This window comes from Micromonospora sp. NPDC048909, from assembly GCF_040649635.1.
Lineage (GTDB): Bacteria > Actinomycetota > Actinomycetes > Mycobacteriales > Micromonosporaceae > Micromonospora.
The window spans coordinates 1-56,472 of the sequence record NZ_JBEZFU010000021.1; the positions used below are offsets into that span (position 1 = coordinate 1).

Consider the following 56,472-nt stretch of genomic DNA (forward strand, 5'->3'; position numbering starts at 1 on the left):
CCGACCTCGTCGCCCAGCACTGGAACAACTGACAACCACACAGCACGACCCTGACCGCTGGCCGGCACCCTGACACGGGTGCCGGCCAGCGGCGTATCCCGATCACTTCGGCCGGCACCCCACCCAGGATCGCCGGCCGGCGTCATATCCCGGTCGCGGTCGCCGGCACCCCACCCGCATGCCGGCCAGGAGCGCCTCGTGATCGCGACACCACCCCGGCCCGGGCCGGCCTGGCCTCGCGGAGGCGAGATCTTGGACGGTTTCCGTTAGGTCCTAACGGAAACCGTCCAAGATCTCAGGCTGTGGGGAGCTCGCGCCGATGGTGGCGGGGGGTGCGGGGGCGGGGTGGCTCGAGCCGAGCGCAAGCTGCGGACCCCGGCCGGCGGTCCTGCGGCCGGCGGACCTGCGGCCGGTGGGCGGCGGACCCCGGCCGGCCGACCGGCGGGCGGCGGACCCGCGGGCGGGTCGCTGTGGTGCGTGCGGCGCCGACCGGTCGAGCGGGGTGAGCCGAGATCGTCGACGCCGGCATGCGGCCGTGCTGTCGGCGGGTGGTGGACCCCGGCCGGCCGACCGGCGGGCGGCGGACCCGCGGGCGGGTCGCTGTGGTGCGGCGCCGACCGGTCGAGCGGGGTGAGCCGAGGTCGTCGACGCCGGCATGCGGCCGTGCTGTCGGCGGGTGGTGGGCGATGGTAGCGGCGGCGGGCGGTGGGTGGTCGGGGATGTGAAGAAGCGGGGTGGGAATGGTCGGGGGCGTGGGTAGGTTGTACGGGGTGTCGGTGTGTCCTGTGTCCCCGGGCCTCACCTGATAATTGCCGTCGCGGAAACCGTTTGGCTGGAGCCGCGTCGCGCCACTCGCCGCGAGGCGACCTGCACACCGACACCCCAGTGCCGCCCCCGGCCATCAGGCCGGGGGCGGCACTGTCTTGAGGACGGCGGGGACACCCGAAGTCGTGGCCCCCGCGCGTCCGGACAACGGGCGAGAATGCCGGGATGAGCGTGGACGTGGCGTGGTCGGAGCAGCCGGGTGTGGTCGTACTGCCGAGCGGGGCCTCGGTGCGCGGGCGCCGGATCGCCGACGTGGCGTCGCCGGCCGATTTCGCCCTGCTCTTGGCGGGCGGTCCGGCACCGGCGTGGGCGCACCGGCGGATCCGGTGGCCGGACTTCTGGGTACCGCTGGACCGGGCCGACGCGTTGGACGCCCTGCGGGAGGCGCTGCGCCGGGCGCATGCCGGCGAGCGGGTGGAGATGGCGTGTCGAGGCGGCCAGGGCCGTACCGGTACGGCTCTGGCCGCGCTCGCCGTGCTGGACGGTCTGCCCGCCGAGCGGGCGGTGGACTGGGTACGCACCAGCTATCGGCCGCGGGCCGTGGAGACCCCCTGGCAACGGCGCTGGTTGCGCCGGCTGGCGTGACGGCGCCCGGCGCCCGGGTTCGGTGGTTGCCCACCGGGGAGCTCGAAACCGAAAGGCCGGGCGTCGGGGCCTGCTCACCGCCGGGCGCGGGAGGCGTCAGGCGGCCACGTACTCCCGCAGGTGCTGGGCGGTCAGTGTGTCGCCGCGCGCGACCAGCTCGGCGGGCGTACCGGTGAAGATGACCTTTCCGCCGTCGTGCCCGGCGCCCGGGCCCATGTCGATCAACCAGTCGGCGTGCGCCATCACCGCCTGATGGTGCTCGATCACGATGACGGTGTTGCCGGCGTCGACGAGCCGGTCGAGCAGCGCCAGCAGCTGGTCGACGTCGGCCAGGTGCAGGCCGGTGGTGGGCTCGTCCAGGACGTAGGTGCTGGTCTTCTCGGCCATGTGGATGGCGAGCTTGAGCCGTTGTCGTTCGCCGCCGGAGAGGGTGGTGAGCGGCTGGCCCAGGCTGAGGTAGCCCAGCCCGACGTCGACCAGCCGACCCAGGATGACGTGGGCCGGACCGCTGGGGAAGAAGTCGTACGCCTCGACGACCGACATGGCGAGCACCTCGCTGATGTTCTTCCCGCGCAGCGTGTAGGTGAGCACCTCGTCGGTGAAGCGGCGGCCCTCGCACCGCTCGCAGACGGTCGCCACCCCGGCCATCATCGCCAGGTCGGTGTAGATCAGGCCGATGCCCTTGCAGGCCGGGCAGGCCCCCTCGGAGTTGGCGCTGAACAGGGCGGCCTTCACCCCGTTGGCCTTGGCGAACGCGGTGCGCACCGGGTCGAGCAGGCCGCTGTAGGTGGCCGGATTGCTGCGTCGGGAGCCGCGGATGGGGGACTGGTCGACGATGACCACCCCGTTGCGCCGCTGCAGCGAGCCGTGGATCAGTGAGCTCTTGCCCGAGCCGGCGACCCCGGTCACCACGCTGAGCACACCGAGCGGGATGTCGACGCTGACGTCGCGCAGGTTGTGCAGGTCGGCGTTGCGGATCGGCAACTGCCCGGTCGGACGGCGTACCTCGGCCCGGAGACTGACCCGGTGGTCGAGGTGGTGCCCGGTGAGCGTGTCGGAGCGACGCAGGCCGGGGACGTCGCCGGTGTAGCAGATGTGGCCGCCGGCGGTGCCGGCGCCCGGCCCGAGGTCGACCACGTGGTCGGCGATCGCGATGGTCTCCGGTTTGTGCTCGACCACCAGCACCGTGTTGCCCTTCTCGCGCAGCTGCAACAGCAGGCCGTTCATCCGGGCGATGTCGTGCGGGTGCAGGCCGACCGTCGGCTCGTCGAAGACGTAGGTGACGTCGGAGAGGCTGGAGCCCAGGTGCCGGACCATCTTCACCCGCTGCGCCTCACCACCGGAGAGGGTGGCCGACTCCCGGTCGAGGCTGAGGTAGCCGAGGCCGATCTCGACCAGTGACTCCAGCAGGCCGCGCAGGTTGCCGGTCAGCGGCGCGACCGCCGGGTCGTCGATGCCGCGGACGAACTCGGCGAGGTCGCTGATCTGCATCGAGGAGCACTCGGCGATGTTGCGGCCGGCGATGCGGGAGGAGAGCGCCGCCTCGTTGAGTCGGGTGCCGCCGCAGGCGGCGCAGGTGGTGAAGGTGACCGCCCGGTCGACGAAGGCCCGGATGTGCGCCTGCATCGACTCGCGGTCCTTGGCGAGCATGAGCCGCCGGACCTTCGTCACCAGGCCCTCGTACGTCCAGTTGTTGCTGCCCATCTTGATCTTCGTGGCGGGCTTGTGCAGGAAGTCCTCCCACTGCTGGGCGGTGTAGTCCTGCAGCTTCGCGTCGGGGTCGAACAGGCCGGAGCCGACGATGGTCTGCCAGTACCAGGAGTCGACGGCGAAGTTGGGCACCTTGATGGCGCCGTCGTTGAGCGACCGCTCGACGTCGACCAGTTCGTGCACGTCGAGGTCGGAGACCCGGCCCAGCCCCTCGCAGGTGGGGCACATGCCCTCGGCCAGGTTGAAGCTGAACGCGCCGGCGCCACCCACGTGTGGGGTGCCGAGCCGGCTGAACACGAGCCGCAGCATGGCGTACGCGTCGGTGGCGGTGCCGACGGTGGATCGGGAGTTGGCCCCCATCCGCTCCTGGTCGACCACGATCGCGGCGCTCAGGTTGCGCAGCGAGTCGACGTCCGGCCGGTTCACGTTCGGCATGAAGGACTGCAGGAAGGCGCTGTAGGTCTCGTTGATCAGGCGCTGCGACTCGGCGGCGATGGTGCCGAAGACGAGTGACGACTTGCCCGATCCGGAGACACCGGTGAAGACGGTGAGCCGGCGCTTGGGGATGTCCACCGATACGGAGGCGAGGTTGTTCTCCCGCGCCCCGCGTACCTCGATCATGTCGTGGCTGTCGGCGACGGACCGTGCTGGCTGCGGCATGCGAACCCTTCACGAGATCGGTGGGGCAGGCGGACGCCCACCCTGGCATCGGGGTCTGACAGCTTCAATTCTCTCATTCATGAACTTGTAGAGGGTTTCGCGAACTACCGAGCGTGGAAGGCGGTGAGATAGGAGGGAAAGTCTCAAACGACATGGCAACCGGTAGGGTGATCGGCGTGCACACCGGTGAGCGGTTGCGGGCGGTCGATCTGGCGGCGACCGCCGGGATCTCGGTGCAGCAGGTCCGCAACTACGTGGACCTTGGGGTGCTCCCCGCGGTGCGGCGCACCGAGAGCGGTTACCGGATCTTCACCGCCGAGCACGCCCGCGCCCTGGCGGTGGCGCGCCGGATGGCGGAGGGGCACGGCTGGGCGCGTACCCGGGAGATCATGGCCGCCGTGCACCGCGACGACCTGCCGGCCGCGCTGGCGGCGCTCGACGGCGGCCACGCCGAGCTGGACCGCGAGCGGGCCGAGATCCGTCGGGTTCTCGGCGCGTTCGAGACGGTGGTGACCAGCCCGGCGGCGGTCGCGCCGGCGCCACGCGGTGGCGCCCGGATCGGTGAGGTGGCGGCGCTGGTCGGCGTCCGTACCTCGCTGCTTCGGCTCTGGGAGGAGCGCGGCCTGCTGCGCCCGGTCCGGGCCCGGGGCACCGGCTACCGGGTGTACGACGACGCCGAGCTACGCGCCGCGCAGGTGGTCGCACTGCTGCGCCGAGGTGCCTATCCGTTCGACATCATCGCGGCGGTGCTGGCCGAGCTGCGCACCACCGGCAGCGCCCAGCGGGTCCGCGCCGAGCTGGGCCGGCGAGAGCAGGAGCTGCACCGGCGCAGCCTGCGGCGGCTGCGCGCCTCCGCCGCGTTGCACGACTACCTGCGCCACCGGGAATCCCTCGGCCCGGCCAGACCCGGTGCGGCCGGTGCCGTGGCGGACGACGCGCGGTCGGCCTGAGGCGCGGCGGCTTGCCCGCGGTCCCGGCCCGGCGCCTCTGCGGCCCGGATTAGGGTGCTGGCATGAGAGTTCGGCTGCTGACGACCACGGCGACGGCCGTCCTGCTCTCCGCCGTCGTGGCCGCCCCGGCCGTCGGCGCTGACGCCCGGCAGCGGGTCGGTCCCGCCAGGGCGGCCGGCGGGACGCTGGGCACCGAGTCGCTGGTGTACCGCGCCGGCGCGACGCGGGCCGTGCCCTGCCCGCGCGCGGCGGCCCCGGCGGTCTCGCGCCCGCCGCGCCCGTCCCCACCGCCGGTGGTGCCGGAGGACCGGGTCGTCGGCGGGCCGGAGCTGGACACCGCCGGGCTGGCCGTGCCGGCGGGGGTGCCCGCGCCGCCGAAGATCACCGCCACCTCCTGGCTCGTCGCCGACCTGGACACCGGGCAGGTGCTCGGCGGCTGCGGCCCGCACGAGTACGCGACCCCGGCCAGCGTGCAGAAGCTGCTGCTGGCCGCGACCATGCTGCCGCGACTGGACCCGAAGCAGGTCGTCACGGTCACCGCGGCGGACATGCGGATCGAGCCCGGGTCGTCGGCGGTCGGGTTGGTCGAAGGGGGCCGGTACAGCGTCGAGACGGTCTGGCTGGGGCTGCTGCTCAACTCGGGCAACGAGGCGGCGAACGTGCTGGCCCGGCTGGGCGGAGGCGCCGACGGCGCGGCGGGCGGGGTACGGGCGATGAACGAGTACGCGCGCCGGCTCGGCGCACTTCAGACGCACGCGGTCACCCCCTCCGGGCTCGACGGGCGCGGGCAGTTCACCAGCGCGTACGACCTGGCCCTGATCGCCCGCGTCTGCTTCGCCGACCCCACGTTCCGGCGGTACGCGCTGACCGAGCTGACCCGGATCCCGGCCCAGCCGGCGAAGCGGACCAAGGGCTTCCAGATCCAGAACGAGAACCAGTTGATCTACCGCTACCCGGGCGCGCTGGGCGGCAAGACGGGCTTCACCGACCTGGCCCGGCACACCTACGTCGGCGCCGCCGAGCGCGACGGTCGCCGGCTGGTGGTCACGCTGCTGGGCGGTGAGCCGCAGCCGAAGCGTGGCTGGGAGCAGGGCGCGGCGCTGCTCGACTGGGGGTTCGCGCTGCCCCGGTCGGCCTCGGTCGGTCGGCTGGTCGAGCCCGGGGAGCTGTCGGCGACGCCGACGGCCACCCCGTCCCCGCCGGCCGCCCCCGGGCAGGCGCGACCGGCCGCTGCGAGCGGTTCGGTCGGCGGTGGGGCGTCGGGCTTCTGGGCGGCGGCCGGGCTGGCCGGCGCCGCGGCCGTCCTGCTGCTCGCCGGGCTGGTGTGGCGCCGCCGGGCCGCGCGCCGGCAGGCCCCCTGACGCGGGCGGGGCAGGCACCGGGCAGGTGCCCCGGCCGGGCGGACCAGCCGCCGGGCGGTCGGCCACGGATCGACAAGCGCCGACGGGATCCATAGACTCCGGTCGCTCCGGTACCACGAGTCCAGGAGGATCCCCGTGTCGCGTGAACCACGACCGCAGTCCATTCCCGACCCGCGCCGCCCGACCCGTACGCTGGCCCGCCTCGCCAGCGTGGCGCTGGTCGCCGGGGCACTGGTCGCCGCCGCCGGCGCCGCCGCGGTGGCCGCCCCCGTCGGGTCCGCCGCCCCGGCGGTCGCCCCGGCCGGCTCGGGCGCCACCCACGGCCCGTGCGGCTACCTCGCCACCCCGGAGGAGCCGGCAGCCCGGCCGGTCCCGCTGCCGCCCGACCCCCGCCGTACGCCGGACCGGGGCACCGTCCGGGTGACGTTGTGGACCAACCACGGCCCGATCGGGCTGCTCCTGGACCGGGCGGCGGCGCCGTGCACGGTGCAGAGCTTCCTGCACCTGACCCGCCACCGCTTCTACGACCGGACCTCCTGCCACCGGCTCACCGCGTACCCCACGCTCAGCGTGCTGCAGTGCGGGGATCCGTCCGGCACCGGTTCGGGTGGGCCCGGCTACCGCTACGCCGACGAGCTGCCGACCGACCTGCCGCCGGCGCCCACCGACCCGACGGGCGAGCGCCGGCTCTACGCCCGGGGCACGCTCGCCATGGCCAACGCCGGGCCGGACACCAACGGCAGCCAGTTCTTCCTGGTCTACGCCGACTCGGCGCTGCGGCCGAACTACACCGTCTTCGGCTCGGTCGACCGGGCTGGGCTGGCCACGCTCGACCGGATCGCGGCCGGGGGAGTGGCCCCGACCGAGGAGGACCCGGCACCCGTCGACGGCGCGCCCGCGCTCCCGGTCGACATCCGCAAGGCCCTGCGGCACCACCACGGCTGACGGATCACGTCCGCGCCGCGCCGACCGGGAGCCGATCCGGCCGGCGCGGCGCTGCCGGTGACTGGGGCCGGCGCTGGACGGCCGGCGCAACGGCGGGCCACCGGCGCGGGACGGCTGGTTGGGCTGCTCGCCCGGCACGGCCGGCGCGGGACCGCCCGGTGCCTGGCCCCAGCAGGCGCATGATCTCCGCCGCGCCCGCCCCGTCCTCGCCCGGCATGACCGGCGCGGGAGCGGGCATCACTCTGGCCACGGCGGGGGAGTGAGGTGCGGGTGGTGGCGGCAGCGGTGCGGCACCGGCGGGTGTCGGTGGACGGTGTCGACGTCTTCTACCGGGAGGCCGGGCCGGCGCAGGCACCGGTGGTGCTGCTGCCGCACGGCTACCCGTGCTCGTCGTTCCAGTACCGCAACCTGATGGCCGCGCTGGGCGACCGCTGGCGGCTGATCGCGCCGGACCTGCCGGGCTTCGGCTACAGCGCCACCCCCGACCCGGCGGACTTCGACTACACCTTCGCGGGATATGGCCGTTTCCTGCGCCGCTTCGTGGACATCCTGGGTCTGCCCCGGTACGCGATCTACCTGCACGACTACGGCTCGCAGCACGGCTTCCGGCTGGCCATGTCGGCGCCGGATCGGGTCGCCGCGTTGATCGTCCAGAACGGCGACATCTACCGGGACGAGTTCGGCCCGAAGTACGCCCCGCTGCTGAGCTACTGGTCGCGCCCCACCCCGCAGGGACGGGCCGAGCTGGCCGGCAACGTCAGCGTGGCGGGATTCCGCGACGAGTTCATCGGTGAGCTGCCCGCGCGGTTGGCGGACCGGGTCAGCCCCGACCTGTGGACGCTCGCCTGGGCGCAGTTGAGCAGCCCACCGCGGCCGGAGATCCTGCTCGGGATCTTCACCGACCAGGCCAACACCCTGGCCGATTTCACCCGGATGCAGTCGTACCTGCGGGAGCACCGGCCGCCCACGCTGATCGTGTGGGGATTGCACGACGGCTACATGCCGCCCGCAGCGGCCCGGGCCTACCTGCGCGACCTGCCCGACGCCGAGCTGCATCTGCTCGACGGCGGGCACTGGGCGCTGGAGACCAACCTGGACGAGATCGTCTTCCTGGCCCGCGACTTCCTCGGTCGGACGCACTCGAACGGTGCCACCCGCTCGTAGCTCGCGATCTTCACCGCAGCGGGCAGCCCGCGGAGCCGACCGCCACGGTGTCGGGCGCGGTACCCCGACCGGGTGAACGGCGCAGAGCGGCGACCAGTCGGGGTGGGGGTGCGGCATGCTGCGATCGATGATGCCGGCGCGACCGTCGACACCGGGTCCACCCGCGGCTGTCGGCACCCGTCGCGCCCGCCATCCGACTCGACGGCGGCCGGGCGGCGGGGGCGGAGCCGCGCGGCTCACACCACGGCCATCGTGCGGCCGACCGGTGCTCCCGAGACAGCAGGGCGGAGAGGAATTCCAGATGCCAGACGGCGACGTGCCCGAGCGGATGCAGGCCGCGGCCTTCGACGAGTTCGGCGGTCCGGAGGTGATCACCCCGCGCATCCTGCCGGTGCCGCAGATCGCCGACGACGAGGTCCTGCTCAAGGTGTGGAGCGCCGGGGTGGGGGTGTGGGACGCCGCCGAGCGCGAGGGCAAGCTGGTGCCCGAGGGCGCGTCGTTCCCGATCGTTCCCGGCGCCGAGGCGGCCGGGACGATCGCCGCCGTCGGGGGACAGGTGACAAACGTGACCGTGGGCGACCTGGTCTACGCGTACGCCCACACCCGGCCGAAGGGCGGCTTCTACGCGGAGTACGCGGCGACGAAGGCGGAGTACGTCGCGAAGCTGCCGGCGGGAGTGCCGGTGGAACATGCCGGAACCATGCCCACCGACGCGCTGACCGCGTTGTCGGGGCTGAACCTCCTGGGCCTGCCGGCCGGCGCGTGGCTGCTGATCTTCGGCGCGAGTGGCGGCCAGGGGCATCTGGCGGTGCAGTTGGCCAAACGGCAGGAGCTCAAGGTGATCGCCGTGGCGTCCGGGGCCGAGGGCGTGGCGCTGGTGACCCGCCTCGGCGCCGACGTGGCGCTCGACGGCCACGGCGAGATCACCGAGGTGCTGGCGCGGATCCGGGAGGTGGCTCCGGACGGCGTCGACGGTCTGCTGGCGATGGCGGGGGGCAGGACGCTGGACCGACTCGCCGAGGCGCTGCGCGACGGTGCCGTGCTCGCGCACCCCAACGGTGTGCAACCGGCACCGAACGAGCGACCCGGCGTGAGGGTCCAGGCGTACGAGGGCGAGACCGGACCCGGGCAGTTGCGGCGACTCAACGAGCTGATCGAGGCGGGACCGTTCCAGGTGCACGTCGCCGAGAAGTTTCCGCTGGGGCGGGCGGCGGAGGCGCATCGCCGCCTGCAGACCTCCTACCCGGGCAAGCTGCTGCTCACCGTGAGCTGAGCGCCGGACGAGCCCGGCCGCGCCGCAGCGAAGCGGCCGCGCGGCCCGCTCGCACGCACCTTCCTAGCCGTGCCATCCGTCCGCCTCGTGGGAGCTCTTCCGGCCGTGATCACGGCTGATTACGGCCGGATTTCTCCGGAATTCTCGGGCCCGAACCGGAAGTGCTCGGGCCGCCCGTCGGATGCGGTTCGGGCCCTCACGACGCGCGCGACGAGCCGACCGGCGGCGCGGCCGTGCTGTCGCGGACCACCAGTTCGGTGGCGAGCTCCACCCGGGGCGAGTCGATGGCCTCGCCCTGGGCGAGTCGCAGGACGGTTCGCGCGGCCAGCCGACCCATCTCGACCAGCGGTTGCCGCACGGTGGTCAGTGGCGGTGAGGCCCACCGCGCCTCGGGCAGGTCGTCGAAGCCGACCACGCTGACGTCGCCCGGGACCAGCAGACCGCGCTGCCGGATGGCCTCATAGACGCCGAACGCCATCTGGTCGCTGGCCGCGAAGATCGCCGTCGGCGGCTCGTCGAGGTCGAGCAGCGAGGATCCGGCGGCGAAGCCGGACGCGTGGTAGAAGTCGCCCGGCCGGAGCAGGTGGTCCTCCAGCGGCAGGCCGGCGGCCTCCAGTCCGGCCCGGTAGCCGTCCAGCCGGGCCCGGCTGCACAGCAGGTGCGTCGGCCCGGCCACGAACCCGATCCGCCGGTGCCCGAGTGAGAGCAGGTGCTCGGTCGCGGCGAGCCCGCCGGCCCAGTTGGTGGCTCCTACGGTTGGCACGTCGATGGCGGGCACGCCGGCCGGGTCGACCACCACCACGGGCACGTTGAGCCGCCGCAGCTGGGCGTAGAGCGGGGGGCTGACGTGCGAGGTCACGAAGATGACACCGTCGGTGGCCCGGGCGCGCAGGTTCTGCAGCCACTGACGGGCGGCGGTGGACTGTCGGTGTATCGCCGAGACGACGGTGCCGAGACCGGCGGCGTGGCCGACGTCCTCCACGCCGCGGATGATCTCCACGGCCCAGGGGCTGTCGAGGTCGTTGAAGACCAGGTCGAGCAGGCCGGGGCTCCGTACCGCGCGGGTGGCCCGACGCCGGTAACCGTGGTGGCGCAACAGCTCCTCGACCCGCTCACGGGTGCCGGGCGCGACGTCCGATCTTCCGTTGAGCACCCGCGACACGGTCGGCACCGAGACCCCGGCCTCCCGGGCGATGGCGGTGATGGTCACCCTGCGTCCCTCGTCGGCGTCCACCGGCGTCTCCCTCCCCGGCTCGGCGCCGGACCCGGCGGCGCCAGGTCCGGAAGCCCCGCCGCCGCTGCCCCGTCCCGGTCATCTTGCCGCACGGACCGGGGGCTGGCGACAGGGCGGATCGGCACCGTGTTCCGGGAAGTTGCGGAGGATTCCCGGAAGTCCGGCTGATCGGCTCGGGCCGGCGCGTCGCCGGGCCCGGCGGAGCCCCCGTGACCTCGCCGCTCAGCCGCTCGCCTCGGGCGCCGACGTCGGTCGACCGGGCCCGAGGGGCGGCGGGTACGGGGCGCAGGAGGATCGGACGACAAGCTCGGTCGGCAGTCGGACGTGCGGGTCGCGTTCGACACCGCCGACGAGGTCGATGAGCAGCCGCATCGCCTCGGCGCCCATGCGCTGCAGGGGTTGCGCGATCGTGGTGAGCTGCGGGGTGACCAGCGCCGACTCGGGGATGTTGTCGAAGCCGATCACGGACAGGTCGTCGGGCACCGTGAGGCCCATGTTCCGGGCGACGTCCATCGTGGAGATCGCGGACAGGTCGTTGCCGGCGAAGACGGCGGTCGGCCGGTCGGGCGGTGCCAGCAGTTCCGCAGCTGTGGCGGCGGCGCTCTCGACCCGGAAACCGCCGACGCGGACGAGTCGTTCGTCGACCGCGACGCCCGCGTCGGCCATGGCCCGGCGGAAGCCGGCCTCGCGAAGGCGCGCCGACTCGAGGTCGGGGCGACCGCTGATGTGGCCGATGCGGCGGTGACCGAGCGACAGCAGGTAGTTGGTCGCGAGCACTGCACCGGCGAAGTTGTCGGAGTCGACGGTGGGCAGCCCGGACGGGCCGGTGTGGGGGTCGACGGCCACGACGTGGAAGCCCTGCTTGGTCTCGACCACGGTCGGTGTGACGATCACGGCCCCGTCGATGAGCGTCCCGGACAGGCGGGCCAGCGAGCGCCGCTCCCAGCCGACGGCCGTGCCGTCGACGTCGCCGCCCGAGTAGGCCAGCAGCTGGTAACCGGTGCCGGCGACCTCCTTCGACGCGCCCTTGAGCAGCTCGGTCGAGAACGGCTCGAACTCGGCGACCAGGATGCCGAGGACGTTCGTCCGGTGGCTGCGCAGGCTCTGGGCTCCCAGGCTGGCCTCGTAGCCGAGTTGGTGGATGACCTCCCGGACGCGCTTCACGGTCGCCTGCGCCACGCCGTAGCGACCGTTGACGACCTTCGACACGGTCGCCACCGAGACGCCGGCCGTACGGGCCACGTCCGACATCTTGACACGCTCGGGGAAGGTCACGCCGATGATGATAGAGGGCCACCAGGGACTCGCCGCGAGGGAGTCGAAAACGTTATCGACAACGGTTGACACTCGGTTACAGGACTGTAAAACTCGCCGCACCTAAGCACCGCCACTGCTAGTCGAGGAGACGTGTCGATGGCGATGAAGCAACGCGCGGGCGCCGCCCTGGCGCTGTTCGTGACGACCGCACTGCTCGTCGCCGGGTGTAACGGCGGCGGCAGCGAGGAACCCGCCGAGAACGAGCTCTACAAGAACCCGGTGACCCTGACCTGGTGGCACAACGCCTCCCAGGACGGGCCTGGCAAGACCTACTGGGAGAAGGTCGCGAAGGACTTCTCCGCGCTCCACCCGACCGTCACGATCCAGATCGAGGCGATCGAGACCAACCAGCTCCAGCGCACCCGGCTCCCCGCCGCGCTGCTGACCAGCGACCCGCCGGACATCTTCCAGGCGTGGGGCGGCGGCGAGATGCGTGAGCAGGTGGAGGCCGACTACCTCAAGGACGTCACCGACCAGGCCAAGACCGAAGTCGCCAACATCGGCAGCGCGGCCGAGATCTGGCAGGTGGACGGCAAGCAGTACGGCCTGCCGTTCCGGATGGGCATCGAGGGCATCTGGTACAACAAGGACATGTTCGCGCGAGCGGGCATCACCGCTCCGCCGACCACCTTCGAGGAACTCAACCAGGCGGTCACGAAGCTCAAGGCCATCAACGTCATCCCGATCGCCCTGGGTGCCGGTGACAAGTGGCCCGCCGCGCACTGGTGGTACAACTTCGCGCTCCGTGCCTGCTCGGTCGACACGCTCAAGAAGGCGTCCGTCGACCTCGTCTTCGACGACCCGTGCTTCGTGAAGGCGGGCCAGGACCTGAAGACCTTCATCGGCACCAACCCGTTCCAGCCGAACTTCATCGCCACGCCGGGCCAGAACGACCCGACCAGCGCCAACGGTCTGGTCGCCAACGGCAAGGCCGCGATGGAGCTGATGGGCGACTGGAACCGGGGCACCCTGGAGACCGTCGCCGAGGACCCGGAGGCGCTCAAGAAGTTCCTCGGCTGGTTCCCCGTGCCCGCCATAAGCGGCTCGGCCGGTGACCCGAAGGCGGCGCTCGGCGGTGGCGACGGGTTCTCCTGCGCCAAGAACGCCCCGACCGAGTGCGTCGAGTTCCTCAAGTACATCGTGAGTCCCGAGGTGCAGAAGGGCTACGCCGAGACCGGCACCGGCCTGCCCGTCACCAAGGGGGCGGAGTCCGGCGTCGCCGACCCCGCCCTCAAGTCCATCCTGGAGGCCACCTCCGGAGCGACGTACGTGCAGCTCTGGCTGGACACGGCCTTCGGCAGCACCGTCGGCAACGCGATGAACGACGCGGTCGTCGCCATCTTCGCCGGCAACGGCACCCCGGAGAAGGTCGTCGAGGCGATGAAGGCGGCCGCGAAGAAGTGACCTCCACCAACCCGACCCGGACCCCCGTCGGCGGCGCGGACGCGCCGCCGACGGGCCCCCGGCCGGCCCGGCGCTCGTCCGCCCGGGCGGCCGAGACCAGACGCAAGTGGTACGAGATCATCGGGCTCAGCACGCCGGCGATCGTCGTCTACGTGATGTTCGTGCTGGTGCCGATGGGGTTCGCGGTCTACTACAGCCTCTTCCGCTGGCGCGGAGTCGGACCCCCGACCGAGTTCGTCGGATTCAACAACTACCTCCTCGCCTTCCAGGACCCGGTCTTCCTGGACGCGCTGCGCAACAACGCCATCATCGTGGTCGGGTCGCTGGTGATCCAGGGCCCTCTCGCCCTGGCGGTTGCCCTGCTGCTCAACCGGCGCTTCCGCGGGCGCGCCGCGTTCCGCCTGCTCGTGTTCGTGCCGTACGTCCTCGCCGAGGTCACCGTCGGCATCATGTGGAAGCTGCTGCTCACCGGCGGCGGCACCGTCGACGCCCTGCTGAAGCAGGTCGGCCTGGGCAGCTTCGTGCAGGCGTGGCTCGCCGACCTCGACGTCGTGATCTGGACGATGCTGTTCGTCCTCACCTGGAAGTACGTCGGCTTCGCGATCATCCTCCTGCTCGCCGGCCTGTCGAACGTGCCGCCCGAGCTGACTGAGGCCGCCGCGATCGACGGCGCGAGTTGGTGGCAGACGCAACGCCACGTGATGCTTCCGCTGCTCGGGCCCACGATCCGGATCTGGATGTTCCTGTCGATGATCGGCTCGCTGCAGGCCTTCGAGGTGATCTGGGTGACCTCGGTGCCCGCGGTCCGGTCGCTCGGCGCCTCGGCCACCATGGCCACCTACATGGTGGACAACGGCTTCTTCGCCCGGCTGTGGGGCTACGGCAACGCGGTCGCCGTGATCCTGTTCGTCATCTCGTTCATCGCGGCGCTGCTGTTCCAGCGGTTCCTCCTGCGTCGCGACATCGAGGGCGCCGTCACCGGAAGGAGGAGCTGACCGTGACCGAGAACGCCCTGAGGTCCCCCTCGTCGCCGAACCGCCGTCCGTTCTCGTGGGGCGATCCGCTGACCTACGCGCTGGCGCTCGCGGTCGCCGCCATCTCGATCGCTCCGGTCGTCTACGTGATCGTCGGCGGCTTCCGCACCACCCCGCAGATCATCGCGGACCCGGCCGGGCTGCCGGACCCGTGGGTGTGGGACAACTACGCCCGGGTGCTGACCCGGAGCGACTTCTGGCAGCAGGCGTTCAACAGCGCCGTGATCGCCGTCGGGACGACGGCCCTGGTCGTGCTGCTTGGTGTCTGCGCCGCGTTCGTGCTCGCCCGGTACGCCTTCCGCGGCCGGGAGGCGCTCTACACCTTCTTCACGCTCGGCCTGCTCTTTCCCTCCGGGGCGGCGATCCTGCCGCTCTACCTCATGCTGCGCGACCTCAACCTGATCAACTCCTACTACGCGGTGATCCTCCCGCAGGTCGCCTTCTCGCTGCCGCTCACGATCGTGATCCTGCGTCCCTTCCTGGCCGCCGTCCCGCGCGAGTTGGAGGACGCCGCCGCGATCGACGGCGCCGGTCGGCTGGGCTTCCTGTGGCGCATCATGCTGCCGCTGTCCCGGCCCGCGCTGGTCACCGTCGGGGTTCTCGCGTTCGTGGCGAGCTGGAACGCCTTCCTCCTGCCGCTGCTCGTGCTCGGCGACGCCGACCTGCACACCCTGCCGCTGGGCGTGCAGAACTTCTCCAGCCAGTACACCTCCGACACCGCGGGAATCCTCGCGTTCACCTCGCTGGCGATGCTGCCGGCGCTGCTCTTCTTCACCTTCGCCGAGAAGCAGATCGTCGGTGGCCTGCAGGGCGCGGTGAAGGGCTGATCAGCACCGGTACGCGCAGAGGCGAAACACCGCATGACCGTCTACCTGTTCGCCCGGCGGGCCCTCGTACGGGGGCCGATGGGCGTCGGAGGAAAGTGACCGACAACGTGACTCTGGACATCGAACCTGGCACCGCGATCTGGAACGACCCGTCACTCGACCTGACCACCCGGGTCGACGCCCTGATCGCCGAGATGACTCTCGCGGAGAAGGTGGCGCAGCTCTACGGCGTGTGGGTGGGCGCGTCCGCCGACGGCGGTGAGGTCGCGCCCCACCAGCACGAGATGGAGGAGCCGGTCGACCTCGAAGACCTGCTCGCCACCGGGCTGGGGCAGTTGACCCGGCCGTTCGGCACCGCACCGGTGGACCCGGCGCTGGGCGCGCTGTCGCTGTTGCGGACCCAGCAGCGCATCGCCGCCGCGAACCGCTTCGGCATCCCGGCCCTGGCCCACGAGGAGTGTCTGGCCGGCTTCGCCACCTGGGGCGCGACCGCGTACCCGGTGCCGCTGTCCTGGGGGGCCACCTTCGACCCGGGCCTGATCCGGCGGATGGCCGCCCTCATCGGTGCGGACCTGCGCCGCCTGGGTGTGCACCAGGGGCTGGCGCCGGTGCTCGACGTGGTCCGTGACGCCCGTTGGGGGCGCGTCGAGGAGACCGTCGGCGAGGACCCGTACCTGGTGGGCACGGTCGCCACCGCGTACATCCAGGGTTTGGAGTCCGCCGGCGTGGTCGCCACCCTCAAACACTTCGTCGGCTACTCCGCCTCCCGGGCCGGGCGTAACCACGCGCCGGTCGGGATGGGTCCGCGGGAGCGGGCCGACGTGATGCTGCCGCCGTTCGAGATGGCGGTACGGGAAAGCGGCGTCCGGTCGGTGATGCACGCCTACACCGACACCGACGGGGTGCCGTCGGCGGCCGACGAGGACCTGCTCACCGGCCTGCTCCGGGAGACCTGGGGGTTCACCGGCACGGTGGTCTCCGACTACTTCGGCATCGCCTTCCTGCACACCCTGCACGGGGTGGCCGGCAGCTGGAGCGAGGCGGCCGGCGCCGCCCTCGCCGCCGGAGTGGACGTCGAGCTGCCCACGGTGAAGACCTTCGGCCAGCCGCTGCACGCGGCGCTCGCCGCCGGTCACGTGCCCGAGGCGCTGGTCGACCGGGCACTGCGGCGGGTGCTGCTGCAGAAGGCGCAGCTCGGGCTCCTCGACGCCGGGTGGGACCCGGTGCCGCCGGCGCTCGAAGGCGTCGACCTCACCGACCCCGAGGCGGTGCGGGGCAGCGTCGAGCTGGACCCGCCGGCCAACCGGGCGCTCGCCCGCGAGGTGGCCGAGCAGGCCGTCGTCCTGCTGCGCAACGACGGGGCCCTGCCGCTGTCCCGACCCGCGCGGATCGCGGTGGTCGGGCCGCAGGCCGACAACCCGACGGCGGTGCTGGGCTGCTACTCGTTCCCGCTGCACGTCGGTGCCCACCACCCGGAGATTCCGGTCGGGATCGAGCTGCCCACCCTCGCCGAGGCGCTGCGCGCCGAATTCCCGGGCAGCGAGATCGTCGTCGCGGCCGGCGCGAGCGTCGACGGCCCGGAGACCGACGGGTTCGCCGCGGCCGTCGAGGCGGCCCGAGGCGCCGACGTGGTGATCGCGGCCCTCGGCGACCGGGCCGGGCTCTTCGGCCGGGGCACCAGCGGCGAGGGATGCGACGCGGAGTCGTTGGCCCTGCCCGGCGTGCAGCAGCAGCTGCTCGACGCGTTGCTGGACGCCGGCGCGCCGGTGGTGGTGACGCTGATCGCCGGCCGGCCGTACGCGCTGGGCCGGGCGTTCGACGAGGCGGCGGCCATCGTGCAGTCCTTCTTCCCGGGCGAGGAGGGGCTTCCGGCGATCGCCGGGCTGCTCAGCGGCCGGGTCGAGCCGCAGGGACGGCTTCCGGTCAGCGTGCCCCGCAGCACCGGCGGCCAGCCGACCACCTACCTCGCCGCCCGGCTCGGGCAGGCCAGCGAGGTCTCCAACGTCGACCCCACCCCGGCGTACGGCTTCGGGCACGGGCTCACCTACACCACTTTCGACTTCTCGGAGCTGACGGTCGAACGGGCGGTCGCGCAGACCGACGGTGAGCTGCGACTGGCGTTCACGCTGCGCAACGTCGGCGCCCGGTGGGGCAGCGAGGTGGTGCAGGTCTACGCGCACGACCCGGTCGCCTCGGTGGTGCAGCCGGTGCAGCGACTGATCGGTTACCTGCGGGTGCCGCTCGAAGCCGGCGCGTCCTGCCGGGTCGCGCTGGCCGTGCCGGCCGACGTGTTCTCGTTCACCGGACGCGACGGGCGGCGGGTCGTCGAGCCGGGCGAGCTGGAGCTGCGGATCGCCGCGTCCAGCACCGACCCCCGGCTGGTGGCGCAGGTGGCACTGCGCGGGCCGGCGCGCCAGGTCGACCACACCCGGCGGATGCACCCGGTGTTCACCGCCACGCCGGTGGCGGGCTGAGCGCCCGATGTACACCGATCTGCCCGAGGAGCAGCTCCGCGGGTATCGCGGTGACGTGCGGGAACCGGCCGACTTCGACGGGTTCTGGGCCAGCACCCTGGCCGAGGCCCGGGCCGCCGGCTCGGACGTGCACACCGAGCCGGTGGCCACCCGGCTGGCCGGCATCGAGGTCCTCGACGTGACCTTCTCCGGCTTCGCCGGCCAACCGGTCCGGGCCTGGCTGCGGGTGCCCCGCGGCGCTCAGGCCCCGCTGCCGACGGTGGTGCAGTACGCCGGTTACGGCGGCGGGCGTGGGCATCCGCTGGAGAACCTGCTGTGGGCGGCAGCCGGGTTCGCGCACCTGCAGATGGACACCCGGGGGCAGGGATCGGGGTGGAGCCGCGGCGACACCCCGGACCCCGCCGCCGCCGGTCCGCAGGCGCCCGGAGTGATGACCCGTGGCATCACCGACCCGCGCACCTACTACTACCGCCGGCTGATCACCGACGCGGTCCGGGCGGTGGACGCCGCCCGGACCCTGCCGCCGGTCGACCCGACCCGGGTCGCGGTGCTCGGGCAGAGTCAGGGCGGCGGATTGGCGCTCGCGGCCGCCGCGCTCGCGCCCGACCTGCGGGCCGTGGTCGCCAACGTGCCGTTCCTCTGCGACATCCCGCACGCCGTGGTGGTCACCGACGCCCGCCCGTACCGGGAGGTTCGCGACTACCTGGCGATCCATCGGGACGCGGAGGAACGGGTGCTGGCGACCCTGGCGTACGTCGACGGGGTCAACTTCGCCCGGCGGTGCCGGGTGCCGGCGCGGTACTCGGTGGCGTTGATGGACGAGGTGGTGCCGCCGTCGACGGTCTTCGCCGCCGTCAACGCGCACGCCGGGCCGACGGAGCTGTCGGTGTGGCGGTACAACGGCCACGAGGGCGGTGGGATCGACGACGACGCGGCGTCGCTGCGGTTCCTCGACGAGCAGTTGGGCGTTGCTCGCGGCTGAAGGCTGACCCGGCGCGGAGCCCGGGCGGGGCTGGTAGACAGGACGGGTGCGCAGGTCAGACCGATTGAGCGGCCCGGCGGACCCCGGCGCGGCGACAGCCCGCCGGGGTCCACAGCCGCTGCGGGCCCGGGCCGCCGTCGCCCTGCTCGCACTGGCCGTGCCGCTCGCCGGCTGCTCGCGACCGGAGCCCCGCCCGGCGCCGACGCCGGCCGCCCCCACCCTGTCCGCCTCCACCCCGTCCGCCTCGCCGGCCACCAGCCGGCCGGCGGCCCGACTGCCCGGCTTCGTGGTGCTCGGCGACGTGGACCCCCGCATCGGCAGCGACATCCGCTACGCGACCCCACACAACTTCGTCGGCCGGCCGATCACCGGCTACGTCGAGCCGCTGTGCCTGCTCACCCGGGAGGCGGCCGACGCGCTGCGCCGGGTCCAGGACGCCGCGCTGGCCGGCGGGCACAGCCTCAAGGTGTACGACTGCTACCGCCCGGTGCCGGCCGTCGACGACTTCGTCGCCTGGGCCAGGCGACCCGGCGAGCAGCAGACGAAGGCCGAGTTCTATCCGCGGGTGGCCAAGTCCCGGCTCTTCGACGAGGGCTACATCGGCGCGCCCACCGCGCACAGCCGGGGCAGCACGCTGGACCTGACCCTGGTCGACGTGCCCGCCGCCAGCCAGCCGCCGTACGCGCCCGGCCAGCCGCTGGTGGCGTGCACCGCGCCGCGCGCCCAGCGGTTCCCGGACAACAGCGTCGACATGGGCACCGGCTTCGACTGCTTCGACAGCCGGGCGCACACCGCCGACCCGAGGATCACCGGCGCCCCGCGGGAGAACCGGATGCTGCTGAAGCGGCTGATGACCGACGGCGGGTTCGTCAACTACGACCGTGAGTGGTGGCACTACCGCCTCCAGGACGAGCCGTACCCGAACCGCTACTTCGACGCCCCGGTGGCCCGGCCCTCCGTGGGTTGAACCGACCGGCCCCGCCATACGGCGGCGACCCAGCATGATGGACTGCGCGACGGCGGGGGCGGACGACCCGGCCGGATGGAAGGGGGACCACAGTGACCACCGAGCGGATCGGCCCACCCGTGACCGGCGGGGAACGGGAGATGCTGCGGGCGTTCCTCGACTATCACCGGGCGACGCTCGCCCTGAAGTGCGACGGGCTCTCCGACGAGGAGCTGCGGATGCAGTCGTCGCCACCCTCGACGCTCACTCTGCTCGGGCTGGTGCGGCACATGGCGGAGGTGGAGCGGGCCTGGTTCCGGCGGACCATCAACCGTGAGGACATCCCGCTGGTGTGGTCGAGCACCGGCGACTTCCAGCAGGCGTACGACGCCCGGTCGGCGAGCCGGACGGAGGCGTTCGCCGCCTGGCGGCGGGAGGTGGAGCACTCCCGGCGGATCGAGCGGGAGGCGGAGTCGCTGGACGTGACCGCCCACCACGCCAAGTCCGGCGAGGACGTCTCGCTGCGCCTGGTGATGCTGCACCTGATCCACGAGTACGCCCGGCACAACGGGCACGCCGACTTCCTGCGCGAGGCGATCGACGGCACCGTCGGCGCCTGACGCCGGCTCAGTCCAACGCGCCGCTGCTCCGGGTGGCGGTGGCGGCGTCCGGAGCGGCCCGCAGCGGCAGCCAGGCGAGCACGTCCTGGATCTTCGCGTCCCAGTACGCCCAGTCGTGACTGCCGGGGGAGAAGTCGACGGTGAGCGGCACGCCCCGCCCCCGCGCCGCGTCGACGAAGCGCAGGTTGTCCTCGTACAGGAAGTCCTCGGTGCCGCAGGCGACGTAGAGCGCCGGCCGGTCGGCGTCGGCCACCCGGTCGAGCAGGGCGACGGTGTCGTCGTCGCTGCCGGCGACCGGCCGGTCGCCGAAGACGGTGTGCCAGACCGCCGGATCGATCGGGTTGGTCGGGTGCCGATGCCGGTGGGCCACGTCCAGCGCCCCGGAGAGGCTGGCCGCGGCGGCGAACCGGGCCGGCTCGCGCAGCGCCCACTTCATCGCGCCGTAGCCGCCCATCGAGAGGCCGGCGACGAAGGTGTCCTCGCGGCGGTCGGAGAGGCGGAAGAACGACCGGCACAGCTGCGGGAGTTCGGTGCTGAGGAAGCTCCAGTAGCGGTTGCCGTGCGCCTCGTCGGTGTAGAAGCTGCGGGCGACCCGGGGCATCACCACAGCGAGCCCGAGCGGCGCCACGTACCGTTCGATGGCGGTGCGACGCAGCCAGATGGTGTCGTCGTCGGTCAGCCCGTGCAGCAGGTAGAGCACCGGCGGGTCGCCGCCGGTCGCCCCGCCGGAGAGTCCGATCTGGGACGACGTGCGCTGCGGCAGGATCACGGTCATCGACGTGCTGAGGGTCAGCACCTCGGAGTAGAAGTCGACGCGCATCAGGGCCACGACCGTCAACGGTAGTCGCCGCGGCGGCGGTCAGCGCGACGGGCCGGCGTCGGCCGCCGCGGCGTAGCGGCCGGCCAGTTGGCGCAGCAGCTCCCGCAGCTCCGGCGGGTCTAGCACCTCGAACGGCACGTCGAGGGTGCCCAGGAAGGCGGCCAGGTTGGCCAGCGACTCCCCGCCGGTCTGCAGCAGGCAGCTCCGCTCGTCGATTGCCTCCAGCACCCCCGCCGTGGCCGGCAACCGCTGCGCCATCACGGCGGCGGACGCGTGCAGGCGTACCCGCGCGGGGTGCGGCCAGGCCGCCGAGCCGACGCCGCGTAGCACGTGCGCGATCGCGTCCCCGCCCGGCGGCTCCCGGGGCGCGAAGCGCGGGCCGGTCGGGATCCGCGGCCGGAGCCGGTCGGCCCGGAAGGTACGCCAGTCGGCGCGGTCCGGGTCCCAACCGAGCAGGTACCAGCGTCGTCCGGTGTAGACGAGCCGGTGCGGCTCCACGGTGCGCACGCTGCTCGCGCCGTCGTGCCCGACGTAGTCGAAGCGCAGCCGCTCGCGGCGGTGGATGGCCGTCGCGACGGCGGTCAACGTGGCCGCGTCGACGGTCGGCCCGCCGCCGGCGGCGGAGACCGTCGCCGCCCGCAGGGCGTCCACCCGGTGCCGCAGCCGGGACGGCAGTGATCGTTCCAGCTTGGCCAGTGCCCGCAGCGAGGTCTCCTCGATGCCGGAGACGGTGCCGGCAGCCGCGGCGCGCAGCCCGACCACGACGGCGACCGCCTCGTCGTCGTCGAGCAGCAGCGGCGGCAACTCCGAGCCGGCCCCGAGCCGGTAGCCACCGCCGGTGCCCGGCTGCGAGTCGATCCGGTAACCGAGGACCCGCAGGCGCTCGATGTCGTTGCGGACGGTCCGGGTGGTCACGTCGAGGCGGGCGGCGAGATCCGGGCCGGAGCGGTCCCGCCCGTCCTGCAACAGGGCCAGCAGGCGCAGCAGCCGAACCGAGGTCTCCAGCATGTCGGCGAGTCTGCCAGCAATTGAGGAACTACACGTTCCGCAAGCCCCCGTAGCGTCGAGGTCAGCGGAATCGACCGACGAGAGGAACTCCCATGCAGTTGCGAGGACTGGCCACTGTCAGCTTCTGGGCCGACGACCTGACCGCCGCGAAGAACTGGTACGCGGACCTGTTCGGCGTCGAGCCGTACTACGAGGTACGCGACGGCGCGGGCCGGCCGGCGTACTACGAGTTCCGGCTCGGCGACTACCAGCACGAGCTGGGCCTGATCGACAGCCGCTACGCCCCCGGCGGGCCGTCGGCCGCCCCCGGCGGCGCGATCGCCTACTGGCACGTCGACGACCTCGACGACACGGTGGCGACCCTGCTCAAGGCCGGGGCCCGCGAGCACCAGCCGCCCACCCCGCGCGGCGAGGGAGATTTCGTCACCGCCTCGGTGGTGGACCCGTTCGGCAACATCCTCGGCGTCATGCGCAACCCGCACTACCTCGAGATGCTCGCCGCGCGCCCCGGGCGGTGAGCCCGGCCGGGTCGGCGGCCCGAGCCGCCGACCCGGCGCGCCACGCTCAGCGCCGGCGCGGGTGGCGTACCCGGACCGCGTCGATGCAGCGGTCCCGCGAGGTCGGGCCGCCGAACCGGAGCCGGTCGTATCCGGTGAACGCGGGCTCCAGGGCGTCCAGTTCGTCGACCAGCGCGTGGAGCCCGGCCAGGCGGTCGTCGGTGTCTTCGTCGCGCACCGGGTTGGCGTCCAGCTCGGCGGCGGCGGCCGAGATCGCGGCCACCAGCTCGGTCTTCCGGACGATCGTGCCCGGCGTGACCGAGTGCAGACACACGTACTGGCCGTTGAGGTAGGCGTCCCACTCCGCCGCGCCGACGGCCGGATCCGCCCAGTGCGCAACGAACCAGTCGGCCAGCCGCTCCGGACCGCCGACCTGGTCGGCCAGGGCGAACAGGTCGGCGGGCACCATCTGCGCGCCGTCCGAGCGGAGATAGCCCGGAAGCGGCAACCGGCGCTCCAGCATCAGCCGGCGTACCTGCCGGGGGTCGCGGCCGCGGGCCGCGCAGAGGTCGTCGAGCACCACGAACTGCCGGCTGACGTACGCGTCGTCCGCAATGGTCATCGGATGCTCCCCGTTGACCTCGCGGAACCGGTCGGCCACCTGCCGCTTCAGATCCATCATCGCCTCCCCGTCGGACCAGCATCGCCACCCGGGCACGCTAGCCGCCGGACCGTGCGGTCCCGGCCGAAACGTTGCCGCGGTGAATATCGATTGCCGCGGTCCGTCGGCCCGCATACCGTCATCCGTGCAAGGTCAACTGATCAGACCCAGGGAGTACGTCGTGTCGCAGCGCACCAATACCCGAACCACGCGGCCTGTGCCGTGCGGCGGTGCGTCGGCCTTCACCGGCGAACCAGCCCTGGGTGGGCGCCGGTCCGGTTCGGGCCGGCGTCGGGGGAGGCGGCGCGACTAGCGCCAGCGCGCACGCGCAGCCGCCCACCCCACCGGGGTCCGGGCGGCTTCTTCGTCCGTGACCCCGGATCCGGGCGGGGCGGGGGGTCCCCCGCCCGGGCACGGGCCGTTGGAGCAGCGGAAGCTCACCCGGTTCTCACCCGGGAGGTCACGGGTTCGAATCCCGTACGGCCTACGCGTACCACGCCACAAGGGCGTCGTACCGCATCGCGGTTGTAGCGCAGCCAGGCAGCGCGTCACCTTGCCAGGGTGGAGATCGCCGGTTCGAATCCGGCCAGCCGCTCCGACACCGCCACGCACGACATGAGGAGACGACGATGGGCTACACCCCGCTGGTCGGCACCCGGGCGCCGGTCCGGGTCTGGACCGACCCGTACGGCATCGAGCCGCAGGCCGCCCGGCAGCTGCGCAACATCGGCACGCTGCCCTGGGTGGAGGGTGTCGCGGTGATGCCGGACGTGCACTTCGGCAAGGGGGCCACGGTCGGCTCGGTCATCGCGATGCGGCAGGCGGTGTCGCCGGCGGCGGTCGGCGTCGACATCGGCTGCGGGATGTCCGCCGTGCGGACCTCGCTCACCGCCGCCGACCTGCCCGACGACCTCGCCGGGCTGCGCTCCGCGATCGAGGCGGCCATCCCGGTCGGGTTCGCCCAGCGCGAGCGGCCCGTCGACCCGCGCCGGGTACGCGGCCTGGAGCAGCGCGGCTGGGACGACTTCTGGCGGCGCTTCGCCGACCTGGACCGTGGCGTGGCCCAGCTGGAGGTCCGGGCGCAGCGGCAGCTGGGCACCCTCGGCGGCGGCAACCACTTCATCGAGGTCTGCCTGGAGCAGGGCGGGGCCGACGAGGGACGGGTGTGGCTGATGCTGCACTCCGGCTCCCGCAACATCGGCAAGGAACTGGCCGAGCGGCACATGGCGGTGGCCCGACGGCTGCCGCACAACGCCGACCTGCCCGACCGGGACCTGGCGGTGTTCCTCGCCGGCACGCCGGAGATGGCCGCGTACCGCCGGGACCTGTGGTGGGCGCAGGAGTACGCGCGGCGTAACCGGGCGATGATGCTCGCCGTGCTCTGCGAGGTGGTCCGCGAGCGCTTCCCGCAGGTCGGCTACGGCGAGCCGATCTCGTGCCACCACAACTACGTCGCGGAGGAGAGCTACGGCGGGGTGGAGGTGCTGGTCACCCGCAAGGGCGCGATCCGGGCCGGCAAGGGAGACCTGGGCATCATCCCGGGCTCGATGGGCACCGGGTCGTACATCGTGCGCGGCAAGGGCAACCCGGACGCGTACTGCTCCGCCTCGCACGGGGCGGGTCGGCGGATGTCCCGCGCGCAGGCGAAGCGGACCTACAGCACCGAGGATCTGGCGGCGCAGACGGCGGGCGTGGAGTGCCGCAAGGACGCCGGGGTGGTGGACGAGATCCCCGGCGCGTATAAGGACATCACCGAGGTGATGGCCCAGCAGGAGGACCTGGTCGAGGTGGTCGCACACCTCAAGCAGGTCATCTGCGTGAAGGGTTGAGCCGGGTGGCGGCTGCGGCCGCCACCCGTGCCCCGGCTACACCCGGTCGGAACTCCTCGAACACGGCGGTGACCCGCAGGTGCGAGCCGCCGTGCGGGCCGCCTCCGACAGCCTGGCGATCCCGGCCGCCGCGGTGGCCGACGCGATCGGCTACGCGGTTGCCCAGCCCGGCGACGTCGACGTCGACGACTTGGTCGTCCGCCCCACCGCGTTGGGCTGCCTGGGAGACCGCGGCCGACGGGCGGCGCAGCGCGTCCGGGATCATGACGGAGATGGCCGGCTCGCCGGTGCACGCGACGATCGACCAGGGCAGCGTCGACTTCCGCATCGTCCCGGTGCCGCAACACTCGGTCTGAGACGCGTCCCCGGCGGCCACCAGCCCGCGGGGGTGACCGTCGAGAGGCCGCGGGGTTCAGCCCATGTGCACCGCGCCGCCGGTGGGTACGTCCTCGCGGCGTACCCGGACCAGCACCAGGGTGGCCAGACCGGCGAGCAGGATCAGCCCGGCGGCCCAGACGAACGCCGTCGAGTAGCCGTGAACCAACGCCTTGACCTGGTTGGTCTGGTCCGGCACCCGGTTCGTGAGATACCCGGCCACCGCGCTGGTGTAGATGGTGTTGAGCAGTGCGGTGCCGAGCGAGCCGCCGACCTGCTGGGTGGCATTGAGCGTGGCGCTGGCCGCACCCGCGTCGTGCTCAGGCACCCCGTACAGCGCGAGGCTGGACAACGGCACGAAGGTGAAGCCGAGGCCCAGGCCGAGGATGAACTGGGCGGGCAGCAGGTGGGTGACGAACGAGGTGTCCGCCTCGACCTGGGTGAGCACCGCCATGCCCACGACGGCGAGGACCGCGCCGGACAGCATCAGCGGCTTCGCCCCGATCCGGGGCAGCAGCTGGCTCGCGCCGCCCGCGGCGATCAGCACGCCTGCGGTCACCGGCAGCGAGGCCAGCCCGGCCTCCAGCGGGGTGTACCGGAGCACCACCTGGAAGTAGATGGTCAGGAAGAGGAACGCGCCGAAGAGGCCGGCACCGATCAGCGTGGAGGTGAGGTATGCCCCGCCGCGGTTGCGGTCCAGCAGGATCCGCATCGGCAACAGGGGATGCCCGGAGCGCAGCTCGATCACCACGAACGCGGCCAGCAGGGCCAGGCCGACCGCTATGAACGCGAGCGTGCTGGTGGCGCTCCACCCGTCCTCGGCGGCCCTGGTGAAGCCGTAGACCAGGCTGACCAGGCCGGCGGTGACGACGACCGCGCCGGGTACGTCGTACCGGGTGTTCCCGTGCGCCCGGCTCTCCGGTACCAGCGGGATCGCGGCGGCCAGCGCCACCGCGGCGATCAGGATGTTCACCAGCAGGCACCAGCGCCAGGAGGCGTACTCGGTGAGCACGCCACCGAGGAGCAGGCCGACCGCCGAGCCGCCGCCGGCGATCGCGCCGTACACGGCGAACGCCTTCGCCCGTTCCCGGGTCTCGGTGAAGAGCACGGTGAGCAGCGCCAGCGAGGCCGGGGCGAGCAGCGCGCCGAACGCGCCCTGCAACGCTCGGGCGGCGAAGAGCATCTCGCCGGTGTTGGCGACGCCGCCGATGGCGGAGGCGACCGCGAAGCCGACCATGCCGACCAGGAAGGCCCGCTTGCGGCCCCAGTAGTCGGCGATCCGCCCGCCGAGCAGCAGCAGACCGCCGAAGGTCAGCGTGTACGCGGTGACCACCCACTGCCGGTCGGCGTCGCTGATGCTCAGGTCGGCCTGGGCGTGGGGCAGCGCGATGTTCACGATGGTGGCGTCCAGCACCACCATCAGCTGGGCGATCGCGATGACCGCCAGCGCGACCCAGCGCCGCGGGTGCCCCCCGGCCGTTGCCTCGGCGTCGGAGGCGCCGGGGGAGGTCGAGGTTGCTCCGGGCATGGTGAAGCCTTCCGTGCGGACTCGGTGCCGGCTCTGTGCGTCGGGGACGGTCAGGCGGGGCGGAGCGGAAGCACGGACGACCCCGGTCAGCGAGGTCCCGTCGGCGGGCCGGGCCGGGCCCGCGGCTGCCCACCCCGTTGGCGCCGTACCCGCGAAACGACTTCGGATCCGACGCTAGCGGGCCGCATCCGGTCCGCGCAGCGGCTTGGGATATCCGTGCCGCAAGGTGTCCAACCGGGTCACCCGCCGACGGCTCAGCGGCCGGTGGGGACGAGCGTCACCGGCACCCTGACCGCGTTCACCCGGGAGCCGTCCTGCGCGGAGACCTCGTAGACCTCGACGGTGCCGCGCTGCTCTCGGGCGACCCGCCACGCGAGCGCCACCCGGTAGTCACCTCGGCAGCCGGTGCCGCAGGTGGCGGTGGTGAAGGTGGTGGCGATCTCCCGACCGTCCGCGTCGAGGAGCCGGACGCTCACCGTGGCCTCGAACACGTCGGCCGTTCCGGCGACGGTCAGCGGGCTGCCGATCCGCTGGCCGATGGTCGGGCCGGTCACCACGATCGGTGGCAGCAGATCGGCGTAGTCGGTGCGGTCGACCGGGCCGTCGGCGGGTTCGGCCGGTGGGTCGAAGCGCACCCGCCGCACGGTGGGGAACTGGGTGAGCGTCCACACCACCTGCGCCTGGCGTAGCCGCCGGGTCGCCGGGTCACCGGTGGCGGACGGCAGCCGGACGGTGGCGACCCCGCCGGCCACCCCGACCGGGTCGGCGCCGGCGGACAGCAGGGTGCTCAGCCCGATGGCCGCCTCGGCGCCGGTCGGCCCGGCGGCCAGCTCGGCGAGCGCCAGCCGCGAGGTGGCCGGGGTGCTCGGCCGGGTCCGTCGGGTGGGTGCCAACCGCCCGTCGCGGACGAACCAGAGCTCGACGGTGATCGTGCCGGCGGGAGCGGGGTCGCCACCGACCGGCGGCGGGGCCGGTGGTGCCGGGGGAGCGCCGGACGTGGCCGGGGCGGGCGGCGACGTGGCCTCGTCGGCGGTCGGGGTCGGCGTGGCCGGGGCGGACGAAGGCGGTGCCCCCGTGGGAGCCGTGCCCAGCGATCCGGAGCGCGGGGGCGCGCAACCGGCGGGCAGCAGCGCGCAGATCAGCAGCAGGCTGGCGAGTGGTCGTCTCATCGGGCCTCCTCCCGCAGGTCCGGGCCGGTGTCGCCGGGCCGTTCCCGGCCGGCCGCGGACCGTTGCGGCGCCACGGTGCCGCCCCGGGACTCGTTCCCTGTCGCGGACGGGCCGGCGGGCTGCGTCCCGGCGGGCGGGTCGGAGGCGTCCGGCCAGGCGGGCTGCGTGCCGGCGGGCAGGTCGGGCGCGTCCGGGCCGGCGGCGGGCAGCGCGAGTCGGAAGAGCGTGCCGAGTCCCGGCTCGCTGCGGACGGTCAGCCGGCCGCCGAGGAGCCGGGTGTTCTCCTGCGCTATGGCGAGGCCGAGCCCGCTGCCCCGGCCGGAGCGGGCCGGGTCGACCTTGTAGAAGCGGTCGAAGAGCCGGGGCAGGTGTGCGGCGGGGATACCAGGTCCGCGGTCGGCGACGTCGAAGACGACGCTCGGTCCGTCCCGCTCGACGCCGGCCCGGACCTCGCCGCCGCCGTGTTCGACCGCGTTGCCGACCAGGTTGGCCAGCACCCGCTCCAGCCGTCGCGGGTCGGTGCGCAGCGGGGCCGGTTCGCCGGCCACGACCACCCGGTCGCGCCAGCCGTGCGCCCCGACCAGGGCGTGCAGCAGGGCGAGCGGGTCGACCGGCTGGACCGCGAGCGGCTCCTGCCCGGCGTCCAGCCGGGAGATCTCCATCAGGTCCTCGACCAGCCGGCGCAGCCGGACGACGTCGGCGACGAGCAGCTCCGCCGCGCGGCGGGCGTCGCCGGGGAGCTGGTCGAGGTGGTCGCGCAGCAGCGAGGCCGCCGCCACCAGGGCGGTCACCGGGGTACGCAGCTCGTGGGCGACGTCGGCGGTGAACCGCCGCTCCCGGGCCTGGGCTCGGGACAGCGCGTGGATCTTCGCCTCCAGCGCCTCGGCCATGCCGTTGAACGACGCGGCCCAGACACTGAACTCGTCGCGGCCACGGACCGGCAGCCGGGTGGCGAGCAGCCCCTCGGCGACCGCCTGTGCGGCGCGGCTCGCCCGCCCGACCGGCTCCAGGGTCCGCCGGGCCAGGGTGTGCCCGACGCCGGCCGCGGTGAGCACGACCAGGGCCCAGCCGGCGAGCAGCGCCGTGCGCAGCTGGTCGAGGTCGGCGAGCAGTTCCTCCTCGGCGGTGACCACGTAGAGCTCGCTGCTCGACCCGGGTATCCGGCCGCCGACCACCAGCAGGCGCGGCCGGGCCGACGGCACGGAGCGCTCGTAGCCCAGCTCGCCGGCGGCGACGGTGGCCCGCAGCGGCGCGCCGAGCGCCGGCGCGAACGCGGGGTTGGCGGCCCGCACGTCGTCGCCGTCGGCCAGCAGGACGTGCCGGCCGCTCGCCTCGAAGCTGCGCAGCAGGTCGGCGCGGCGCTGCTCGGTCAGCGGCTGGAACTGGGCGGCCAGCACGAGCTGGTAGCGAGCGTCGGCCGCGGCCTGCTGGACCGAGGCGTCCAGCCGGGTCTGCCGCAGCAGCAGGTACGACCCGCCGGCGAGCAGCCCGGCGGAGACCCCGGCGACGAGCAGGAACGCGATGGTCAGCCGGCGCCGGAGCCGGCCAGGGGGTACGCGGTCCGCGGCCATCGCGTCACACTCACGGCGTCGTCAGCTTGTAGCCGGCTCCGCGTACGGTCCGGATGAGCCGGGGGTGAGCCGGGTCCTCCTCGACCTTCGCGCGCAGCCGCTGCACGGCCACGTCGACCAGCCGGGAGTCGCCGAGATAGCTGTGGTTCCACACCCGGTCGAGCAGGATCTCGCGGGTGAAGACCTGGCCGGGGCGGCGGGCCAGCTCCAGCAGCAGCCGGAACTCGGTGGCGGTCAACGGCAGCTCCCGACCGTCCTTGCGAACCACGAAGCTGGCCGGATCGATCTCCAGGTCGCCGACGGTGAGCGTGTTGCGCTCGGCCGGCGCGGTGGCCCGGCGCAGCACCGCCCGGACCCGGGCGATCAGCTCCGGCAGGTCGAAGGGCTTGCGCAGGTAGTCGTCGGCGCCGCACTCGAGGCCGACGACCACGTCGATGATGTCGGTGCGGGCGGTGAGCATGAGGATCGGTACCGGGCTGCTGCGCCGCACCTCGCGGCAGACCTCCAGGCCGTCGAGGCCGGGCAGCATCACGTCCAGCACGATCAGGTCCACCGGCTGCGCCCGCCAGGCGGCGAGCGCCGCGCGGCCGTCGACCGCGGTGTCGACCCGGAAACCGGCCCGGCGCAGTCCGAGGGCGGTGACCTCCCTGATGGAGGCATCGTCCTCGACCAGCAGCACGCGGCCGTCCATGACGCCACCAGCGTAGCCCCGGGCGACGCCGGGCAGCCCTGGCGCAACGGACGGTGACGAGGGCCCGGCCGGTGCCGGACCCTCGTCCGCGCGGTGGTTCACTCCTGCCACTGGTGCGCCACGTCCAGCACGATCCGGCTGTGCGTACCCGGGCCGGCCAGGACGAAGACCCGGAACGGCAGCCGCGCCCGCACACCGACGGCGAAGGTGCTGTAGCCCTCGAAGCTGCCGCCGAAGACCACGTCCCGCAGGGTCTGGTAGCGCAGCACGTTGGCCGCGTGCTCGCCGACCCGGTACGGCACGGTGCCCACGTGCGCGTCGTCGTACGCCGGGGCCTGGAGGGAGACCCGCAGCAGCGCGTCACCGGCGGTGTACGGCGACAGTGCCAGCCCCTCGCCCTCGGTCCACGTCTCCCCGTAGCCGACGGTGTAGCCGTTCACCGGCCCGGCGAACTCGAACACCACCCGGTCATAGCACTCGTGCCGGCCGGTACGTACGTCGGTCAGCGGGGCGCTGCTCAGCGTGCCGGCCGCCTTCTCCCCGCTGCCCCAGGTGATCCCGCAGTACGGCGCCCCGGTGGCCGCCGCCCGGCTGGTGGTGGCCGCCGTGCCGGTGCCCGCGCCGGCCACCAGGCCGGCGACCAGGACGGCCAGTGCCGTCAGTGCGCTCCTGATCCTCATCGTCGTTTCCCCTCGATCCCGTTGCGGTGTCCGGCCTCGTCGCCGGCGTCGTCGGATCCACGGTGGAGACCCTGCGCGGCAGCAGCTTCGCCGTGCCGTAACACCCGGGTAACAACGCGTCCGGTCAGCCGGCGTCCGGTGTCGTCGTCGCCGGCGGGCAGTGCAGTGCCCGCAGCGGTGAGCAGAGGACCGGCAGCCAGGTGAGCCCGTTGGCGACCGCGCCGACCAGGAGCGAGGTGCGCACGTCGACGTACTGGGCCAGTATCCCGGCGACCGCGGCGCCCACGGTGAGCGCCCCGGTGAGCAGGAACCGGAAGGTGGCGTTCATCCGCCCGAGCAGCGCGTCGGGGGTAACGCTCTGCCGCAGGCTCACCCCGACGACGTTGCCGATGCCGGTCCGCCAGGCCAGCACGAGCCAACCGACGCCGGCCAGCCACAGCATCGGGCCGGTGTCGACCAGTGCGACGAGCAGGCCGAGCGGCGCGACGAGCAGTCCGGGCAGCCAGAGGGCGCGGCCGTAGCCGATCCGCCGCGCGATCGGTCGGGCGCTCACCGCCCCGAGCAGCGCGCCGACCCCGCCGGCGGCGAGGAACAGCCCCAGCGTGGCCGGACCGAGGCCCAGGTCGCGGAGGAAGACGACGGGCAGCATCGTGGTGGTCAGCTGCATGGTCAGGTTGATGCTCGCGGTCGAGACGGCGAGCGGGCGCAGCAGCGGGTTGCCGAGTACGTGCCGGACGCCGGCGCCGAGTTGCCGACCGAATCCGCCGTGCCGCCGGGTCGGCGTCGTTCGCGGCGGCGCCGGGATCCGGCGGAGGACGGCCGCGGCGACCGCGAATCCGACCGCGTCCACCACGATCGCGACCGGCGCGGTGAGTGCCTGCACCACCAGACCGCCGAGCCCGCGTCCGGCGATCTGCAGCGTGCCGCTCGTGGTCATCAGCAGCGAGTTCGCCGCGACCAGCCGGCCCCGGCCGACCAGCTCAGGTAGGACGCTCTGCGCCGCCACGTCGGCGAAGACGGCGCCGACACCGGTCAGCAGCACCACGACATAGAGCTGGTGAATGGTCAACCAACCGGCCCACCAGGCCACCGGCACCGAGGCGACCAGTGCCGCGCGCAGCAGGTCCGCGCCGACCAGCACGGTACGGCGGGGCCAGCGATCGATCCAGACCCCGGCCGGTAGGCCGATCAGCAGGAACGCGGCGGTGCTCAGCGCGCCGAGCAACCCCACCTGGCCGGGGCTGGCGGAGAGCACGGAGACGGCGAGCACCGGCACGGCCAGGTGACTGACGTGGAAGCCGACGTCGTGCACGACCGTCGCCGTGTAGAGCAGCCGAAAGGGGCGCGGCCAGCGGCCGGCCGGACGGTGGCCGGCAGCCGTCGCCGTGGAGGCGGTCGTCATGCCGCCCACCGTGCCGGCCCGGCCTGCCGGCGGCGATAGATTTGGCGCTCGTCGAATCCAACGGAGGTGCCGATGATGCTGGTCGGGCTGGACGCGCGGGATCTGGCGACGACCCGGTTCGCGGTGTCGCCGCTGTGGGAGGTGGTCGGCAGCGTCCGGATCATCACGCGGTCCCAGTGGTTCCCGGAGCATCTGCCCTGGGTCGAGCGGGCCCGGCCGCGCCTGGCCACGGTGGACTGGCGGCTCCTCACCGACCTGGTGTCGATGCCCACCGGCATCATTCCGGGGTTCGTGTGCCCACCCCCGTCCACCTCACAGCCCACGCTAGACGTCGAGCTGGCCACCCTCGCCGCCACGCCGGCCGAGGTGGTCCAGGCCGAGCTGGACCGCGTGCCCGGGCCACGGTCGCCCCGGTTGGCCGAGCTGTACGCCGACCCGACGGCGGGCCTGCGTCGACTGGCGGAGGTCGTCCGGGCGTACGCCGATGCCGCCATCGGGCCGTACTGGCCGAGGATGCGGACGCTGCTGGAGCGGGAGGTGCTGCTCGGGGCGCGACGAATGGCCACCGACGGGGTGCAGGGCCTGCTGAACCACCTCGACCCGTACGTCCGGCTGGATGGCGACACCCTGCACGTGGAGCACCTGGTCCTCTCCGGTGCGGTGCGGCTGGACGGGCGAGGGCTGCTGCTCGTCCCCTCAGTCTTCTGCGGCCCGCGGGTCTGGTCGAACTTCGGCTCGCCGGGCCAGCCGGTGCTGCGCTACCCGGCCCGCGCGGTGGCCACGCTCTGGGAACGGGACCCGCTTCCGCCAGGCCGCGGGCTGGCCCGGGTGCTGGGGAAGACCCGGGCCGCACTGCTGCACGAGCTGGCGGTGCCGACCTCGACCACGGAGTTGGCCGAGCGCTGCCGGCTGACCCCGGGCACCGTATCCGCGCATCTCGGCGCGCTGCGTGACGCCGGGCTGGTCGGCGCCCATCGGGCCGGTCGCTTCGTGCTCTACGCCCGGACTACAGCCGCGGAGGCGTTGCTCGCCGCGACCGGCGCTGCCACCCGCTGACGACACGCGGTATGACGTATCCGCTATGTCGCATATCGACAGCGGCCGATTAACATTCACGCATGTCAATGGACGGCGGCACGGCCGTCCGGGAACCAGGGGAGTGCGTGATGATCCGACGACAACTGTTACGTACGGCGATCGCCGTACTGGTGGCGGTCCTGGCGGCGACCGGGATGCAGGTCGCCACCGGCACGGCGGCCTCCGCCGTGCGGACCCTCTACTACGACGCCAGCCGGACCGGGGAGTTCCGCACCAACTTCGACCAGGCCGCGCAGATCTGGAACAGCCGGGTCAGCACCGTGCGGCTGCTGCCCGGCACCCCGGCCAGCATCACCATCTACGTCGACGACGGCTGGCCCCGGGCGCAGGTGACCGGGCTCGGCTCGGGTCGGATCTGGATGGGCCGCACCGCCGTCAACCAGGGCTACCACCGCACCCGCATCGCCACCCACGAGTTCGGGCACATCCTCGGCCTGCCGGACCGGCGCACCGGCCTCTGCTCGGACCTGATGTCCGGCAGCAGCGCGCCGGTCTCCTGCACCAACGCCTACCCCAGCTCCGCCGAGGCGACCCGGGTGAACTCGCTCTTCGCCGGCACGCTGGCCGCTCCCGCCGACACCCGGACCTACACCTGGCAGGACGACGCGGACGTCGCGCCGCTCGTCGTCGGCGGCCGACCGGCCACCGAGAACTACCCCTTCATGGTGTACGTCTCCGGCTGCACCGGGTCGCTGATCAAGGCCAACTGGGCGGTCACCGCCAAGCACTGCCCGACCCCCTCCTCGGTCCGGGTGGGCAGCACCAACCGCACCAGCGGCGGCACGGTGGTCCGGGTGACGCGGGGGGTCAACCACCCCAGCATCGACGTCAAGCTGCTGCAACTGGCCAGCTCGGTGAGCTACGCGCCGGCGCCGATCCCGAGCACCTCGGGTGCGGTCGGCACGGCGACCCGGATCATCGGTTGGGGCCAGACCTGCGCTCCCCGAGGCTGCGGATCCGCGCCCGCGGTCGCCAACGAACTGGACACCTCGATCGTGTCGGACAGTCGCTGCTCGGGCATCAACGGCCCGTACGAGATCTGCACCAACAACACGAACGGCAACTCGGGCGCCTGCTACGGCGACTCCGGCGGCCCCCAGGTGCGGCGGATCAACGGAGTGTGGAACCTGATCGGCGCGACCAGCCGAGCCGGCAACAACAACTCGACCTGCGCGACCGGCCCGTCCATCTACGGCGACCTGTCGTCGATCCGGTCCTGGATCAACACGCAGGTGGGTGGCCTGCCGTCCTGACCGGACGGCCACCCGGCACCCGGAGCGGAGGGCTGCGGCGGCACCCTCCGCTCCGCCGTCGCCCGTCGTCGCGTCGTCGCGCCGGGGGTCATCCCGCAGCCACTCACCGTGCGGTACGGTGCCTCACATATCGACCCCTTCTGAGGTGGCCCATGTCTGCCGTCGCCGCGCTCGCCCTGACCCTCGCGTTGGCTCCCGCGCCCTCCCCGTCCACGTCGCCGCCGGCGTCCACCGGCCCGGTCGGCGGCCTGCTCGGCGGTCTGGGGCAGCTCGTCGACGGCCTGCTCGGCGGGGGTGACGGCACGCCGAGCGCGACCCCGAGCGTGGCGCCAACCGGGCCGCCCGGTCCCTCCGGCCCACCCGGTCCCTCCGGTCCGCCCGGCCCGTCGGGGCCGCCGGGATCGCCGGGCGCCGCGCCACTGCCCAGCGGGTCGTCCGATCCGACGTCCCGCATGCCGGCCCGGGTCGGCTCCCAGGGCGACGCCGAAGACTCACTGGTCGGCGTTCCGATGGCGCCGCAACCCGGCGCGCGGGACGGCGCTCCGGTCAGCCCGGGCCAGCTCGCCGCGCCCGCGGCCGGCGACGACGACCTGATGCGGCTGGCGGTGCTGGTGATCGCGGTCGGCGCGATCGCGGTGCCGCTGATCCTGCTCGTCCGCCGGCGTCAGCCGGTGCCGGCCGCCGCGTCCCCGGTCGTGGCCGGTGGCCCCGTGCCGCCGGGCGATCCCGAGCTGAGCGCCGACAATGTGACCCGGCTGCCGACCAACCTCAACGCGATCTACGAGTTGGGCCGGCTGGACGAGCGGCTCGCCCAGGAGCGCGAACGCCGCTCCTGACGCCAGGGGGCGCATCGCCCCCGGTGGCTGCTTGTCGGACGCGGCTGGGAGTCACCACCGGCGGAGCTCACCCCTGACTGGCGCGGGTGCCCGCACCCGTCAGCTCTCGACCCCTGAACGCGTTCGGCAGAGCGGCTCGATGCCGTCGAGCATGCGCTGCAGGCCGAACTCGAACAGCGTGTCGAGGGTGAGGTCCACGTCGGTGCGAGCCGATATGCCGGCCAGGATCGGGAACGCCCCGCTGCGCAGGGTCGCGGCGAGCGTCTGGCCCTGGGCGTGCAGCCACTCGTCGTCGGTGATGCCGGTGTCCTGCACCGCCTCGGCCTCTCGCTCCAGGTTGACGGCCGTGCCGCGGACGAAGTTGGCGACGGTGGCGGCGACGTGGATGAGGGTGGTGGGCGCGAGGCCCTGGTCGGCGATCGCGCGCATCGTCCACTCGGTGTGCGCGATGGCGTGGGGTGTCAGCAGTGGCCTGGTGAAGGACACCACGTGGGCGAGCCACGGGTGACGCTGGTACATCGCCCACTGGGTGCGGCACAGCAACTCCAGCTTGGCCCGCCAGTCGCCGGTTGGCCGGTCGGGCAGTGGATGCTCGGCGAAGACCGCGTCGGCCATCAGCATGACGAGGTGGTCCTTGCCCCGTACGTGGCGGTAGAGCGCCATGGTGGCCACGTCGAGATCGGTGGCGATGCGGCGCATCGTGGTGGCGGACAACCCTTCGGCGTCTCCGATCGCGGTGGCGGTGCGCACGATCCGATCCCGGAAGGCGTCTGCGTCGCGGCGACCGTGCTGACCCACGGGGCGCGGGGTGCCGGTGCGGCGACCGCGCCCGACCGCGACGACCGTGCCGACGCCGGGTACCACCTCGGTGAGGCCTTCCAGCCGGAGCGCGGCGAGGGCCTTGCTCGCCGTGGCCATCGCCACCCCCCACTCGCTCACGAGTTGTCGCGTGGAGGGCAGGCGGTCACCGGGCTTGAGGTCGCCGGCGGCGATCCGCCCGCGCAGCTGCGCGGCGATGCGGGCGAACGCCGGCCCGGCCTCGTCGATCGCCACCGCGCCCACCTCCACCGCACTAGTGCGCCAGGACACCGTCCAGGATGGCTCGACGGGGTGCACTAGTGCCCAGGTTGAGGACTGTAACAGGCGCCCGGATGCTCAGGTCGGTACGCGTACCGCGTACACAACGAGACTGGAGGCACCGGATGGACATGTCGAGAATGCGATCCTGGGTCGCCGCGGCCGTGGTGGCCGCGGCGTTGCTCCCCGTCGGCACCGCGGTGGCCGGCCCGACGGAGCCGGAGCGTGCGCCGGCGGTGGTCCGCACCACGCAGGGGGAGGCCCGCGGCGTGGTCGCCGCGGACCACCGCTCGTTCCTGGGCATCCCGTACGCGGCGGCGCCGATCGGTGAGCTGCGGTGGCGGTCACCGCGACCGGCGGCGGCCTGGACCGGGGTACGCGACGCCACCAATCCGGCGCCGGGGTGCGCCCAGCCGGCCGGCCTGCCGATGGACCGGCAGAGCGCGGCCGAAGACTGCCTGTACCTGAACGTCACCACACCCGCCGTACGGCACGACAAGAGGTCGCTGCCGGTGCTGGTGTGGCTCCACGGTGGGCATTTCCTCCTCGGGCAGGGCGACACCTGGGGTGGGCGCAGGATGGCGGTCGACGGCGACGTCGTCGTGGTGACGGTGAACTACCGGCTCGGCGCGCTCGGGTTCCTGACCCAGCCCGACGTGGGCGGGTCCGGCAACTTCGGGCTGGAGGACCAGCAGGCCGCGCTGCGGTGGGTACGGGCCAACGCGGCGGCGTTCGGTGGCGACCCGGGCAACGTCACGCTCGCCGGGCAGTCGGCCGGCGCCACCAGCGTCTGCGCCCATCTCGCGGCACCCGGCTCGGTCGGGCTGTTCCACCGCGCGATGCTGCAGAGCAACTCGTGCGTCACGCCGCTGCGAAGCCGCGAAGACGCGATGGCCGGCACGCGGGCGCTGGTCACGGCGGTCGACTGCGAGGATGACGGCGCGGGCGTCGCAGCCTGCCTGCGTCGCCGCTCGGCGCAGGAGCTGGTGGCGGCTGCCGGATACCCGGGCCAGTCCGCGTGGGAGGCCGGCCCGGTCGCCGGTGGGCCGGTGCTTCCGGTCGACCCGGCCGAGGCGGTCGCCGCGGGACGGTTCCATCGGGTACCGGTCCTGGTCGGCGCGACCCGTGACGAGTACCGCGCGCAGGTGTGGGGCATGGAGCGCACCGACATGCTCTGCGCACCCGAACAGGCGAGGCCCTGCGGGCTCACCGCGCGGCAGTACCGGGAACAGATCAGGGCGGCGTTCGGGGCGCAGGCGCGGCAGGTCCTCGCCCGCTATCCGCTGGCCGACTTCGATACGCCGTCCGAGGCGCTCTCCGCGGCCATGACCGACTTCCAGTACGCACAAGCGGTCCTGGACACCGCGCTGGCGTTCAGTCGGTACGTGCCGACCTACATGTACGAGTTCGCCGACCGCGACGCTCCGTTCTTCGCCGAGGCGGCGCCGGTGACCTTCGCGACCGGGGCGTACCACACGGCGGAGCTGCCCTACCTGTTCACCGTCGACTACGTGCGACCGTTCTCGGCGGCGCAGGAGCGCCTGTCCGACGTGATGGTCGGCTACTGGACCGCGTTCGTGCACCGGGGTGACCCCAACCGGGCCGGGCTGCCGTCCTGGCCGCGGGTCGACGTCCGGTCGGAATACGTGCAGCGGCTCGCTCCCGGGAGCGTGGGCATCGGCCGAACGGAGTTCGCCCGCGACCATCGGGTGGCGTTCTGGCGCTCGGTCACTGGCTGAGGGCTCGGCCGGCCGCCCTGGCCGCCGCCCTGTCCGGACGGCCCGGGCGGCCCGGCCACCTTTTTGTGGGTACTTGGCGGCCGTGGCGGGCGGGGCGAAGCTGGTCGTGAGCGGTCGGGAGGCCGCCGGTACCGGGCAGCGCGGGGGTGGCGGGTGGTTCAGGAGGACGCGGGCGACCCGGTGAGTTTGGCCAGACGGCGGTGGCCCCAGTCGGCGACGGGTGCCAGCGCCTCGGAGAGGTCACGGCCGAACGGGGTCAGGGAGTACTCGGTCTTCAGGGGCAGCACGTCGTGCACCTCCCGGTGCACCAGACCGTCCGCCTCCATCTCACGCAGGGCCTGAGTCAGCACCTTCTCGGTGAGGCCGGGCAGCTTCCGGCGCAGCTCGCCGGGGCGGCACGGACCGGATTCCAGCAGCCAGAGCAGAGCGGTCTTCCACTTGCCGTCGATCACGGCGATCGCGGCGGTCACTCCGCAGACATTCGGGTCCCGGGCACGACTGCGCGTCATCTTCGTCCTGTTCATCCGCATTTGTTGATGTTTACCGATGAGGAGTTGAGACATGTCCTCGGACATCGAGAAGTCTGTCACCGTTCTCGGGCTGGGGCCGATGGGCCGGTCCCTGGCGGGTGCGTTCCTGGCCGCCGGTCTGCCGACCACGGTCTGGAACCGGACGCCGGGCCGGGGTGCGATGCTGGCGGCGCGGGGCGCGGTGGTCGCCCGATCGGCCGAGGAGGCGGTCGCGGCGAGCGGGCTGACCGTCGTCTGCGTGGTGAACTACGACGCCAGCGACGCGATCCTGCGGCAGGAGGCGGTCACCGGTGCGCTGATGGGTCGCGTGCTGGTGAACCTGACCGCCGACACGCCGGACCGGGCTCGGGACACCGCCGACTGGGCATCCGCACACGGCATCGGCTACCTGGACGGCGCGATCATGACGCCGACCACCACGATCGGTACGCCGGCCGCGGTGTTCATCCACAGTGGTCCGACCGAGGTCTACCGGCAGCACCGGCCGGTGCTGGACGCGTTGGGTGGCGTCCACACCCACCTCGGCGAGGAGATCGGCCGGGCGGCGGCGTACGACATCGCCCTGCTCGACATCTTCTGGACGGCGATGGCGGGCTACGCGCACGCCCTGGCGGTGGCGCGGGCGGAGGGCGTCACCGCCCGGGAGCTGGCGCCTTTCGCCAAGGGCATCGGTGCGATCATCCCGCCGCTCTTCGAGGAGCTGGCCGAGGACGTGGAGAGCGGCAGCTTCTCCGGCGAGGACAACCCGATCACCTCCGCGGTCTCGTCGATGGCCCACATCGTGCACGCGTCCGAGGCACACGGCATCGACGCGAGCGTGATGCGGGCGGCCGAGGGTCTGGCCCGCCGCACCATCGGGCTGGGACACGGCGGCGACGGGTTCATCCGGATCGCCGAGGTCCTTGGTCGCCGCTGACCGGCCGTCGAGGGCGATCCGACCCACCGCCTGGGTCGGATCGCCGGCCCTCGCCCCGCTTGGAAACGTTTTCGTAACGAGCCCTTGACCTCTCCGCCATCCACGGCGCAGACTCCCGGAAACGTTTACAGCTATCGGGTGGAGGTGCCAGGGCGTGGGTCGTAAACGTTTACAGGAGACGGCGGACGGCCGACCGACGGTGCACACCGTCGCCGCCCGGGCCGGTGTCTCCATCGCGTCCGCCTCACGGGTGCTCAACGGCGTCGGCGGCAGCCCGGAGACCGTCCGCAAGGTACGCGCCGCGGCGGCCGAGGTGGGCTACGTGCCGAACGCGATCGCCCGGTCGCTGCAGTCGCAGCGCACCGGCCTCGTCGCGCTCGCCGTCGAGGACATCGGCAACCCGGTCTACGTGCAGATGATGCGCGCCATCGAAGCGGTGGTCGCCTCCTCCGGCCGGCAGTTGCTGGTGCACGCCACCGGCGGGCGGATCGACAACGAGACCGCCCTGCTGCGCCGGCTGGCCAACCGTTACGTGGACGGCATGATCGTCTCGCCGATCCGGGTCACCGACGACCACCTGGCCGCGCTGGTGGCCAGCCCGGTGCCGGTGGTGGTGGTCGGCCAGCTCGGCGCGGACGCCGCGGTCGACAACGTGCGGACCGACTCCCGACAGGGCGTGGCGCTGGCCGTGGACCACCTCGTCGCCACCGGGCGGCGGCGGATCGGCTTCGTCAACGGCCCGCTCGACACCGTCCCCGGCGCCGCCCGCGACGCCGGCTTCCGCGCCGCCCTGGCCCGGCACGGCATCGGGCTCGACGAAGACCTGATCGAGGTCGGCGACTTCCAGTACGCGGCCGGCCGCGCCGCCGCGGAGCGGCTGCTCGCCCGGACCGACCCGGACGCCCTCGTCTGCGCCAACGACCTGATCGCGGTCGGCGCGCTGCACGCCCTGCTGGCCGCCGGTCGCCGGGTGCCGGAGGACGTCGCCCTGGTCGGCATGGACGACACCGAGCTGGCCCAGATGATGTTCCCCCAGCTCTCCAGCGTCTCGCTCGGTTCGGCCGAGCGAGGTCGTCGGGCCGCCGAACTGCTCCTGCAGCGCATCGCCGAGCCGGCCCTGCCGCCGCGGCGCGAGCAGGTGCTGCCGAGCCTCGCCGTCCGCGCGTCCAGCGGCCCGACGCTGCCGGCCCCGCGACCGCCCTCCCGACCGTCCAGCGAAGGGGCGATCTCATGACCACGCTGGCCGAACGGCCGGACGTCGAGCCGGCCGGCAAGACCCGTCGCCCGAACCGGTCGCGTTCCGACCGGACCGCCATCTACCTGTTGCTCCTGCCGTCGCTGCTGCCGATCCTGCTGCTCTCGGTCTTCCCGCTGCTGCGTGGCATCTATCTCGGCTTCACCGACGCCCGGGCCGGGCGCAACGCCGAGGTCAGCTTCACCGGCCTGGCGAACTACCGGGAACTCCTCGGTGACGACCTGTTCTGGAACTCGTTCAAGATCGGGCTGCTCTGGGCGTTCGGGGTGACCGTGCTCCAGTTCCTGCTCGCCCTCGGGCTGGCCCTGCTGCTCAACCAGCAGCTGCGGTTCCGGGGCGTGGCGCGGGTGCTGGCCGTGGTGCCCTGGGCGATGCCGCCGGTCGTGGTCGGCATCCTCTGGAAGCTCGTCTACCACCCGGACGCCGGCCTGCTCAACGAGTTCTTCCACCGGATCGGTGCCGACGGCCTGCGCACCAACTGGCTCGGCGACTTCAGCACCGCGCTGCCCGCCGTGATCATCGTCGGCGTCTGGGCCGGCATGCCGCAGACCACCGTGGTGCTGCTCGCCGGCCTGCAGGGGGTCGGCCAGGAGCTGCACGAGGCGGCCGCGGTGGACGGCGCGAGCACCTGGCACCGGTTCCGGCACGTCACGCTGCCCGCGCTGGCCCCGGTGATCGTGGCGATCACGTCGCTGGACTTCATCTGGAACTTCAACTCGTTCGGCCTGGTCTATGTGCTGACCGCGGGCGGACCGGGCGGCAAGACCATGCTGCCGATGCTCTTCGCCTACGAGGAGGCGTTCCGCTACGGCAACTACGGCTACGCCGCCGCGCTCGGCAACGTGATGGTCGTGATCATCGTCGCGCTGCTCGCCGTCTATCTCCGCCGCCGGTTGAGGGAGGCCAACTGAGATGTTTGGTAAGCCGAGCCGCACCGGGCGGGCGCTGCAGTACGTGGCGCTCGCCGGCTACCTGATCTTCCTCGGGTTCCCGCTGATCTGGCTGGTCTCCACGGCGTTCAAGCCGCCGCGGGAGCTGGTGCAGCTGCACCCGACGCTGATCCCCACCAACCCGACCGTGCAGAACTTCGTCCAGGCCTTCACCGAGCAGGAGCTGGGGCGGGCCGCGCTGAACAGCCTTCAGGTCTCGCTCGCCTCGGCGGTGCTGACCGTGCTGGTCGCCATGCCGGCGTCGTACGCGCTGGCCCGGTTCCGCTCCAAGCTCGGCACCGCGGCGCTGGGCTGGGTGCTGCTCTCCCAGCTCTTCCCGTTCGTACTGCTGATCATCCCGATCTTCCTGGTGCTGCGGCAGGCCGGCCTGGCCAACACGCACGCCGGACTGGTGCTGATCTACGTGGTCTGGGCGCTGCCGTTCGCGCTCTGGATGCTGCAGGGTTTCGTCCGCAACATCCCCCGCGAGCTGGAGGAGGCCGCCTCGGTGGACGGGGCGACCCGGGTGCAGGTCCTGCGCCGGGTGGTCTTCCCGCTGCTCGCCCCGGGCCTGGTCGCGACGGCGTTGTTCTCCTTCATCTCGGCCTGGAACGAGTTCTTCTTCGCCCTGGTGCTGATCAAGACCCCCGAACTGGCCACCCTGCCGGTCGCGCTGGCCCGGTTCGTCGGCATCGAGGGCACCGCCCGTCTCGGACCCCTCGCGGCCGGCTCGCTGCTGGCCACGCTGCCCAGCCTGATCTTCTTCGCGTTCATGCAACGCCGGCTCTCGTCCGGGTCGCTCGCCGGCGCGGTCAAGGGCTGAACCGTCCCCCATCCACCACCAAGGAGGTAACCCCCCATGCTCCCTACCCGATTCCGTCGACTCGCCGCGGCCACCGCGGTCGCGGTCGTCGGCCTCGGCGCGCTCGCCGCGTGCGGTGACAGCGGCGACGACGAGGCCGCGTCCGGCCCGGTGAAGCTGCGCTTCCTCAGCCTCGCCTGGCAGAAGGAGTCGTTGCAGGTCAACAAGGACCTGGTCGCCAAGTGGAACGCCGAGCACCCGGACATCCAGGTCGAGTACGTCCAGGGTGACTGGAACTCGGTGCACGACCAGCTGCTCACCTCGTTCGAGGGCGGCGACGCGCCGGACATCGTGCACTACGAGGCGTCCGCGATCGGCGAGTTCAGCAAGCAGGGCTACCTGGCCGATCTCTCCGGGCTGCTCTCCGACGACCTGAAGGGCCAGATCGACCAGGGCGTCTGGGACACCGTCACCACCGACGACAAGGTCACCGGTGTGCCGTTCCTGCTGGAGTCGCAGGTCGTCATCGCCAACAAGAAGCTGCTCGACGCCGCCGGCGTCGCGGTGCCGCCGGCCGACGGCGGCTGGACCTGGGACGAGTTCCAGGCCAACGCCCAGAAGCTCACGAAGCCGGGCCAGTACGGCGTGGCGTGGGCGCTGAAGTCGCCGACCAACCGGGTGCTGAACCTGGCGCTCAACTACGACGGGAAGTTCTTCTACACCGACGGCGGTCGCACCGAGGTCAAGATCGGTGACGCGGAGAAGGAAATCCCGAAGCGCATCCACGACATGATCTACACCGCCAAGTCGGCCTCCCCGGAGGCGCTCGGCATGAGCGGCGCGGACACCCTGCCCGGCTTCTTCGGCGGCAAGTACGCGATGCTGCCCGGCTCGGTGTCGCTGCGCCAGCAGATGGTCGAGCAGGCGCCGGCCGACTTCCAGTGGGTCACCCTGCCGCCGGTCAAGGGGCTCTCCGCCAAGCAGGCGGCGAACCCGCAGACGCTGTCGGTCTCCGAGGACTCCAAGCACAAGAAGCAGGCCGCGCAGTTCCTCGAGTACTTCCTGAACCCGACGAACATGGCCGCGCTGGCCAAGGGTGACTGGCTGGTGCCGACCGGCAAGCAGGCCAACGAGGAACTGGTCAAGCTCACCAACGGCAAGCAGGGCTGGGACGTCGCCGCGGACAGCGCCGCGGACCTGACCGTCGCCCCGTTCCAGCAGGCCGACGGCTACCCGGAGTGGAAGACCAAGTACGCCACCCCGGCTCTCCAGCAGTACTTCGCCAACAAGATCACCCTCGACCAGCTCGGCACGCAGCTGGTCGACGGTGGCAAGCAGGTTCTGAGGTAGAACATGTCACTCTTGCTCGATAAGTCGGTCGGTTGCCTGGTCGGTGCCGCGGTCGGAGACGCCCTCGGCGGCGCCACCGAGACGGCGCTGCCCGAGCAGATCCGCGCCCGGTTCGGCGGCTGGGTAGAGGGCATCGTGCCCCCGTACCACGCGGACTGGGCCACCGCGCGGCCGCTCGCGCCGTACCACAAGGGCGACGGGCACATCACCGACGACACGTTGATGACCCACGCCCTGGTCCGCGCCTACGCGGCCAAGCGAGACCACCTCGACGCGTACGACGTGGTGGAGCTGCTGGTCCCCGACCTGATCGAGCGGGTGGTGCACATCCCCGACCTGGAGCGGGACGGGGTGACCTTCCACCGGCTCGCGGCCGCCGAGCGGTGGCTGGTCACCCGCCTGCACCACGCCCACGCGGACCCGCGCGAGGCCGGGGTCGGCAACATCGTCAACTGCGGGGCGGCCATGTACATGGCCCCGGTCGGCATTGTCAACGCGGGCGATCCGGCCGGGGCGTACGCCGAGGCGGTGGAGGTCGCCGGGGCGCACCAGCACAGCTACGGGCGGGAGGCCGCCGCCGTCTTCGCGGCCGCGGTCGCCGCGGCGGCGACCCCCGGCGCGAGCGTCGAGGATGTCGTCGCTGCGGCGCTGGACCTGGCCCGCGACGGCACCCGGGCAGCCATCGACGCGGTGGTCAAGGAGGCCCGGGGGCACCACGACTGGAAGTCGGCGATCCCGGCGCTGCGGTCCGCGGTCGCCCCCTACGACACGGTGGGGGAGGAGTACCGCAGCCCCGGCCTCGGCGCCCGGCGGCCCAGCCGGCTGCACGCCATCGAGGAGCTGCCGGTGGCGATCGGCATGCTCGTGGTGGCCGGCGGCGACTTCCGCCCGGCGGTGCTCGGCGCGGTGAACTACGGCCGCGACGCCGACTCCACCGCCACCATGGCCGGCGCCATCGCCGGCGCGCTCGGCGGTTCGGCGGCGGTGCCGGCGGAGTGGGCCGAGACCGTCGCCACCGCCTCCCGGACCGACTTGGTCGAGCCGGCCCACGTCCTCGCGGCGGTGGCCGGCGAGGTCTTCGACCGCGACCAGGTCCGGTTCGCCCGGCGGGCGGAGCGCTTCGCCGGGCTGGCCGGTGGCGCGACCCGGGCGTCGAGCGGCGCGTACCGTCGGGACGCGGGGCCGACCCGGTGAGGATCACCTGGGTGCAGCCGGAGGACCTGCTGCCGCACGAGCTGGCGGCCAGCCGTGACGAGGGGCGGGACGTGACCGCGCTCGCGCAGCAGTGGACGGCCGCCGGCGGGGATCTCAACCCGCCGGTCAGCGGGGCGTCGCCGACCCCGGCGTCACCGGCGCTGCGGGCGCTCGCCGCGCAGCTGCTGGACGCCGCCGACGCGCTGCCCGCCGTCGCCGCCGACGACGAGCCGGACGACCTGGCCGCGATCCGGGCCGGCTGGCCGGCGAGCTGGTCGCTGCCGACCGACGTGTCGTACGACCGGCTGCACGGCGCCTGGCTCGGCCGGGCGGTCGGCTGTCTGCTCGGCAAGCCGGTGGAGAAGATCCCCCGGGAGGGGATCCGGGAGATCCTCACCGCGACCGGCGGATGGCCGCTGCGCGACTGGTTCACCGCGAAGGGGCTGCCGCCCGAGGTGGCCGCCCGCTGGCCGTGGAACCGGCGCAGCGCACCGACCAGCCTCGCCGAGAACATCGACGGCATGCCGGAGGACGACGACCTGAACTACGCGCTGCTGGCGCTGCGCGTACTGGAGACGCACGGTCGGAACTTCACCAGCGCGGACGTGGCGCAGGCCTGGCTGGACTGGCTGCCCGGCGGGCGGGTCTTCACCGCCGAGCGGGTGGCCTACCGGAACCTGCTGCTCGGGCTGGCCCCGCCGGAGAGCGCGCGTCGGCACAACCCGTTCCGGGAGTGGATCGGCGCGCAGATCCGCACCGACGTGTACGGCTGGGTCAACCCCGGCCGGCCGGACCGGGCCGCCGAGCTGGCCTGGCGGGACGCCACCGTCAGCCACGTCCGGGGCGGGGTGCACGGCGCGCTCTGGGCCGCCGCCCTCGCGGCCGCCGCGCCGGTCGCCGCGAGCGTCGAGCAGGTGCTGGACGCCGCCGAGGCGGTGCTGCCGCCGCGCAGCCGCTTCGCCGCGACGGTCCGCGAGGCGCGCGCCCTCGGCGCCGGGGCCGACGACTGGGAAGGGGTGGTCGACGAGCTGTACGCCCGACATGGCCACCTGCACTGGGTGCACGTGCGCAACAACGCCGCGCTGGTGGCCGCCGCGCTGGCGTACGGCCGTGGTGACCTGGAGCGGTCGATCACCGCGGTGGTCAGCGGCGGCTGGGACACCGACTCGACCGGCGCGACGGTCGGGGCGGTCACCGGGGCCCTCGCCGGGGCGTCCGGGCTGCCGGCGCGCTGGGTCGCCCCGCTGCACAACCGGTTGGCCAGCAGCATCGGCGGCTTCGACGGCATCGGCTTCGACGAGTTGGCCGAGCGGACGCGCGCCCTGGCCGGAGCGGGGGAGTGAGCGGGTTGCGGCCGTCCGGCGGGTGCATGCCGGCGGCCGTGACGCGGACCGAAGGGAGCAGGGGATGAGCGCGCACGTGGTGGTGGTGGGCAGCACCAACCTGGACCTGGTGGTGACGACGCCGCAGCTGCCCCGCCCCGGTGAGACGGTGCTCGGCGAGAACTTCCGCACCGTGCCTGGCGGCAAGGGCGCCAACCAGGCGGTCGCCGCCGCCCGGGCCGGCGCCGCCTGCGACTTCGTGGGCGCGGTCGGCGACGACGCGTTCGGTACGCAGCTGCGGGAGAGCCTGGTCGGGGCGGGGGTCGACGTGCGGGGTCTGCGCACCGTTCCCGGCGCCTCCGGCGTCGCGCTGATCGCCGTCGACCGGGACGCGGAGAACTTCATCGTGGTCGCGCCCGGAGCCAACGGTGCGCTCACCGAACTGGACGCCGCCGACCGGTCGGCGATCGCCGCCGCCGACGTGCTGCTGCTCCAGCTGGAGGTGCCGCTGTCCACCGTGGTCCGCGCGGCCGACTGGGCCCGGGCCGAGGGCGCCACCGTGGTGCTGAACGCGGCGCCGGCCGCGGTGCTGCCGGCGCAGCTGCTGGAGCTGGTCGACGTGCTGGTGGTCAACGAGCACGAGGCGGCGGTCGTGGCCGGGGTCTTCTCCGACGACCCGCCGGTGCTGCTCGACGCGCTGCTGGAGCTGGTGCCCCGGGTGGTGCTCACCCTGGGGGCGCGCGGCGCCGCGTACGGCGACCGGCGCGGCCTGCGGCTGACGGTCCCCGCGCCGCAGATCGACGCGGTGGACACCACCGCCGCTGGTGACGCGTTCACCGGGGCGCTCGCCGTCGGCTGGGCCGAGCGCGGCGGCGCCGTCACCGAAGACACCGTCACGGCGACCCTGCGCTGGGCGTGCGCCGCCGGCGCGGCCTGCGCCCAGCGGCCCGGCGCGTCCACCGCCCTGCCCGAGCGGGCCGCCATCGACGCCCTTTACGACGCGACCTACCGAGGTACCCCGTGAGCTTCAACCCCTATGTCCCGCGCCCGATCGACCGGCCGACCGAGGTTCCGCTGGGCACGCACGCCGACCTGACCACGTTGGACGAGGCGAAGATCTTCGCCGCGCCGGACGACCCGGCCGACTGGCCCGCCTGGCGGGAGCAGCTCGCCCACTGGCGGGCCGACGCGCGGGCCCGGATCGGCTACACCGGCGAGCACTACGACGAGATCGCCGGCGACTGTTTCAGCGTCTGCCTGGCCTGGCTCTGGGACGAAGCGCTCTACGACCACGAGCGCGGCGTCTTCACCGTGGACGAGTTCCTCGACGCCGCCGGGCGGGACTTCGGCGGCTTCGACGGGGTGGTGCTCTGGCACGCCTACCCGGTGATCGGCCTGGACGACCGCAACCAGTTCGACTGGTACCGGGACGTGCCGGAGCTGCCCGAGGTGGTGCGGGCGTTCCAGGAGCGCGGCGTGCGGGTGTTCGTCGACTACAACCCGTGGGACACCGGCACCCGCCGGGAGTCGGGCAGCGACGCCGAGGAGGTGGCCGCGCTGGCCGGCAAGCTCGGCGTCGACGGGGTCTTCCTGGACACCCTCAAGGAGGGCGCCGGCGAGCTGCGCGCCGCGCTCGACGCGGCCCGCCCCGGCCTGGTCCTCGAAGGCGAGAGCCGGGTGCCGCTGGCCCGGATCGCCGACCACGCGATGTCCTGGGCGCAGTGGTTCGCCGACTCCGAGGTGCCCGGTGTGCTGCGGGCCAAGTGGTTCGAGCGGCGGCACGTGCTGCACCACACCCGCCGCTGGCACCGCGACCACCTCGACGAGCTGCACTCGGCCTGGCTCAACGGGGTCGGGGTGCTGGTCTGGGAGAGCGTCTTCGGCGTCTGGGTCGGCTGGAACGAGCGGGACCGGGCAGTGCTGCGGGCGATGCGCCGGGTGCAGGCCAGCCACGCGGCGTGGTTGCGCGCCGAGGACTGGGTTCCGCTCGCCGACCACCCCGGCTCCGGTCAGGTGTATTCGTCCCGCTGGACCCACGACGGCGAGCCACTCTGGACGGTCGTGAACTCGGGCGGCGACCACGACGGGCCGTGGCTGGTCACCGGGGCGCGACCGGGCCGACGCTTCGTCGACCTGGTCACCGGCGCCGAGCTGACCGTCACCGACGTGGGCGACGGTCGAGTGGCGGTCGGCGGACCGCTGCCCGCCGGCGCGATCGCCGCCGTGGCCGTCACCGACGCCGCAGTCGAGCGGCACGAGCCGCCGGTCGGCGATCCGTCCTTCCCGGCCCGCGCCGCGGTGCGCGTCCGCACCCCGTGGGCGCCTCGGCCGCAGCTGCCGGCGGGAATGGTGGCCGTCGACGCCGGCCGGCGGGACCTCGTCGTCCGGCACCGGGTGCGGGAGACCGGGCTCTACGGCGAGACGCCCTACGTCGACGAGTGGAAGCCGCTGCCACCCCGGCTGCACCACACCGGCACGCTGCGCCGCAGCGTTTCGCTCGGCCGGTTCGCCATCGCCACCCACGAGGTCACCCACGCCGAGTACGCCGGATTCCTGCGCGCCACCGGCTACCGGCCGGTGCGCCCGGAGCGGTTCACCGCGGGGCGGGGGCCGGCCGACGCGCCGGTGACCGGGGTCGAGCTGGCCGACGCCCGGGCGTACGCGGCGTGGGCCGGGCTGCGGCTGCCCACCGAGGACGAGTGGCAGGTGGCCGCCGAGGCGGGGCTGCTGGCCCGCCGGGAGCCGTTGGTGTGGAACCTGACCGAGAGCGAGCACTCCGACGGGCGCACCCGCTTCGCCATCCTCAAGGGCGGCGCCGCGTACCGCGCCGAGGGCTCCGACTGGTACCTCGACGGCGGCCCGCAGCCGCCGGAGGTCTCGGTGAAGCTGCTGCTCACCGGGGCCGGCCTCACCCGCTCCGACCAGGTCGGCTTCCGCTGCGCGGCCGACCTGCCGACCCCCGAGGAGTGACCTGATGGGCAGACGTTGGCGGATCGGCGGCGGCGTGGCCGCCGTGCTCCTCGCGCTGGGAATGGCCGGTGCGGTGCCGGGCGGGGCGAGCGCGGAACGCCTCCGCGCCGGCACGCTGAGCACCGCGTCCGCGCCGTCCCCGGCGTTGGACGGGACCATCGACTACACGGTCTACCTGCCGTACGGGTACGCCAAGGCGACCGCCACCCGCTACCCGGTGCTGTACCTGCTGCACGGGCGGGGCGACACCATGCAGGCGTGGACCCGGGTGAAGGCCGACCTGGACCGGATGATCGCCGACGGTGAGGTGCCGCCGGTGATCGCGGTGCTGCCCGACGCGCCGTGGAGCAGCCGGGGCAACTGGTACGTCGACTCCGCCTACACCGGCGCGGACGACCCGGGTCGTCCGGTGGAGACCGCGCTCACCCGCGACCTGGTGGCGCACGTCGACGCCACCTACCGCACCGCCGCCCACCGGGGCGCCCGTCTGGTCGGCGGCTACTCGATGGGCGGCGCCGGGGCGCTGCGCTACGCGCTCGCCCACCAGAACCTCTTCGCCAACGCGCTGGTGCTCAGCCCGGCGGTCTACCGGCCGCTGCCGCCGGCCGACTCGTCGGCGCGCGAGTTCGGCGCCTTCGGCTCGGGGGCGCAGCGCTTCTCCGACGAGGTCTACCAGCGGCTGAACTACCCCGCCCTGCTGGCCGGCCTGGACCCGGAGGCCCCGGTCCGGATGTACGTCGCGGTCGGCGACGACGAGTGGGCCAACCCCGACCCGGCCGACGCCGCGCACGACCTCGACTACGAGGCGGCCACCCTCTACAACACCGTGCGCCGCGCCGACGGGGTCGCCGCCGAGCTGCGGGTGCTCGACGGGGGGCATGACTGGGACGTGTGGCGACCCGCCTTCGTGGACGGGCTGAGGCACCTGGCCGGCACGCTGAGCGTCACCCCGCCGGCCGGGCTGCCCGGGCCGGTGCACGGCAGCGCGGGCACGGACTGGGCCGGCGGCGTCGCCGCCCACCCGGACGGCACGAGCACCATCGGGTACGCCGCGTCCGGGCCGGTCGACGGCCAGCCGTACGCCGGCGGGCTGGACGCGGTGGTGAGCCGGCTGGCCACCGACGGCAAGACCACGGAATGGACGACCCAGTTCGGCACCGCCGCGAACGACCGTCTCTACGGGCTGGTGCCGCTCGCCGACGGCGGGGTCGTCGCCGCCGGCTACACCCGCGGTGACCTGGACGGAGCCCACCCCGGCAGCCCGGCCGACGATGCCTTCGTGACCCGGCTGACCGGGTCCGGGCAGCGGGCCTGGCTGACCCAGGCCGGTGACCCGACGAAGGCGGACCGGTTCTACGCCGTCGCGCCGGCTCCGGACGGCGGCGCTTACGTCGCCGGCTACACCAGTGGCTCGTACGCAGGCGAGACCGGCGCCGGGGACAAGGACGCCGTGCTGGCCCGGATCGGCCCGGACGGGCGAGTCGCCTGGAGCCGGCAGTTCGGCGGGCCCGGCGAGGACAAGGCGTACGCGGTGACCGCTGACGCGCAGGGCGTGTACGTGGCCGGCGGCACCTCGGCCGGCCTGCCGGGCACCACCGCGCTCGGCGGCGCCGACGGCTGGCTGGCCCGCTACGACCCGGCCGGCACCCGCAGCTGGGTGACCTCGGTGGGCGGGCCCGGCGACGACCTGCTCGGCGGCGTCGCGATCGGCTCCACCGGCACGCTGCTGGCCACCGGCTCCACCGGCGGCGAGGCCACCGCCGGCGGCAGCGACGTGCTGACCGTCGGGTACACCCCGGCCGGTCGGCAACGCTGGCGGACCGTGACCGGCGGCCGCGGGGCCGATGCCGGCGCGGAGGTGGTGGCACTGCCCGACGGCGCGGTCGCCGTGGTCGGGTTCACCGGCAGCACGCTCGGGCTGCCGGTCGGCGGCGCGGACGTGCTGACCGTGCGGCTCGACGCCCGGGGACGCCAGCTCGGCGTCGCCCAGTACGGCACCGCCCGGGACGACGCGGCCGACCCGTTCGGCGAGGAGAACGTCTACGCGACCCTCGGCGCCGACGGCCGGCTGCTGGTCAGCGGGCTCACCGCCGGAGCGCCGGTGGGCGGCGGCGCCCTCGGCAACGGCGACGTCTTCCTCGCCGCCCTCGACCCGACGAAGGGAACGCCGTGACCAGCGCGAGTCCGAACGCCCGGGGTCCCCTGGACGGGGTGAAGGTGGTCGACCTGGCCACCCTCTTCGCCGGGCCGCTCGCGGCGGCGTTCCTCGGCGACTTCGGCGCCGACGTGATCAAGGTGGAGCATCCGGTCAAGCCGGACCCGTCGCGCGGACACGGCCCGGCCAAGGACGGCGTCGGGCTCTGGTGGAAGGTGCTCGGCCGCAACAAGCGGACGGTCACCCTCAACCTCTCCGACCCCGACGGCGCCGCCCTGTTGCGCCGGCTGCTCGCCGACGCCGACGTGTTGGTGGAGAACTTCCGTCCGGGCACCCTGGAGCGGTGGGGGCTCGGCCCGGCCGAGCTGCACGCGGTCAACCCGCGGCTGGTGATCACCCGGATCAGCGGGTTCGGGCAGGTCGGCCCGTACGCCCGCCGGCCCGGCTTCGGCACCCTCGCCGAGGCGATGAGCGGCTTCGCCGCTGCCACCGGGGAACCCGACGGCCCACCCACCCTGCCGCCGTTCGGGCTGGCCGACTCGGTGACCGCGCTGGCCGCCGCGTACGCGGTGATGCTGGCCCTGCGGGCCCGGGACGCCACCGGTGCCGGGCAGGTGGTCGACCTGGCCATCATCGAGCCGATCATGGCGATGCTCGGCCCGCAGATCACCTGGTACGACCAGCTCGGCTACATCCAACCCCGGCTGGGCAACCGGTCCAACAACAACGCACCGCGCAACACCTACCGGTGCGCGGACGGGCGCTGGGTGGCGGTCTCCACCAGCGCGCAGAGCATCGCCGAGCGGGTGCTGACGCTGGTCGGCCGCCCTGAGCTGGTCGCCGAGCCGTGGTTCGCGACCGGCAGCGGCCGGGCCGCGCACGCCGACGAGCTGGACGCGGCGGTGAGCGCCTGGGTGGCGCAGCGGGACCGCGACGAGGTGGTGGCCGCCTTCGAGGCGGCGCAGGCGGCGGTCGCGCCGGTCTACGACGTGCGGGACATTCTCGCCGACCCGCAGTACGCGGCGCTGGGCACCGTGCGCAGCGTGCCGGACGAGGAGCTCGGCGAGGTGCGGATGCAGAACGTGCCGTTCCGCCTCACCGAGACGCCGGGCGAGATCCGGCACGCCGGGCGCCGGCACGGCCAGGACACCGACGCGGTCTTCGGCGCGCTCGGGCTGAGCGCCGAGGAGCTGGACTCGCTGCGCGAGCGGGGCGTGCTCTGATGCTGATCAGCTGGCTCTACGTGCCCGGCGACCGGCCGGACCGGTTCGCCAAGGCGGTCGCCTCGGGCGCCGACGCGGTCATTCTCGACCTCGAGGACGCGGTGGTCGCCGGGCGCAAGGCGTACGCCCGCGACGCGGTCACCGAGTTCCTCGCCGAGGCGCACCCGGTGCCGGTGCAGGTCCGGGTCAACGAGCTGACCGGGCCGGACGTCGACGCCGACCTCGCCGCGGTGGCCGGCCGGCCCGGGCTGGCCGGGCTGCGGGTGCCGAAGGTGGAGTCGGCCGCGACGGTGAGGGGGCTCGCCGATCGGGTCGACGCGCCACTGCACCCGCTGGTCGAGTCGGCGCTCGGGCTGGAGGCCGCGTACGCGATCGCGTCCGCCCACCCGGCCGTGGCCTCGCTCGGGCTCGGCGAGGCCGACCTGCGCTCCGACCTCGGGGTGAGCGACGACGACGGGCTGGCCTGGGCGCGCGGCCGGATCGTGGTGGCGGCCCGCGCGGCCGGCCTGGCCCCGCCGGCGATGTCGGTGTACGCCGACGTCGCCGACGTCGACGGCCTGGCCGCCTCCTGTGCGCTGGGCCGGCGGCTCGGGTTCCTCGGCCGCACGGCGATCCACCCGCGTCAGCTACCGGTGATCGTCGAGGCGTTCCGGCCGGCCGAGAGGGAGGTGGCCCGGGCGGTGGAGCTGCTCGCCGCGGTCGCCGACGCGCAGCGGCGGGATTCGGGCACGGTGGTGCTGCCGGACGGCCGGTTCGCCGACCGGGCGATGGTCGCCGCCGCGCAGCGCGTCGTGGATCTGGCCGCCCGTTACGCCGCCTGAGCACGTCGCCGGCCCTCGCCGGCGGGCTGCTGCTCGTCGAGGTGGTCGCCACCCGCAGCTGACGGGCCGGCGAGGTGCTGCGATCGCGGTGCCGGCCCGGCGCTACGCCGGCCGGTCGGCCTCCGACAGTCGGTCGAGCCGAGCCAGCTCGGCGGTGCCGTCCCGGGCCACCGCGGCGGCCAACGCGGTGGTCGCCGGGTGGGCGCCGGCCCGCTGCGCCGCGCCGGCCATCCGGACCGACTGCGCCAGGTGCGCGCGCAGGTGCCGGGCGACCAGCCGCTCGAACGGCGCACCGGTGGCCGACCGCAGCGCGGCCAACTCCTCGGCGGTGACCATGCCCGGCATGTCGTGACCCTCGTGCGGGTTGGTCGCCGGCGCCCCGGACTCGGCGAGAAGCCGGCGGGACCGGGTCAGGTCCGCTCGGTGGCCGGCCTCGACCTGAGCGGCCAACCGTCGCCAGTCCGGGTCGGTCGTCCCGTTCGGCACCAGGTCGAGCACCGGCAGCACTCGTTCGGTCATCGCCACCGTCAGCTGGAGCCAGGCGACGTCGGTGGGGCTGAACGGGCCGGTCGGGCTTGCCGTGGGCACGGCCGGTGGTGCGGTCGCCGGCGGCGCGGCGGCGGACGGCGTGGCGGTCCCGGCGGGGTCGGGTGATCCGGCGGCGCAGCCGGCGAGGAGCAGCGCCGCGACGAGCAGGGTGGTCGGTGCGGCAACAGGCGTTCGCATCCGGCCTCCTCTCCGCCCGGGAGGGCGGGCCCGGTGTGACCGGGCCCGCCCTCGGGTGGGAACGTGTGGGCTCAGATCGGTCGGCCGTCGTGCCCGCACTTGATGACCGGGCGGATGCAGTCGTTGACCCGGCGGGCCATCTCCGCGGTCGGCCAGGCGTTGAAGAAGTCGCCGTGCATCGTGTAGCCCGCCCCGGAGGCCAGCCGGAACTGTGCCGGGTTGCCGTTGACCGGGTAACGCAGCACCTGCCGCAGCTTCGGCACGTGCACCGGGTGCGTCGCCGGGCAGGCCTGGTTCACCGGGTACGCCATGTGGCTCTTGTGATCCGGCGAGTCCAGGTCCCGGCCGTTCCAGCACTGCGGGAAGTCCAGGTACGACTCCATCATGGTGCCGGCCGGGCAGGTGACGAAGTCCTTCGACGGGGGAACCTGACCGGCGTGCAGGCAGGACCAGCGGGCGATGCTCTCGCTCGGCCCGGTGGCCCGGGCGTTGCCGGCGACGATCCGCAGCCCCTGCGGGATCGGCTGAGTGTTCGCGACGACGTCGGCGCGTACGCCCTCGCCCAGGTAGTAGAACGTGGCGATGGCCGGCTCCACCGCCACATTGTTGTTGTAGAGCGTCGGCACCCAGTACGACGAGACGTCCACCCGCGGGTTGCAGGTGGTCGGCGAGCGCACCAGGTCGGGAAGCGTGGTGTGGGCGTTGGTGACCGTGGCGCCGAAGAAGCTGTGCATGTGCGAGGCACCGGGCAGCCCGGGGTAGATGATCGGGTCGTCCGGCAGTCGGTGGCTGTACGTGCAGTCGGCGGGGAACTCCGCGACGCGGATGACGTTCGGGCCCGGGTCGGCGTCGGCCCGGGTGGTGGTGGACGCGACGTACGTGGCGAGGAGTGCCAGCAGGGCGCCGATCGCCGTGGCGAGGCGCAACCGGCGGCGGGTGCCGGATAGGGGTGCGGCCCTGTCCATCTCGTGACTCCTGTCGGGGTACGGGTCAGGGACACCTCCGGCGCCGCCGCCGAAGACGTCGGAGATCCCTGGCCAGACTGGTGGTGGTGGCTGTGCCCGGTGTGAGAGAGCGCTCTCACGTCCAGACTCACCCTGATGTCGACAGTTGTCAATGCATGCCCGGTTGGTGCGAATGACGACGCCCCCGCGCCGCCGGGCGCGCCCGTGATCGGCTCGGGCCCGCCGAAAGTCGCGGTATCCGGGCACCGGGGACACCCCGACATCACGGGCCCGAGCGGATCACCCCCGTCGTGGGGGGGCGGGCGGGGCCGGGTGATCGACTCCGGCTCGCCGACATGGGGGTATCGCGGAGACCGGGACACCCCCGTTTCGGCGACCTGGAGTCGATCACCCTGAAGCCGGCCGGCTCGTCCGATCGTCGTCCGGATCCCGATTGCGCCGGGTGTCCCGTTCGCGGGCTGCCCGGTCGGGTGCGGTGTCCGGGTTCGGGGTGGCGCGTCCCGTGGTCGGGGCCACCGTGGCGGCGGAATCATGGGCGGGCCCGGGTCGTTGAACATGGTGTGCCGCGCGGCCTCGCCGCCGGCCCCGGGGACCGCCCCCCCGGCCGCCGGGAATGACCGGCCGCCCGGGTCGGTTGACTACCCGGTACCCGCAAGACCCGCGCCCCGCCGCCGGAATGGCTGGCCGGCCCGCACGGTTACATCCCCCGGGACACCCCGAGCAGGTCACCACGATCGCCGGGACCCCTTTCTTACTTACGGGCACACCG

General features: G+C 73.6%; 48 protein-coding genes and 2 tRNA genes. 33 read left to right on the top strand and 17 right to left on the bottom strand.

Annotated elements, in window-relative coordinates:
* Positions 1 to 990: 990 nt before the first annotated feature.
* A complete protein-coding gene (locus tag AB0C04_RS31200) occupies positions 991 to 1,410 on the top strand; it encodes a protein-tyrosine phosphatase family protein (protein WP_357061769.1) in 420 nt (139 codons plus the stop codon).
* Positions 1,411 to 1,506: 96 nt separating this feature from the next.
* Here the strand turns inward: AB0C04_RS31200 and AB0C04_RS31205 are convergent, their stop codons facing one another.
* Positions 1,507 to 3,780, bottom strand: a complete 2,274-nt coding sequence (locus AB0C04_RS31205; protein ID WP_357061772.1) for an excinuclease ABC subunit UvrA — start codon at positions 3,778 to 3,780, stop codon at positions 1,507 to 1,509.
* Between the two features lie 152 nt (positions 3,781 to 3,932).
* Here AB0C04_RS31205 and AB0C04_RS31210 point away from each other — a divergent pair, with 152 nt between their 5' ends.
* From AB0C04_RS31210 to AB0C04_RS31230, 5 genes are all read left to right on the top strand, one after another.
* A complete protein-coding gene (locus tag AB0C04_RS31210; RefSeq protein ID WP_357061775.1) occupies positions 3,933 to 4,730 on the top strand; it encodes a MerR family transcriptional regulator in 798 nt (265 codons plus the stop codon).
* A gap of 62 nt (positions 4,731 to 4,792) precedes the next feature.
* On the top strand, positions 4,793 to 6,091 hold the full coding sequence (locus AB0C04_RS31215; protein WP_357061778.1) for a D-alanyl-D-alanine carboxypeptidase: 1,299 nt from the start codon (positions 4,793 to 4,795) through the stop codon (positions 6,089 to 6,091).
* Positions 6,092 to 6,226: 135 nt separating this feature from the next.
* Positions 6,227 to 7,036, top strand: a complete 810-nt coding sequence (locus AB0C04_RS31220; protein ID WP_357061781.1) for a peptidylprolyl isomerase — start codon at positions 6,227 to 6,229, stop codon at positions 7,034 to 7,036.
* 273 nt (positions 7,037 to 7,309) lie between these two features.
* Positions 7,310 to 8,200 carry an alpha/beta hydrolase gene (locus tag AB0C04_RS31225; protein ID WP_357061783.1) on the top strand — a complete coding sequence of 297 codons (891 nt, stop codon included), beginning with the start codon at positions 7,310 to 7,312 and terminating at the stop codon, positions 8,198 to 8,200.
* A 301-nt stretch (positions 8,201 to 8,501) separates the two neighbouring features.
* Positions 8,502 to 9,473, top strand: a complete 972-nt coding sequence (locus AB0C04_RS31230) for an NADP-dependent oxidoreductase (RefSeq protein ID WP_357061786.1) — start codon at positions 8,502 to 8,504, stop codon at positions 9,471 to 9,473.
* A gap of 196 nt (positions 9,474 to 9,669) precedes the next feature.
* On the opposite strand, the gene AB0C04_RS31235 is transcribed toward AB0C04_RS31230, so the two are convergent.
* On the bottom strand, positions 9,670 to 10,707 hold the full coding sequence (locus AB0C04_RS31235) for a LacI family DNA-binding transcriptional regulator (protein WP_357061789.1): 1,038 nt from the start codon (positions 10,705 to 10,707) through the stop codon (positions 9,670 to 9,672).
* 222 nt (positions 10,708 to 10,929) lie between these two features.
* Positions 10,930 to 11,982: a LacI family DNA-binding transcriptional regulator gene (locus AB0C04_RS31240; protein WP_357061792.1), complete on the bottom strand. Its 1,053-nt coding sequence runs from the start codon at positions 11,980 to 11,982 to the stop codon at positions 10,930 to 10,932.
* Positions 11,983 to 12,120: 138 nt separating this feature from the next.
* Here AB0C04_RS31240 and AB0C04_RS31245 point away from each other — a divergent pair, with 138 nt between their 5' ends.
* The 7 genes from AB0C04_RS31245 to AB0C04_RS31275 all read left to right on the top strand — a co-directional run bounded on the left by AB0C04_RS31245 (position 12,121) and on the right by AB0C04_RS31275 (position 20,311).
* The gene (locus tag AB0C04_RS31245; protein ID WP_357061795.1) at positions 12,121 to 13,428 is read left to right on the top strand and encodes an extracellular solute-binding protein; all 1,308 of its coding nucleotides are present in this window, start codon (positions 12,121 to 12,123) and stop codon (positions 13,426 to 13,428) included.
* Positions 13,425 to 14,423: a sugar ABC transporter permease gene (locus AB0C04_RS31250; protein WP_357061797.1), complete on the top strand. Its 999-nt coding sequence runs from the start codon at positions 13,425 to 13,427 to the stop codon at positions 14,421 to 14,423. The genes AB0C04_RS31245 and AB0C04_RS31250 overlap by 4 nt, the downstream gene beginning before the upstream one ends.
* Positions 14,420 to 15,289 carry a carbohydrate ABC transporter permease gene (locus tag AB0C04_RS31255; protein ID WP_357061890.1) on the top strand — a complete coding sequence of 290 codons (870 nt, stop codon included), beginning with the start codon at positions 14,420 to 14,422 and terminating at the stop codon, positions 15,287 to 15,289. Before AB0C04_RS31250 ends, AB0C04_RS31255 begins: the two co-directional genes overlap by 4 nt.
* A 95-nt stretch (positions 15,290 to 15,384) precedes the next feature.
* Entirely contained in the window at positions 15,385 to 17,763 is a 2,379-nt protein-coding gene (locus tag AB0C04_RS31260) for a glycoside hydrolase family 3 N-terminal domain-containing protein (protein WP_357061799.1), read from the top strand.
* A gap of 7 nt (positions 17,764 to 17,770) precedes the next feature.
* Positions 17,771 to 18,745 carry an acetylxylan esterase gene (locus AB0C04_RS31265; protein WP_357061801.1) on the top strand — a complete coding sequence of 325 codons (975 nt, stop codon included), beginning with the start codon at positions 17,771 to 17,773 and terminating at the stop codon, positions 18,743 to 18,745.
* A gap of 142 nt (positions 18,746 to 18,887) precedes the next feature.
* Positions 18,888 to 19,712 carry a M15 family metallopeptidase gene (locus AB0C04_RS31270; RefSeq protein ID WP_357061893.1) on the top strand — a complete coding sequence of 275 codons (825 nt, stop codon included), beginning with the start codon at positions 18,888 to 18,890 and terminating at the stop codon, positions 19,710 to 19,712.
* Positions 19,713 to 19,804: 92 nt separating this feature from the next.
* A complete protein-coding gene (locus AB0C04_RS31275; protein ID WP_357061803.1) occupies positions 19,805 to 20,311 on the top strand; it encodes a DinB family protein in 507 nt (168 codons plus the stop codon).
* Positions 20,312 to 20,318: 7 nt separating this feature from the next.
* Here AB0C04_RS31275 and AB0C04_RS31280 read toward each other — a convergent pair whose 3' ends face one another.
* Both AB0C04_RS31280 and AB0C04_RS31285 read right to left on the bottom strand, forming a co-directional pair.
* Positions 20,319 to 21,140, bottom strand: coding sequence for an alpha/beta hydrolase family protein (locus AB0C04_RS31280; RefSeq protein ID WP_357061806.1), 822 nt, complete (start codon positions 21,138 to 21,140; stop codon positions 20,319 to 20,321).
* Positions 21,141 to 21,170: 30 nt separating this feature from the next.
* Complete coding sequence (locus AB0C04_RS31285; protein ID WP_357061809.1) at positions 21,171 to 22,139, bottom strand: YafY family protein; 969 nt, start codon at positions 22,137 to 22,139, stop codon at positions 21,171 to 21,173.
* A 92-nt stretch (positions 22,140 to 22,231) separates the two neighbouring features.
* On the opposite strand from AB0C04_RS31285, the gene AB0C04_RS31290 reads away from it, so the two are divergent.
* A complete protein-coding gene (locus AB0C04_RS31290) occupies positions 22,232 to 22,657 on the top strand; it encodes a VOC family protein (protein ID WP_357061812.1) in 426 nt (141 codons plus the stop codon).
* 46 nt (positions 22,658 to 22,703) lie between these two features.
* On the opposite strand, the gene AB0C04_RS31295 is transcribed toward AB0C04_RS31290, so the two are convergent.
* The gene (locus tag AB0C04_RS31295; protein WP_357061814.1) at positions 22,704 to 23,315 is read right to left on the bottom strand and encodes a DUF6058 family natural product biosynthesis protein; all 612 of its coding nucleotides are present in this window, start codon (positions 23,313 to 23,315) and stop codon (positions 22,704 to 22,706) included.
* Between the two features lie 397 nt (positions 23,316 to 23,712).
* Between AB0C04_RS31295 and AB0C04_RS31300 the strand changes: the two genes are divergently transcribed.
* From AB0C04_RS31300 to AB0C04_RS31310, 3 genes are all read left to right on the top strand, one after another.
* Positions 23,713 to 23,784: transfer RNA gene (locus AB0C04_RS31300), tRNA-Glu, on the top strand.
* 34 nt (positions 23,785 to 23,818) lie between these two features.
* Positions 23,819 to 23,892, top strand: a tRNA-Gly gene (locus AB0C04_RS31305).
* A 34-nt stretch (positions 23,893 to 23,926) separates the two neighbouring features.
* A complete protein-coding gene (locus tag AB0C04_RS31310; protein WP_357061816.1) occupies positions 23,927 to 25,126 on the top strand; it encodes an RtcB family protein in 1,200 nt (399 codons plus the stop codon).
* On the opposite strand, the gene AB0C04_RS31315 is transcribed toward AB0C04_RS31310, so the two are convergent.
* From AB0C04_RS31315 to AB0C04_RS31345, 7 genes are all read right to left on the bottom strand, one after another.
* On the bottom strand, positions 25,107 to 25,391 hold the full coding sequence (locus AB0C04_RS31315; protein ID WP_357061818.1) for a hypothetical protein: 285 nt from the start codon (positions 25,389 to 25,391) through the stop codon (positions 25,107 to 25,109). The two genes, AB0C04_RS31310 and AB0C04_RS31315, sit on opposite strands and share 20 nt — an antisense overlap.
* A 147-nt stretch (positions 25,392 to 25,538) precedes the next feature.
* Positions 25,539 to 27,029: a DHA2 family efflux MFS transporter permease subunit gene (locus tag AB0C04_RS31320; protein WP_357061820.1), complete on the bottom strand. Its 1,491-nt coding sequence runs from the start codon at positions 27,027 to 27,029 to the stop codon at positions 25,539 to 25,541.
* 254 nt (positions 27,030 to 27,283) lie between these two features.
* Entirely contained in the window at positions 27,284 to 28,198 is a 915-nt protein-coding gene (locus tag AB0C04_RS31325; RefSeq protein ID WP_357061822.1) for a Gmad2 immunoglobulin-like domain-containing protein, read from the bottom strand.
* The gene (locus AB0C04_RS31330) at positions 28,195 to 29,769 is read right to left on the bottom strand and encodes a HAMP domain-containing sensor histidine kinase (protein ID WP_357061825.1); all 1,575 of its coding nucleotides are present in this window, start codon (positions 29,767 to 29,769) and stop codon (positions 28,195 to 28,197) included. Before AB0C04_RS31330 ends, AB0C04_RS31325 begins: the two co-directional genes overlap by 4 nt.
* A gap of 10 nt (positions 29,770 to 29,779) precedes the next feature.
* Entirely contained in the window at positions 29,780 to 30,460 is a 681-nt protein-coding gene (locus AB0C04_RS31335; RefSeq protein WP_357061828.1) for a response regulator transcription factor, read from the bottom strand.
* A gap of 98 nt (positions 30,461 to 30,558) precedes the next feature.
* The gene (locus tag AB0C04_RS31340; RefSeq protein ID WP_357061831.1) at positions 30,559 to 31,140 is read right to left on the bottom strand and encodes a hypothetical protein; all 582 of its coding nucleotides are present in this window, start codon (positions 31,138 to 31,140) and stop codon (positions 30,559 to 30,561) included.
* 124 nt (positions 31,141 to 31,264) lie between these two features.
* Positions 31,265 to 32,542, bottom strand: coding sequence for an MFS transporter (locus AB0C04_RS31345; RefSeq protein WP_357061834.1), 1,278 nt, complete (start codon positions 32,540 to 32,542; stop codon positions 31,265 to 31,267).
* A 72-nt stretch (positions 32,543 to 32,614) separates the two neighbouring features.
* On the opposite strand from AB0C04_RS31345, the gene AB0C04_RS31350 reads away from it, so the two are divergent.
* From AB0C04_RS31350 to AB0C04_RS31360, 3 genes are all read left to right on the top strand, one after another.
* Positions 32,615 to 33,598 carry a DUF5937 family protein gene (locus AB0C04_RS31350; protein ID WP_357061836.1) on the top strand — a complete coding sequence of 328 codons (984 nt, stop codon included), beginning with the start codon at positions 32,615 to 32,617 and terminating at the stop codon, positions 33,596 to 33,598.
* Between the two features lie 110 nt (positions 33,599 to 33,708).
* Positions 33,709 to 34,893, top strand: a complete 1,185-nt coding sequence (locus AB0C04_RS31355; RefSeq protein ID WP_357061839.1) for a snapalysin family zinc-dependent metalloprotease — start codon at positions 33,709 to 33,711, stop codon at positions 34,891 to 34,893.
* 152 nt (positions 34,894 to 35,045) lie between these two features.
* On the top strand, positions 35,046 to 35,729 hold the full coding sequence (locus AB0C04_RS31360; protein WP_357061842.1) for a hypothetical protein: 684 nt from the start codon (positions 35,046 to 35,048) through the stop codon (positions 35,727 to 35,729).
* Positions 35,730 to 35,828: 99 nt separating this feature from the next.
* Here the strand turns inward: AB0C04_RS31360 and AB0C04_RS31365 are convergent, their stop codons facing one another.
* Entirely contained in the window at positions 35,829 to 36,782 is a 954-nt protein-coding gene (locus AB0C04_RS31365; RefSeq protein ID WP_357061844.1) for a TetR/AcrR family transcriptional regulator C-terminal domain-containing protein, read from the bottom strand.
* A gap of 149 nt (positions 36,783 to 36,931) precedes the next feature.
* Between AB0C04_RS31365 and AB0C04_RS31370 the strand changes: the two genes are divergently transcribed.
* Entirely contained in the window at positions 36,932 to 38,545 is a 1,614-nt protein-coding gene (locus AB0C04_RS31370) for a carboxylesterase family protein (protein ID WP_357061846.1), read from the top strand.
* A 158-nt stretch (positions 38,546 to 38,703) separates the two neighbouring features.
* Here the strand turns inward: AB0C04_RS31370 and AB0C04_RS31375 are convergent, their stop codons facing one another.
* Positions 38,704 to 39,054, bottom strand: a complete 351-nt coding sequence (locus tag AB0C04_RS31375) for a helix-turn-helix domain-containing protein (RefSeq protein ID WP_357061849.1) — start codon at positions 39,052 to 39,054, stop codon at positions 38,704 to 38,706.
* A 52-nt stretch (positions 39,055 to 39,106) separates the two neighbouring features.
* Here AB0C04_RS31375 and AB0C04_RS31380 point away from each other — a divergent pair, with 52 nt between their 5' ends.
* The 12 genes from AB0C04_RS31380 (at position 39,107) to AB0C04_RS31435 (ending at position 54,012) form a co-directional block, all read left to right on the top strand.
* Positions 39,107 to 39,991, top strand: coding sequence for an NAD(P)-binding domain-containing protein (locus tag AB0C04_RS31380; RefSeq protein WP_357061852.1), 885 nt, complete (start codon positions 39,107 to 39,109; stop codon positions 39,989 to 39,991).
* A 154-nt stretch (positions 39,992 to 40,145) separates the two neighbouring features.
* Positions 40,146 to 41,225: a LacI family DNA-binding transcriptional regulator gene (locus AB0C04_RS31385; protein WP_357061854.1), complete on the top strand. Its 1,080-nt coding sequence runs from the start codon at positions 40,146 to 40,148 to the stop codon at positions 41,223 to 41,225.
* A complete protein-coding gene (locus AB0C04_RS31390) occupies positions 41,222 to 42,157 on the top strand; it encodes a sugar ABC transporter permease (RefSeq protein WP_357061856.1) in 936 nt (311 codons plus the stop codon). The genes AB0C04_RS31385 and AB0C04_RS31390 overlap by 4 nt, the downstream gene beginning before the upstream one ends.
* A 1-nt stretch (position 42,158) precedes the next feature.
* The gene (locus tag AB0C04_RS31395; protein WP_350874746.1) at positions 42,159 to 42,998 is read left to right on the top strand and encodes a carbohydrate ABC transporter permease; all 840 of its coding nucleotides are present in this window, start codon (positions 42,159 to 42,161) and stop codon (positions 42,996 to 42,998) included.
* Positions 42,999 to 43,034: 36 nt separating this feature from the next.
* The gene (locus tag AB0C04_RS31400) at positions 43,035 to 44,327 is read left to right on the top strand and encodes a sugar ABC transporter substrate-binding protein (protein ID WP_350874748.1); all 1,293 of its coding nucleotides are present in this window, start codon (positions 43,035 to 43,037) and stop codon (positions 44,325 to 44,327) included.
* Positions 44,328 to 44,330: 3 nt separating this feature from the next.
* On the top strand, positions 44,331 to 45,521 hold the full coding sequence (locus tag AB0C04_RS31405) for an ADP-ribosylglycohydrolase family protein (RefSeq protein ID WP_357061859.1): 1,191 nt from the start codon (positions 44,331 to 44,333) through the stop codon (positions 45,519 to 45,521).
* A gap of 11 nt (positions 45,522 to 45,532) precedes the next feature.
* On the top strand, positions 45,533 to 46,864 hold the full coding sequence (locus AB0C04_RS31410; protein ID WP_357061862.1) for an ADP-ribosylglycohydrolase family protein: 1,332 nt from the start codon (positions 45,533 to 45,535) through the stop codon (positions 46,862 to 46,864).
* A gap of 64 nt (positions 46,865 to 46,928) precedes the next feature.
* Complete coding sequence (locus tag AB0C04_RS31415) at positions 46,929 to 47,867, top strand: ribokinase (RefSeq protein ID WP_357061867.1); 939 nt, start codon at positions 46,929 to 46,931, stop codon at positions 47,865 to 47,867.
* Positions 47,864 to 49,813 carry an SUMF1/EgtB/PvdO family nonheme iron enzyme gene (locus AB0C04_RS31420; RefSeq protein ID WP_357061870.1) on the top strand — a complete coding sequence of 650 codons (1,950 nt, stop codon included), beginning with the start codon at positions 47,864 to 47,866 and terminating at the stop codon, positions 49,811 to 49,813. Before AB0C04_RS31415 ends, AB0C04_RS31420 begins: the two co-directional genes overlap by 4 nt.
* A 4-nt stretch (positions 49,814 to 49,817) precedes the next feature.
* A complete protein-coding gene (locus tag AB0C04_RS31425; RefSeq protein WP_357061874.1) occupies positions 49,818 to 51,986 on the top strand; it encodes an alpha/beta hydrolase-fold protein in 2,169 nt (722 codons plus the stop codon).
* Positions 51,983 to 53,191: a CoA transferase gene (locus AB0C04_RS31430; protein WP_357061877.1), complete on the top strand. Its 1,209-nt coding sequence runs from the start codon at positions 51,983 to 51,985 to the stop codon at positions 53,189 to 53,191. The genes AB0C04_RS31425 and AB0C04_RS31430 overlap by 4 nt, the downstream gene beginning before the upstream one ends.
* Positions 53,191 to 54,012: a CoA ester lyase gene (locus AB0C04_RS31435; RefSeq protein ID WP_357061880.1), complete on the top strand. Its 822-nt coding sequence runs from the start codon at positions 53,191 to 53,193 to the stop codon at positions 54,010 to 54,012. Before AB0C04_RS31430 ends, AB0C04_RS31435 begins: the two co-directional genes overlap by 1 nt.
* A gap of 102 nt (positions 54,013 to 54,114) precedes the next feature.
* Here AB0C04_RS31435 and AB0C04_RS31440 read toward each other — a convergent pair whose 3' ends face one another.
* Both AB0C04_RS31440 and AB0C04_RS31445 read right to left on the bottom strand, forming a co-directional pair.
* The gene (locus AB0C04_RS31440) at positions 54,115 to 54,738 is read right to left on the bottom strand and encodes a DUF305 domain-containing protein (protein WP_357061883.1); all 624 of its coding nucleotides are present in this window, start codon (positions 54,736 to 54,738) and stop codon (positions 54,115 to 54,117) included.
* Positions 54,739 to 54,809: 71 nt separating this feature from the next.
* On the bottom strand, positions 54,810 to 55,703 hold the full coding sequence (locus tag AB0C04_RS31445; protein ID WP_357061887.1) for a DUF1996 domain-containing protein: 894 nt from the start codon (positions 55,701 to 55,703) through the stop codon (positions 54,810 to 54,812).
* Between the last annotated feature and the right edge of the window lie 769 nt (positions 55,704 to 56,472).

What these genes read in the sequence shown, in the direction of transcription:
- AB0C04_RS31200 (WP_357061769.1), top strand. Translation starts at nt 991, where the DNA reads ATGAGCGTGGACGTGGCGTGGTCGGAGCAGCCGGGTGTGGTCGTACTG.
- AB0C04_RS31205 (WP_357061772.1), bottom strand. Translation starts at nt 3,780, where the DNA reads ATGCCGCAGCCAGCACGGTCCGTCGCCGACAGCCACGACATGATCGAG.
- AB0C04_RS31210 (WP_357061775.1), top strand. Translation starts at nt 3,933, where the DNA reads ATGGCAACCGGTAGGGTGATCGGCGTGCACACCGGTGAGCGGTTGCGG.
- AB0C04_RS31215 (WP_357061778.1), top strand. Translation starts at nt 4,793, where the DNA reads ATGAGAGTTCGGCTGCTGACGACCACGGCGACGGCCGTCCTGCTCTCC.
- AB0C04_RS31230 (WP_357061786.1), top strand. Translation starts at nt 8,502, where the DNA reads ATGCCAGACGGCGACGTGCCCGAGCGGATGCAGGCCGCGGCCTTCGAC.
- AB0C04_RS31245 (WP_357061795.1), top strand. Translation starts at nt 12,121, where the DNA reads ATGGCGATGAAGCAACGCGCGGGCGCCGCCCTGGCGCTGTTCGTGACG.
- AB0C04_RS31265 (WP_357061801.1), top strand. Translation starts at nt 17,771, where the DNA reads ATGTACACCGATCTGCCCGAGGAGCAGCTCCGCGGGTATCGCGGTGAC.
- AB0C04_RS31285 (WP_357061809.1), bottom strand. Translation starts at nt 22,139, where the DNA reads ATGCTGGAGACCTCGGTTCGGCTGCTGCGCCTGCTGGCCCTGTTGCAG.
- AB0C04_RS31290 (WP_357061812.1), top strand. Translation starts at nt 22,232, where the DNA reads ATGCAGTTGCGAGGACTGGCCACTGTCAGCTTCTGGGCCGACGACCTG.
- AB0C04_RS31295 (WP_357061814.1), bottom strand. Translation starts at nt 23,315, where the DNA reads ATGGATCTGAAGCGGCAGGTGGCCGACCGGTTCCGCGAGGTCAACGGG.
- AB0C04_RS31310 (WP_357061816.1), top strand. Translation starts at nt 23,927, where the DNA reads ATGGGCTACACCCCGCTGGTCGGCACCCGGGCGCCGGTCCGGGTCTGG.
- AB0C04_RS31315 (WP_357061818.1), bottom strand. Translation starts at nt 25,391, where the DNA reads ATGATCCCGGACGCGCTGCGCCGCCCGTCGGCCGCGGTCTCCCAGGCA.
- AB0C04_RS31320 (WP_357061820.1), bottom strand. Translation starts at nt 27,029, where the DNA reads ATGCCCGGAGCAACCTCGACCTCCCCCGGCGCCTCCGACGCCGAGGCA.
- AB0C04_RS31325 (WP_357061822.1), bottom strand. Translation starts at nt 28,198, where the DNA reads ATGAGACGACCACTCGCCAGCCTGCTGCTGATCTGCGCGCTGCTGCCC.
- AB0C04_RS31330 (WP_357061825.1), bottom strand. Translation starts at nt 29,769, where the DNA reads ATGGCCGCGGACCGCGTACCCCCTGGCCGGCTCCGGCGCCGGCTGACC.
- AB0C04_RS31335 (WP_357061828.1), bottom strand. Translation starts at nt 30,460, where the DNA reads ATGGACGGCCGCGTGCTGCTGGTCGAGGACGATGCCTCCATCAGGGAG.
- AB0C04_RS31340 (WP_357061831.1), bottom strand. Translation starts at nt 31,140, where the DNA reads ATGAGGATCAGGAGCGCACTGACGGCACTGGCCGTCCTGGTCGCCGGC.
- AB0C04_RS31345 (WP_357061834.1), bottom strand. Translation starts at nt 32,542, where the DNA reads ATGACGACCGCCTCCACGGCGACGGCTGCCGGCCACCGTCCGGCCGGC.
- AB0C04_RS31350 (WP_357061836.1), top strand. Translation starts at nt 32,615, where the DNA reads ATGATGCTGGTCGGGCTGGACGCGCGGGATCTGGCGACGACCCGGTTC.
- AB0C04_RS31355 (WP_357061839.1), top strand. Translation starts at nt 33,709, where the DNA reads ATGATCCGACGACAACTGTTACGTACGGCGATCGCCGTACTGGTGGCG.
- AB0C04_RS31360 (WP_357061842.1), top strand. Translation starts at nt 35,046, where the DNA reads ATGTCTGCCGTCGCCGCGCTCGCCCTGACCCTCGCGTTGGCTCCCGCG.
- AB0C04_RS31370 (WP_357061846.1), top strand. Translation starts at nt 36,932, where the DNA reads ATGGACATGTCGAGAATGCGATCCTGGGTCGCCGCGGCCGTGGTGGCC.
- AB0C04_RS31375 (WP_357061849.1), bottom strand. Translation starts at nt 39,054, where the DNA reads ATGACGCGCAGTCGTGCCCGGGACCCGAATGTCTGCGGAGTGACCGCC.
- AB0C04_RS31380 (WP_357061852.1), top strand. Translation starts at nt 39,107, where the DNA reads ATGTCCTCGGACATCGAGAAGTCTGTCACCGTTCTCGGGCTGGGGCCG.
- AB0C04_RS31390 (WP_357061856.1), top strand. Translation starts at nt 41,222, where the DNA reads ATGACCACGCTGGCCGAACGGCCGGACGTCGAGCCGGCCGGCAAGACC.
- AB0C04_RS31395 (WP_350874746.1), top strand. Translation starts at nt 42,159, where the DNA reads ATGTTTGGTAAGCCGAGCCGCACCGGGCGGGCGCTGCAGTACGTGGCG.
- AB0C04_RS31400 (WP_350874748.1), top strand. Translation starts at nt 43,035, where the DNA reads ATGCTCCCTACCCGATTCCGTCGACTCGCCGCGGCCACCGCGGTCGCG.
- AB0C04_RS31405 (WP_357061859.1), top strand. Translation starts at nt 44,331, where the DNA reads ATGTCACTCTTGCTCGATAAGTCGGTCGGTTGCCTGGTCGGTGCCGCG.
- AB0C04_RS31415 (WP_357061867.1), top strand. Translation starts at nt 46,929, where the DNA reads ATGAGCGCGCACGTGGTGGTGGTGGGCAGCACCAACCTGGACCTGGTG.
- AB0C04_RS31425 (WP_357061874.1), top strand. Translation starts at nt 49,818, where the DNA reads ATGGGCAGACGTTGGCGGATCGGCGGCGGCGTGGCCGCCGTGCTCCTC.
- AB0C04_RS31435 (WP_357061880.1), top strand. Translation starts at nt 53,191, where the DNA reads ATGCTGATCAGCTGGCTCTACGTGCCCGGCGACCGGCCGGACCGGTTC.
- AB0C04_RS31440 (WP_357061883.1), bottom strand. Translation starts at nt 54,738, where the DNA reads ATGCGAACGCCTGTTGCCGCACCGACCACCCTGCTCGTCGCGGCGCTG.
- AB0C04_RS31445 (WP_357061887.1), bottom strand. Translation starts at nt 55,703, where the DNA reads ATGGACAGGGCCGCACCCCTATCCGGCACCCGCCGCCGGTTGCGCCTC.